The following is a 56,281-nucleotide window of genomic DNA, read 5'->3' as shown; positions in this document are numbered from 1 at the left end:
TCGACGCTCAACACGCTCAAGGGGCTGCTCTGGTACGAGCGCGCGGTCGGCGGCGACGACGAGGTGCGCGCGGCCCGGCGCTCGGGCGAGGAGTACCTGCTCGAGCGCGGCCTGTTCCGCCGGCTGTCGACGGGCGAGCCCGTCGCCGGGTGGACCACGCGGTTCACCTACCCGTTCCGGGCGTACTACAGCGTGCTCAACGCGGCCGTGCACCTGCGCGAGGCGTCCCTGCACGACGGCACGCCGCCCGACCCGCGCGCCGCCGACGCGATCGAGATGATCCGCGCCGCGCGCACGCCCGAGGGCACGTGGCTGCAGGGACGCCCCTGGGCGGGGCGCGTCTGGTTCCCCGTCGACGTCCCCGAGGGCGAGCCCTCCCCCTGGCTGACGTACTACGGCACGGTCGTCCTCGACTGGTGGGACGGAGAGGCCTCGTGACCGAGCCGTTCCCGCCCGAGGAGTTCCCGCCCGTGACCCTCCCACCCGTGACCGAGGTCGCGGACGGCGTGTGGTGCGTCCCCGTGCCCATGCCCGGCGCTCCCCTGCCCTGGTCCCTGGCCTACCTCGTGTCGGACGACGCGGACGGCGTCCACGTCGTCGACCCCGGCCAGGACTCGGGGCCGGGCTGGGACGCCCTCGTCGCGGGACTGCGCACGGCGGGCGCGCGCGTCGAGGACGTGGTCTCGGTCGTCGTCACGCACCTGCACCCCGACCACCTCGGGCTCGTCGACCGCCTCCGGGCCGCGTCGGGGGCGAGCGTCGCGATGCACGAGGCCGAAGTTGCGGGTATGGCGGCCCTCGCGACCGGGCGTGGGACGCTCGGCGGGGACGCCGCCGCGTGGGGCGTGCCCGTCGCGCTGCGTGCCGAGGTCGACGCCGTGCGGCAGGTCTCCGGCCCTGCGCCACGGGTCGACGTCGACGTGCCGCTGCGCGACGGCGACCGGCTCGCGATCCCCGGGCGCGACGTGCGGGTGCTCTGGACCCCCGGGCACACGGGCGGGCACCTGTGCCTGCGCTCGGCCGCCGACCGGCTGCTGTGGACCGGCGACCACGTGCTGGCCGAGGTGAACCCCGGCCTCGGGCTCGGCGGACCGACCGCGACCAACCCGCTCGGCGACTACCTCGCCTCGCTCGCCGCGGTCGCGCAGCACGACGACCACCTCGTGCTCCCCGGCCACGGCGCGCCGTTCCGCGGGCTCGCCGCCCGCTGTGCCGAGCTCGCCGCGCACCAGACCCGCCGGCTCGACGAGGTGCGCGCGGTGCTCGCCGCCGCGGACGCACCGCCGAGCGTCTGGGACGTCGCGTCCCGGCTCACGTGGACCGCGGGCTGGGACGGGCTCGTCGGCTTCCACCGGGCGGCGGCGCTCGCGCAGACGGCGATGCTGGTCGACCTCGTGCGCGCGGGCGAGGTCACCAAGCGCGGCGCCTGACCGGCACGATCGCCCGCGCGGTGCCGGGGTCAGTCGCCTGACCCCGGCACCCGGCACGGTCAGCCGACGTGCACGACCCGCGCGGCGTCGTCGTCGCCCTGCGGCAGCAGGTCGGACTTCGTGCCGCGGATCATGAGCGCCGCCACGAGCGCGGCGACGACCATCGCGATCCCGGCGGCGACGAACGTCGCCGAGTAACCGTCGGTCAGTGCGGCGGCGGGGGCGGCGCCGTCCGCGAACGCGGCGTCGGACGCACGCGTGTAGACGACCGTGAAGACGGCGACACCGATCGACCCGCCGATCTGCAGTGCGGCGTTGACCGTCGCGGCGGCGGCGCCCGCGTCGTGCGGCGCGACGCCGGTCAGCGCGAGGTTCTGCAGGGGCACGAGCACGAACGACAGGCCGAGGCCGAGCACGAGCAGCGCGGGCAGCACCTCGACGGCGTAGCTGCCCTCCGGGCTGATGCCGCTCAGGTAGAACAGGCCGACGGCGGCGATCAGCGGGCCGGCGATCATCAGCGGTCGCGGCCCGATCTTCGGCAGCAGGTTCGTGACCGCGGGCACCGCGAGGATGATGACGACGGTCATCGCGACGTTCGCGAGGCCCGACGCGAGCGGCGACATGCCCATGACGATCTGCAGGTGGAACGTGAGGTAGAGGGTTGCGCCGATGAGCACGCTGCCGATCAGAGCCTGCACGACGAACGCCCCGGCACGCACCCGGTGCGCGACGACGCGCAGCGGCAGCAGCGGCTGGTCGACCCGCGACTCGACGAGCACGAACAGCGCGAGCAGCACCACCCCGAGGGCGAGGAACCCGATCGTGCCGGGCTCCGCCCACCCGTCCTCCGCGAGCGTGAACCCGTACACGAGCGAGCCGAGCCCGCCGATCGCGGCGACGGCGCCCCACAGGTCGTAACGGTTGTCGCCCTCGGCCTTGCTCTCGGTCAGCAGCACGAGCCCGCCGACGAGCCCCACGATCGCGAAGACGATGTTGACGAGGAGACACCAGCGCCAGTCCGCGTACTGGGTGAGCACGCCGCCGAGCAGCAGGCCGACGGCCGCTCCCCCGCCGCCGATCGCCCCGTAGACCGCGAACGCGACGTTGCGGTCGCGCCCCGAGGCGAACGTGACGGTGAGCAGCCCCAGCGCGGCGGGCGCGAGCAACGCCGCGAACAGCCCCTGCAGGCCGCGCGCGGCGACGAGCTCGCCACCCGACTGTGCGAGGCCGCCCCACGCCGAGGCGAGGCCGAACCCGACGAGCCCCACGAGGAAGGCCCGGCGCCGGCCCCAGTAGTCGGCGACGCGCCCGCCGAGCAGCAGGAGCGCGCCGAACACGAGCGCGTACGCGGTCACGACCCACTGGCGCTGGGCGTCGGACATCCCGAGCTCGGCCTGCGCCTGCGGCAGCGCGATGTTGACGATCGTGCCGTCGAGCACCACGACGAGCTGGGTCAGGGACAGGACCGCGAGGATCCACCATCGTCGGCGGATGTGCTCGGTGCTCGCCTGCGGCGAGAGGGACGGAGTTCCGGGCGTGGACATGAAGAAACCTCCAGGGCTTCAGACGTGCGAAGTCGCTGGAGGTTTCAAGCCTCGGACCGGCGCGCGTTGTGGCGCCGACCTCCTCGTGCCATGGGGGCTGAGCAGGTGACCCAGGCTAGCAGCGGCTCCGCCCTTGCGGTGCGGTCAGGGGCTGTCACGCGCGTCACCCCGCAGCGCCGTCACCCGCAGCGTCGTCACGCCGCGAGCGCCACCGCGGCCCCGAGGACCGCGAGCGCCTCGACGCGCCCGCGCGCGCACCAGACGACCCATCCCCACGGCAGCCCGCCCGCAGGGGTCGCGAGCAGCGGCGCGGACCAGTCGGGCTCGCCCCGGGTGGCACCGCGCACGGCGGCGACGGAGAGTCCGGCGGCGAGCGGCACGAGCGCGGCCGGACCGGGCACGGGGAGCCCGACGAGGGTGAGCAGTCCGGTGGTCACGACCGTCCACGCGAGCAGGACGACGCCCGGGACCACCGCCGCGAGCCCGGCGGCCGCGCGGGGGCGCAGCGGGACGTGCGCCGCGAACGCCGGTGACTCGGCGATCGTCCGGGCGCCGACGCCCGCGAGCGTGACGGCGCGGAGCGTCGCGGCGGCGACGGCGAACACGAAGAGAGGAGTCGACCCCTGCGTCACGCCGGACCCCGCCACGACGGCGGGGACCAAGGCCGCCGTGAGCAACGAGGGCACCACCCGACGTCGGGCCCACGCGAGCCGGTGCGCGCGCAGGAGCGCCCACGCGGGGCCTCGCCGCCACGGCCGGGCCGTCGTGCGACCGAGAGCGCCGGCCCGGGGTCGCGCGGGCGGACGGCGGACGGCGGACGCCCGCATCGACATCAGGTCGGTGTGGTGACGCTCGCGCGCTCCGGCCGCTGCGGCGAGCGCTGCCACGGAGGCGCGGTCGAGGCGTGCGAGGGCGACCGCCTCGGTCACGAGGGCGAGAACGACCACTGCGAGGCCCGCGAGGGCGATGCAACCCACGACGGCAGCACTCCCCCCACCACCAGGGACCGCACCGAGCACGGCGGGCACAGGCGTTCCCGCGAGCCCCGCTCCCAGGCCGGCCAGCACGAGCACCGCGAGCGCCACCGGCGGGCCGAGCTCGACCACGGCGTCGAGCGCGCCTCGCGCCCGGCCCGGGCCGATCTGGGCGAGCGTCGCGACCGCGTGCAGGAGCACGACGACTCCCCCGGTCACGACGCTGCCGCCGACGACGACGGGCGCGGGCGCTCCGGCGGCGACCAGCACGGTCGCCGCGAGCACCACGGCGGCGAGCACGACGAGGCCGAGCCGCGCGAGGACGGACGGCAGCAGGAGCGCACGGCGCGGGACGGGCAGCGGGAGCCACCACACGACCTGCGCCCGGGAGAGCCCCACGGGCCCGGCCGCGCGGAACGCACCGAGCGCGACGCACGCGAGCGCCACGCCCACGAGCACGGCGCCCGCGAGCACGGTGCCCGCAGGCACCTCACCCGCAGGCACTGCTCCCGACGACCAGGCGCGCGCGCCCGCCACCTGCCGCGCGCCGGCGACGACGACGCTCCCCGCGGTCCCGAGCAGGAGCGCGCCGGTCACGACCACCGCGAGCAGATCGGTTCCCCCGGGCCGCGGACGACGCAGGGTGCCCGCCCGTCGGACGGCGCGCGCCGCCCCCGGGTCGCTCACCACGAGCGCATCCGCTCGATCGCGTCGGACGCCGGGAGCGGGGTCGCAGCGTCGGCGATCACGAGCGTGGTGGTGGCGTCGGCGACGAGCCGCGAGTCGTGCGTCGCGAGGAGGACCGCTGCCCCGGCGCGCGCGCGTGCCCGGATCTCGCGCCGCACGAGATCGCGCCCTGCGGCGTCGAGCCGCTGCTCGGGCTCGTCGAGCACGAGCACCCGGCTGGGGCGCACGAACGCGGCGGCGAGCAGGAGCCGTCGACGCTGTCCCGAGGACAGCACGTCCGGGTGCTCGTGCGCCACGGGCGCGAGGCCGAGCCGTTCGAGCCAGCCGGCGCTCTCGGCGTCGCACCCGTGCGCGCTCGCGACGAGCCCGACGTGCTCGGCGACCGTGAGCTCGGTCAGGTACGCGTCGTCGTCGAGGACGCCGGCGACGGCCCGCCGGAACCTCGGATCAGTCTCGTCGACGGCGTGACCGTCGAGGAGCGCAGCACCCGCGACGGGTGGCAGATGCCCGAGCACGGTCCGCAGCAGCGTCGACTTGCCGGTGCCGTTCGCGCCGACGACGGCGCAGACCTCACCGGGATGCAGATCGAGGCTCACCGCCGGGCAGTGCGCGACGCCGTCGTGACCGGCAAGGAGCCCGTCGAGTCGCAGCACGGGGCCCGTGCCGACGTCGGGGTCGGCGCCAGGTCGCTCTCGCCGTGGCTCAGGGCGAGAGCGGAGGCCGATCAGGGAACGATGGGGGTGCAGGGAACGCGGGAGGTGCCGGGGCATGTCGGGTCCTGGGGTCGCACGGTCGGGGCGCTGTCACGACCCCGGCGGCCCCGGTCAGGGCGTGCGGGGTCGGCGGACCGACCGCCCGGGTGCCCGGGCGCGCACCGTGCCCGGCAGGAGCGGTGCTGCGGGCGCCGGGTGGTCACCTGCGGGGAGGTGCCCGGGGCCGCCGTCCGACACCGGAGCGACGGCGCGGACGGCGCGGGCCCACGAGGCCGTGCGGGCTGTAAGCCCGAGCACGGCGAGCCCGACGACGAGCACGGCCGCGCCGACGAGGAGCACCACGAGGTCCTGGGTGGTCGGCCCGCCGACGGTCCAGGCCACGACGACCCACACCGACGCCGCGAGCGCGAGCAGGCCGACGCGATGCCGCAGCGCGGCGTGCGCGTGGACCTCAGTCATGGCGTCTCCTCGGGTTCGCTCACCAGACTATCGGGTGGCTTTGGCCCGGCTTGTCCTAGGGTGGTCGGGGCCGCACCGCCGCGGCCCCCGGACGAGGAGACGACGATGACCGACCCCGCCCCCGCCTTCGTGGTGACCGAGGAGCAGTTCGAGGCACTGTTCCCCGAGCGGAACCCCTTCTACACGTACGCCGGGCTGGTCGCGGCGACGTCCGCGTACCCGGAGTTCGCGACGACGGGCGGCGACGAGATCGCGCGGCGCGAGGCGGCGGCGTTCCTCGCGAACGTGAGCCACGAGACGCACGGCCTGATCCACGTGACCGAGGTCAACACCGCGCTCTACTCGCACTACTGCGACCCGTCGCAGCCGTACGGCTGCCCGGCCGGGCAGGACGCCTACTACGGCCGCGGGCCCGTGCAGCTGAGCTGGAACTTCAACTACAAGGCTGCCGGTGAGGCGCTCGGCGTCGACCTCCTGAACGACCCGTGGCTCGTCGAGAACGACGCCACGATCGCCTGGCAGACCGCCCTCTGGTACTGGAACACGCAGCCCGGCACGGCGACCATGACGTGCCACGAGGCGATGGTCGGCGAGCACGGGTTCGCCGAGACGATCCGCTCGATCAACGGGCCGCTCGAGTGCGAGGGCGGCAACCCGCGCCAGATGAACAACCGCGTGCGGCTGTTCCGCGAGTGCGTCGAGGTGATCGGCACGACGACGGGCGACAACCTGACCTGCTGACGACGGGCGCGGTCGGGAGACCGACCGCGCCCGCCGTCCGTCGTCAGGGCGTTGCGACCGTCGGTCCGTAGACGGTGACCTGCACGTTCCCGCCGGTGGACGCGTCCACGCGCGCGCAGGACGCCGACTCGTCGACGACCGACGTGGTCGGCCACGTGTCGTCGTAGTACGTCGCGATCGCTGCGTCGGCCACGGCCCGCGCCTCCTCAAGCGAGAGGCACGCCCCGGTGATCTGCTCCCGGAGGTCGGCGGCGAGGCGCCAGTGTCCGCCGATGAAGATCGACTCCGGGTCGTCCGCCGGGCGGACCGTGTACGTCTCGCTCACCTCGGCGCTCGGCCCGAGGCCGTCGACCCGCGCGCACGGCTCCGCCGCGGAGTTCTCCCCCGTCACCTCGACCGTGGTGCGGTCGGCCAGGCCGAGACGTTCGAGCTCGCTCCTGAACCATGCCGCCTCGTCCTCGACCGAGCGGCAGACATTGGCACCGTCGACGAAGTCGTAGATCGAGGCATGGAGCTCGAGCTCCTCAGCCGAGAGCACGACGGGAGCGTCGAGGATCGTGGCGCCCTCCGGCACCTGGTCGGCCGGGGCGACGTACGTGTCGCCCATCGAGAACGCCACCGGGTCGTCGATCGGCGCCAGCCCTGCCCGCGCGAAGAGCACCTCGCAGTCCTCCACGACGTCCCCTGTCAGAAGGGGTCCCACCGCGACCTCGTCCGCACCGTCCGCACCCCAGCGGCTGGTGCAGACGACGGAGTCCGGGTACGACGCGAAGAGGTCGTTGACGACCGCGAACGCCGTCCCGGCGCCGACGAGCACGAACGCAGACACCGCGATGATCCCCGTCCTTCGTCCCGGACGACGTCGACGCAGCACCGCCCTCGGCCGGGCCTCGCGGGCCTCGCCGGTCGCGGTCAGGAGCTCGTCCCGCACGTGTCCCCACGCCTCGCCGTCCGTCGCCGGCGCCAGGCGCCGCGCCGGGTCCTGCTCGCTGAGCCGTGCCATCAGGTCGTTCATCGCCCCTCCTCGATTACCGGTCGTGCCACGACGAGGCGTGCGTCCGCGCCGCTCGCGCGTGCTGCCGTCCACGGCAGGGCGTCGTCAGAACGCTCGATCCCGCGCAGCGTCTCCGCGAGGCGTCGTCGGGCCCGGTGCAGCCGCACTCGGACGGCACCGCGCGAGAGCCCCAGTGCCACGGCGATCTCGTCGTGCTCGAGCTGCTCCCACGCGCTCAGGCGCAGGATCTCCTGGTCGGCGTCCCGCAAGCGCCCGAGGGCCTGCTCGACCGCCGAGCCACCGAGCTCCGCCGGGCCCACGACCTCGACGACGTGGGCCCGCAGGCGGTCGGCGAGCGCCGACCGCCGGTGGTCGGTCCTCCGCACGTTCGCGAGCACCTTGCGTGCCACCCCGAACAGCCAGGGCCGCGCATCCGGACCGGCGGGCACCTCGGCGATGCGCCGCCAGGCGACCAGGAAGGTCTCGGCGACGACGTCGGCCGCGTCCGCCGGGACGGTGACCCTGCGCACCGCGTAGGCGAGCAGGGCCATGTGCGTCGACTCGACGAGCGCGGCGAACCGCTCCTCGTCGGTGCGGCCGCTCCGATGTGCGGACTGTGACGCTGCTGCGGCCGGTGGCGCGGCGGCCGGAGGCGCTGCGGCGGTCGGTTCTGGTGGTGAGTGGTCGGGCATCGCTGCTCCCCTGGTCGGTGACCCTGTCGAGGAGCACGTGTCCGGGACGCGCCCGAACGTTACAGCCACGGGGGTAGACCTGGTCGAGGCGATCAGCGATCACAGAGCTGCGCGACGAAGGACCCACCAACAGACGAAGGACCCGGCCACCGGCCGGGTCCTTCGTCTGTTCGGTGGAGCTGAGGGGACTCGAACCCCTGACCCCCTGCATGCCATGCAGGTGCGCTACCAGCTGCGCCACAGCCCCGAACTCTTTGCAGAGTGCTCACCGGGGGTTTCCCCTCGGGAGCATCGCTAGTCTACGCAGATTCGTCGCCCGGTTCCAAATTCCAGTCCGGGCCCGCGTTCCACTGGTCGATCGGGAAGTCGGCGCCCACGTTGTGCGCCACGAGCCGCCAGTCGGGCGTCGCCCCGGGGCCCGAGCGGTGCAGGTGCGACCAGTGCACGTTGTGCAGGCCCGCGACGCCTCGCCAGGTGCCTGCGTCGAGGCCGAGCAGGCCGGTCACGGCGAGCGTGATCGCGGCGCCGTGCGAGACGACCACGAGGGTCTCGTCGTCGGCCAGGTCGGCGGCGTGCTCGGTGATCGCGGCGACCATGCGTGCGGCGACGTCGATCTTGAGCTCGGCCCCGGTCGAGGTGGGCTCTCCCCCGGCGCGCCAGGCGGCGTGCTCGTCGGGCCAGCCGGCCTTGATCTCGGGGCCGGTGAGGCCCTCCCACTCGCCGAACGAGCGTTCGCGCACGCGTGCGTCGAGGATCACCTCACGCCCGCCGAGCGCCGCCGCGTAGGCCTCGGCGGTCGCGGCGGCGCGCGAGAGGTCGGACGCGACGACCCGCGTGGCGCGGTGCGCCGAGGCGAGCGCACGACCGCCCTGCTCCGCCTGCCACTGCCCGACGTCGTCGAGCGCGATGTCGACCTGCCCCTGGAGGCGCATCGCGGCGTTGTAGGCGGTGCGGCCGTGCCGCAGCAGGACGATCGTGCCGGCGCTCATGCGCGCGGGTCCTCCTCCGAGAGGAAGATCGCGCCGTCGCCCGGCTCGGGCGTGGTGCCGTCGCCGCCGCGGGCGTCCTCGGGCAGGTCGATGCTCGGGCAGTCCTTCCAGAGCCGCTCGAGCGCGTAGAAGCGGCGGTCCTCGGCGTGCTGGACGTGCACGACGACGTCGCCGAAGTCGATCAGCACCCACCGGGCCTCGCTCTTGCCCTCGCGGCGCAGCGGCTTGACGCCCTCCTTGTGGAGCGCCTCCTCCACGGCGTCGACGATCGACGAGACCTGACGCTCGTTGGTGCCGGACGCGATGAGGAACACGTCGGTCAGCACGAGCTGCTCGCTCACGTCGAGCGCGATGATCTCCTCGGCCTTGAGGCCCGAGGCAGCACGCGCTGCGGTCACGGCGAGCTCGACGGCACGCTCGGTTGCGGTCACGGTGGGTCCGATCTGTGGTGGCCCGGCCGGGGTGCGGCGGGCAGTGGTCTGAAGGGCGACGGTCTGAAGGGCGACGGTCTGACGGGAGTGGGGTGGGGTGGTGCCGGTCAGGACGAGGGTGGGGCGCTGTGCTCGAGGACGACGGCGGGGGCCGCCGAGTCGTCGAACGAGCCCTGGTCCTCGCTGAAGCCGAGCTCCCAGATGAGCAGGCCGAGCACGAACGCGACGGCCACGAGGATCAGGTAGTGCAGCCACGTGTACGCGTGCGGGTTGTCGTCCTCGTCGTCCCAGTCCTCGTCGTCGTGCTCGTCGTCCGCGGCCGAGCGGCCGGCGGGCCCCTCCTCGGTGGCGGACGACGCACGGCGCGACGCGGGGAACGACGCGGGCTTCTCGGTGGGTGCGATCGAGCCCCAGGGGAGCTCGGGCGCGGCCTCGGCCTCGTCGACCTCCGGGGCGCCGCCCCGCGGCTCGGCCACGGTGGGCGCGGACGACATCGACGCGGACGTCGCGGCGGAGGCTGCGGGCGCCGACGACGCGGGGGTGCCCCACGGCAGCGGCGACGCGGGGGCCGCCGCGGGCTCGGCGGGCGTGCCGAACGGCGTGCGCTCGGGGGCCGACGCGCCGCGGGAGAGCACGGACGTGCGCGGCGGGGTCGTGCGCGAGGAGTCGCCCTGCTGGGCCTCGGGCGCACCGAACGCGGAGCGCGTCGCGGACGACGACCCGAAGACCGAGGTCGTGTCGGGCTGCTGGGCCGGGGGCGGCGTCGGGCGGGAGTCCCCGCCCTGGTAGCCCTGGGGTGCGGAGGTCGGGCGCGAGCCCGGGTGCTGGGTCGGGCGCGAGGGCGAGACCCACTGGGCGTCGTCGCGCCCGGGGGCACGACCGAAGACCGAGGTCGTCGCGGGCCGCGGCGCGTCGGGGGACGCGCCCGGGTGCCGGGTCGCGGACGACGGCCGGACCGCGTACCCGCCCGTGTCCTGCACAGGGCTCAGGCGGCCCGTCTCGTCGAGGCCGCGCGAGGCGACGCTCGACGACGGGGGACGCACCGACGGGGCCGGGCGCGGCGGCGGGGTGGCTGCCGACGCGCGTCCCACCTCGGCGTCGCGCAGCGTGCGCCGCGACGGCGGGTTCTCGGCGCGCGGGTGCTCGGTGGGGCGCGACGCCCCGCCGTACGACGCGCGCGGCGGGGTCGCGGCGGGCGGTCCGCCCGCACGGTCGTACCCGGCCGACGGCGGGCGCTGCCCGTAGCCGGACGACGCGGGCGGCGTCGGCGCGGACCGCGCGGCACGCTCGGCCGCGGCGGCCTCCGCCGCGGCCTGCTCGCGCTCACGGATCTCGCGCCGCGTCAGCGGCCGGACCGGCTCTCCCGGATTACTCATCTGCAAGACCTCGATACAAGCGATACTTCTCGATGTACTGGACGACCCCGTCGGGCACGAGGTACCAGACGGGCTTCCCCTCGCGGGCGCGCTCCCTGCAGTCGGTCGACGAGATCGACAGCGCCGGCACCTCGAGCGTCGAGACGACGCCGGTCGGCAGGCGTCCCACGTCGAGCGCGTGGCCCGGTCGGGTCACAGCGACGAAGTGTGCCATGTCCCAGAGCTCGTCGGCGTCCTTCCACCGCAGGATCTGCTCGATCGCGTCGGCGCCCGAGATGAAGTACAGGTCGGCCTCGGGGCGCTGCGCGTGCAGGTCCCGCAGGGTGTCGACCGTGTACGTCAGGCCCGGCCGGTCGACGTCCACCCGGCTCACCGTGAACCGCGGGTTGGACGCCGTCGCGATGACGGTCATCAGGTAGCGGTGCTCGGCGTCGCTGACCTTCTGGTCCTGCTTGAAGGTCGGCTGCCCCGTCGGGACGAACACGACCTCGTCGAGCTCGAACCGGGCCGCGGCCTCGCTCGCCGCGACGAGGTGGCCGTGGTGGACGGGGTCGAACGTGCCGCCCATCACGCCCACACGGGGGCGCCGGGTCATCGGGCCTGCGTCATCGTGCCGGGTCCGCCGCTCGCGGTCAGTGCCGCGTGCCGACGCTGCGGAACGCGTACGTCACGAGCAGGAGCGCGACGAGACCGCCGAAGGCGAGGAGCCCGTAGGCGATGGGCGGGATCGGCAGGTGGTTGACGATCCCCTCGGTCTCCTGAGCAGCGGCCAGTGCAGCAGCAACCACGGTGTCCTCCATGCGTTGTCGTCCGTCGTTCGGCGTCGTCTCGACGACCGAGATGTTTCGTTCCCGGGCGACCGGCGCCCGGAGGATGGTTCAGTCTCTCACGAGGCTACGGGCGCACGTGGCCGTCCCCCGTGACGATCCACTTGGTCGTCGTGAGCTCGCCGAGGCCCATCGGGCCGCGCGCGTGCAGCTTCTGCGTCGAGATCCCGATCTCGGCGCCGAGCCCGAACTGCTGCCCGTCGGTGAACCGGGTGCTCGCGTTGACCATGATCGCGGCCGTGTCGATCTCGGCGACGAACCGCTCGCTGCTCGTCAGGTCGCGCGTGACGATCGCCTCGGTGTGCCCCGACGACCAGGTGCGGATGTGGTCGATCGCACCGTCGAGGTCGTCGACGACGCGCACCGCGATCTCGAGGGCGAGATACTCGGTACCCCAGTCCTCGTCCGTGGCGGGGATCACCTCGACGCCCTCGGGCGCGTAGCCCTGGGTCGCGGTGTCACCGTGCAGGACGACGCCCGCGGCGTCGAGCGCGTCGAGCGCGGCCGGCAGGAAGTCGGGTGCGGCGCCCGCGTGCACGAGCAGGTTCTCGGCGGCGTTGCACACCCCGACGCGGTGCGTCTTGGAGTTCATGACGATGTTCAGGGCCGTCTCGACGTCGGCCGACTCGTCGACGTACACGTGGCAGTTGCCCACGCCCGTCTCGATGACCGGCACGGTCGACTCCTGCACGACGGTCTGGATGAGGCTCGCGCCGCCGCGCGGCACGAGCACGTCGACGAGGCCGCGCGCGTGCATGAGCGCCACCCCGCCCGGGCGCCCGTACGCGTCGATCGACTGCACGAGGTCGCGCGGCAGGCCCTGCGCCTCGAGCGCACGACCGAGCACCTCGACGATGACCTCGTTGGACGACGCGGCCGCCGAGCCGCCGCGCAGGATCACCGCGTTGCCGGACTTGAGCGCGAGCCCCGCGGCGTCGACCGTCACGTTGGGCCGGGCCTCGTAGATCATGCCGACCACGCCCATGGGCACGCGCACCTGGCGCAGACGCAGGCCGTTGGGCAGCGTCGAGCCGCGCACGACCTCGCCGACCGGGTCGGGCAGCGCCGCGAGCTCGCGCAGCGCGTCGGCGATCGCGCCGATCCGCTCGGGCGTGAGCGCGAGCCGGTCGAGCAGGCCCTCGCTCGTGCCGTTCGCGCGGCCGCGCTCGAGGTCCTTCGCGTTCGCCGCGACGATCTCGTCGGACGCCGCGACGAGCGCGTCCGCGAGCGCCTGCAGCGCGGCGTCCTTGGTCGCGCGGGTCGCGGTCGCGAGCGAGCGCGCGGCGACCTTGGAGCGGCGGGCGACGTCGAGGACGGCGTCGCGGACGTCGTCCGTGAGGTCGGCGGTGCGGGTGGTCGAGTCCAGCGAAGTCATGCCCTCGACACTACGTGCCGCACCGTGCGCGCGTCATCACGGTCTGCGATGCGGGCGTCCGCCCAGCGCTGAACCGGGCCGCCTACTTGAGGCCGACGCGGCGCATGACGCCGAGCGCGCGGGTCAGGACCTTGGCGTAGGTCTCGTGCGTCATGCCCCCGAAGGGCGCGAGCCCGGGGCCATGCTGCACGGCGACGGTCTGCGCCTCGGTGTACTTGAGCAGCCCCTCGGCGCCGTGGCGGCGGCCGAGGCCGGAGTCGCCCATGCCGCCCATGGGCGCGTCCATCGACCCCCAGGCCGCGGCGAACGCGTCGTTGACGTTGGCGGTGCCGGTGCGCAGGCGAGCGGCGAGCGCGGCGCCGCGACGGGTGTCGCGCGTCCACACCGAGCTGTTGAGGCCGTAGGGCGTCGCGTTGACGCGCGCGACGGCGTCGTCGTCGTCCTCGACGCGGTAGATGCTCACGACCGGGCCGAAGGTCTCGGAGGCGTAGAGGGTCATCGACTCGTCGGTGTCGGTCAGGACGGTCGGCTCGTAGAACAGCGGGCCGAGGTCGGGGCGTGCGCGCCCGCCCGCGAGCACGGTCGCGCCCTTGGCGCGTGCGTCCTCGACGTGCTCAGCGACGGTGTCGAGCACGCGCTGCGAGGTGAGCGAGCCCATCTGGGTGGCGTACCCGAAGTCGGGGCCGAGGGTCATGGCGCGCACGCGCGCGAGGAACGCCTCGACGAACGCGTCGTGCACCGCGGCGTGGACGTACAGGCGCTCCATCGAGATGCAGAGCTGGCCGGTCGAGCTGAAGCAGGCGCGCACCGCACCTTCGGCGGCCGCGTCGAGGTCGGCGTCGTCGAGCACGACCATCGCGTTCTTGCCCCCGAGCTCGAGCGAGCAGCCGATGAGCCGCTCCCCCGCGGCGGCGGCGATCCGGCGTCCGGTCGCGGTCGAGCCCGTGAACATCATGTAGTCGGCACCCGCGAGCAGCGCGTCGCCGACCTGCTCGGGCGGCCCGACGACGACCTGCCACAGCCCGGCCGGCAGGCCGGCCTCGTCCATGAGCGTCGCGGCCCACAGCGCGGTCAGCGCGGTCTGCGTGTCGGCCTTCTGGACCACGGCGTTGCCGGCGAGCAGCGCCGGGAGGGTGTCGCCGACCGCGAGCGAGAGCGGGTAGTTCCACGGCGAGACGATGCCGACGACGCCCTTGGGGTGGTGCAGCTCGGTCGTCGCGGTGAGCACGGGCAGCGCTCCGCGGCGGCGGCGCGCGCGCAGCAGCCCGGGTGCGGTGCGCGCGTAGTAGCGCGACGTGTTGAGCACGTCGGCGACCTCGAGGAACGCGTCACGCCGCGCCTTGCCGTTCTCGAGCTGGACGAGGTCGAGCACCTCGTGCTGGCGCGCCGCGACGAGGTCGTGGAACCGCAGCACGATGCGTGCGCGCTCGGCCGGGGAGGACGCCGCCCAGCCGGCCTGGGCGGTGCGCGCGGCGGCGTAGGCCGCGGTGACGTCGTCCGCGGTCGACACGGGCAGGTCGGCGACCTGCTCGCCCGTGTACGGGGCGAACGTCCGCACCCGCTCGGCGTCGGGGGCCGCGCTGACGCGGAGCGCGAGCCGCGCGGCCACCTCCGGGCCGAACGAGGCCGGGACGGGGTGACGGACCTCGGTGGGAGCCGGGGTCCCGGCCTGCGCGACGGTGCTCGACATGCGTGCTCCTGTGATCGACGGTGACAGCGCGCTCATCATCGTCCGCTGTCACCGTCGGGCACAAGTGGCCGCTCAGGCGAGGCGGCGGCGGACCAGCACGAGGTCGTCGCGGTGCACGACCTCGCGGTCGTACCCCTCGCCGAGCTCGGCGCGCAGGTCGCGCGTGCTGCGACCGATGATCCCGGGCAGCTCGTCCGACTCGAACGCGACGAGCCCGCGCGCGACCACGTTCCCGGCCGCGTCGACGAGCTCGACCGGGTCGCCCGCGTCGAACGTGCCCGCGACGCCGGTGACGCCCGCGGGCAGCAGCGACGCGCGCCCGCCGAGCACCGCGGCGACCGCGCCGTCGTCGAGCGTGATCGTCCCGCGGGTGCGCGCCGCGTGCGCGAGCCACAGCCGGCGCCGCGACGTGCGCTTGCCCGTGACCGCGAACCAGGTGCCCACGGTCTCGCCCGCGAGCGCGCCCGCGACGTTGGCAGGGGTCGTGAGCACCACGGGGATGCCCGAGCTGGTCGCGATCGAGGCGGCGTCGAGCTTGGTGAGCATCCCGCCGGTGCCGACCGCGCTGCCGCGACCCGTGACCTCGATGCCCTCGAGGTCCTCGGGGCCGCTCACGCTGCTGATCGGGCGCGAGCCCTCGTGCGCGGGGTGCCCCGTGTACAGGCCGTTGACGTCGGTGAGCAGGATCAGCGCGTCCGCGCCGACGAGATGCGAGACGAGCGCCGCGAGACGGTCGTTGTCGCCGAACCGGATCTCGTTCGTCGCGACCACGTCGTTCTCGTTGACGATGGGCACCACGCCGAGCTCGAGCAGCCGCTCGAGCGTGCGCTGCGCGTTGCGGTAGTGACCGCGGCGGACCGTGTCCTCCGCGGTCAGCAGCACCTGGCCGACCTGTAGGCCGTGGCCCGCGAAGGCGCCCGAGTAGCGGGCGATGAGCAGGCCCTGACCGACCGACGCGGCGGCCTGCGCCTGCGCGAGGTCACGGGGGCGGCCCGGCAGGCCGAGGGGCTCGATCCCGGCGGCGACCGACCCGGACGTCACGAGGACGACCTCGTGACCCTGGCGGTGCCGCGCGGCGATCACGTCGGCGAGCGCGTGGATGGCGCGCACGTCGAGGCGGCCGTCCTCCCGGGTCAGGGACGACGAACCGATCTTGATGACGACTCGGTGGGCTTCGGACATCTGGGAGCGTTCTGCAACCGTCACCCGCCCATCATGGCGCGCACGGCCCGGCTCCCGCCGGAAATCTCGCGCAGTGACATTCGCGTGAGATGACTCACGACGTCTCGCGCGGGCGCCGGCCGGGCGTGCGCGGCCGGCGCCTCGCGGGTCAGTCGGACTCGGGGTCCGTCCAGGTGCCGGCCTCGCGCTCGGTCCACAGCTCGGCGCGCGCCTCGGCCTTGGCGTCCATGCGCTCGGTGTACTCGCGGCGCTTGTCCTTGCGCGTGGGACGGTTCGTCTCGTCGAGGCGCAGGTCGGTGCCGCGCGGGCCGGTGAGCAGCTCGGCGCCCGAGTGCAGCGTGGGCTCCCAGTCGAAGATGACCTGGTTCTTCTCGGGGCCGATCCGCACCTCGTCGCCCGAAACCGCACCGGCCTTGAACAGCCCGTCCTCGACGCCGGCGCGCGCGAGGCGGTCGGCGAGGTAGCCCACGGCCTCGTCGTTGGAGAAGTCGGTCTGGCGCACCCAGCGCTCGACCTTGGCACCGCGCACCCAGAAGTACGGCTCGCCGTTCTGCTCCATCCGCTTGACCGTGAACCCGGCGTCGTCGACCGCCTTGGGGCGCAGGACGACGCGGGTGGGCTCGGGCGCGGGCGCCTGGGCGCGCGCGTCGGCGACGATCTCGGCGAGCGCGAACGACAGCGCGCGCAGGCCCTCGTGGCTCGCGGTCGAGATCTCGAACACGCGCAGGCCGCGCGCCTCGAGGTCGGGGCGCACCAGCTCGGCGAGCTCGCGCGCCTCGGGCACGTCGATCTTGTTGAGGACCACGATGCGGGGGCGCTCGTTGATCGGCACGCGGCCGCCCTCGATGCTCAGGTCTCCCGCGTACGCCGCGAGCTCGTCCTCGAGCAGCGCGAGGTCGGTCAGCGGGTCGCGGCCCGGCTCGAGCGTCGCGCAGTCGAGCACGTGCACGATCACCGCGGTGCGCTCGATGTGGCGCAGGAACTCCAGCCCGAGCCCCTTGCCCTCGCTCGCGCCCGGGATGAGACCCGGGACGTCCGCGACGGTGAAGCGCGTGTCGCCCGCCTGGACCACGCCGAGGTTCGGCACGAGCGTCGTGAACGGGTAGTCGGCGATCTTCGGTCGGGCGGCGGAGATCGCGGCGACGAGCGAGGACTTGCCCGCGCTCGGGAAGCCCACGAGCGCGACGTCGGCGATCGACTTGAGCTCGAGGACGACGTCCGCCTCCTCACCCGGCTCGCCGAGCAGCGCGAACCCGGGGGCCTTGCGGCGCTGCGACGAGAGCGCCGCGTTGCCCAGCCCGCCGCGGCCGCCCGGCGCGATCACGTACTCCGCGCCGTCGCCCACGAGGTCGGCGAGGAGGTTGCCCTCGGTGTCCTTGACGACCGTGCCGTCGGGGACGCGCAGCACGAGGTCGCCGCCCGCGGCACCGTGCCGGTTGTCGCCCATGCCCTGCGTGCCGGACGCCGCGTGGCGGTGCGGCGAGTGGTGGTACTCGAGCAGCGTCGTGGTCTGCGGGTCGACCACGAGGCGCACCGTGCCGCCGTCGCCGCCGTTGCCGCCGTCAGGGCCGGCGAGCGGCTTGAACTTCTCGCGGCGGATCGACGCACAGCCGTTGCCGCCGTTCCCGCCGGAGGCGTGGAGCACGACACGATCGACGAAGGTGGCCATATGGCGATCCTCTCAGGACTGCTGCTGCCCCGCCGCGAGGCGGCGGGCACGGAAAAGACGGGAGGGGCGCACCGACGTCGGTGCGCCCCTCCCGGGAGATCGACCGGCGACCCCTCAGGGTCGCGGTTCAGGTGTGGCTCAGGCCTCGACGGCGACCACGTCGACGACCTTGCGGCCACGACGGGTACCGAACTGCACTGCGCCGTCCGCGAGGGCGAACAGGGTGTCGTCGCCACCGCGACCGACGTTGTTGCCCGGGTGGAAGTGCGTGCCGCGCTGGCGCACGATGATCTCGCCGGCGCCGACGACCTGGCCGCCGAAGCGCTTCACGCCGAGACGCTGAGCGTTGGAGTCACGACCGTTGCGCGAGGAGCTCGCGCCCTTCTTGTGTGCCATCTCAATCCTGCTTTCAGTACGAAGAGTGAAGAAGAACCCGGGGCGTCAGACGCCCGGCGGGGTCACTTGATGCCGGTGACCTTGAGGCGGGTCAGCTGCTGACGGTGACCCTGGCGACGGCGGTAGCCGGTCTTGTTCTTGTACCGGAGGATCGTGATCTTCGGGCCCTTCTCGTCCCGGACGACCTCAGCGGTGACCTTGACCTTCGCGAGCTTCTCGGCGTCGGTGGTCACCTTCTCCCCGTCGACGAGGAGGAGAGCAGTGAGCTCGACGGACTCGCCCTCGGTCACCTTGAGACGGTCCACGACGACGATGTCGCCGACGGACACCTTCTCCTGACGGCCACCGGCCTTGACGACTGCGTACACCACGTTGCTGCTCATCTCTGCTAGATCGCTGTGCGCTCAGCACGTCCGGCCGTCTTGGGTACTCGGCACGCCGCGGCGTGTGAGTGCGACCTGGTCCGTGGGCACACCTGAACGGCGCGCACGCAGCGCACCGACGTCCAATCCTACGGAAGCCCCACCCGCAGGTCAAACCTCGTCGGCTGTGATCCGGGCCTCGCCGCAGACGGCGGCCGCGGCGTCCGCGGACTCGACGCCCAGCCGGGAGCGGAGCCCCCGCACGAGCACGTCGACGCCGAACGCGAACTGCGCGTCAACCTCGGCCGCGCGCGACACGACGCCCTCCGCCTCGACCTCGGCCTCGACCGGCCCGGCACCGGCACCGGCACCGGCACCGGCACCGTGCGCAGCATCGTCGGACGCCGCAGGCGCAGCATCGTCGGACGCCGCGCGCTCCCCCGGCCGGCCCTGCTCCTGCACGACGAAACCCAGGACGAAGCCCAGGACCGTGCGCCAGGCCGCTGCGGCGTCGTCCGCGGCGAGGCCGGCGTCGGTCAGGATGCGCATCGGCCGGGCGATCGCGGCGCGACCGAGGGCAGGGTCCGCGAACGTGCGCGCGAAGAGGCGGGCACCGTCGCGGCGCCGGGTGATCTCGGAGCGCAGCACGTGCGCGGACTCGCGCACGCACTCGGCCCAGTCCGCCGAGGCGTCGTCCCAGACGTCGGCGTCCGCGAGGTCCGCGAGCATCGTCGCGGCCATCTCGTCGAGGAGGTCGTCCTTGCCGCGGAAGTGCCAGAAGAGTGCGGGCGCCTTGACGTCGAGCTCGGCGGCGAGGCGCCGGGTCGTCAGGCCGTCGAGCCCGACCTCGTCGAGCAGCACGAGCGCGCACCGCACGACCCGCGCACGGTCGAGCCGTTCGGCCATGCCAGCACCTCCACGTCTCGGCTCTGATGCGTTGACACCTTACCAAGGGTCAGGCACCCTTAACAGTGTTCAAGTCGAACACTGTTAAGGAGAATGACGTGCAGATCCTCGTGGTCATCGACCACCCCTACCCCGGGAGCCTCAGCCGCGCGCTGGCCACCGCCGTGACGCGGGGCGCGACCGCGGCCGGGCACACGGTCGACGTGCTCGACCTCGACGCCGACGACTTCGACCCCGTCATGCGCCAGGCCGACCTCGCGGCCTGGCGCGGGCGCAGCACCACCGACCCGCAGGTGGTCGACTACCAGCGCCGGATCGCCGACGCGGACCACCTCGTGATCGTGACCCCCGTGTGGTGGACCTCCCTGCCGGCCCGGACCAAGGGGTTCGTCGACAAGGTCCTCGTGCCCGGCTTCGCGTACGACGAGACCCGGCTCGGCACGCTCGACGGCCACCTCGGGCACCTCGGGGTCACCGTCCTGAGCGTCATGACCACGCCGGGCCCGCTGTTCCACCTCTGGTTCGGCGACCCCCTCGGGCGCATGCTCGGACGCGGCACGTTCCGCCAGCTCGGCGTGCGCCGGGTACGGCACCTGCGGCACCCGCGGCCGGCCGCCGTGAGCCCTGCGCGGCGCGAGGCGTGGCTCGCACGCGCCGAGGGGCTGTTCCCCGCGGCCCGCCGCGGCGGCGCGGACGCCGCGGCCACGAGCCGGCCGCGCACCCGCCGCTCGGCACCCAGCCCGCTCGTCGTGCCCGCCGCGGGCACCCGCTGACCCCGCGGTCCGGGCACACGCGGCCCGGGCGCAGCCGTCCGGACGCACACGCTCCGGACGCACGAAACGCCGCGACCCCGGGACGTGGTCCCGGGGTCGCGGCGTTCGTGGCGTCAGTCGCCCGACGTGTCAGCCGACCGACGCGTCAGCCGTCGGTGCGGTCGCCGTTCACCGGCGCCGCCTCGTCAGACGCTGCAGCAGGCTCCGGGGCCTCGTCGGCCCCTGCTCCTTTGGGCTGCTCCGAACCGGCGGCCGGACGCTCGGGCAGCACGATCCCGAGGTCGCCGAGCGGGTCGACCGCGGTGGGCGACGTCGTGCCGCCGGCCTCGAGGACCGCGGGAGGCAGGATCGGCTCAGGCGCGGCGTCCTCCCACGCGGCGTCCTGCGACGCAGCAGGCTCCGACGCGGCGCTGTCAGGAACCTCGGCGGCGGAGACGTCGGCGGCAGAAACCTCGGCCGCGGCGTCAGCCGGGGCCTCGTCGGTCGACGCGTCGACGACGGGTCCGCCGTCGGCGGCACCCTCGTCGGTCGACGCCACGGCGGCCACGTCGGCGGAACCCTCGTCGGCGCTGTGCTCGTGCGCGTGCGCCGCCGCGGCGGCGATCGTCGCGAGCGTGGCCTTGACCGCCTCGCGCGCCTCGTCGGAGGGCTCGGGCGTCGCCGGCGCGGCGGGCGCCGCGTCCTTGCCCGCCCCGCCGCGACGACGGCGCGAGCGCGACGGACGCGACTCCTCGCCGTCCGCGGCGTGGTCGTCGCCCCCGCGACCGTGGTCGTGGTTCGACCGCTCGATCGGGTCGGTGTGCACGATGAACCCGCGCCCGTGGCAGTGCTCGCACGTCTCGCTGAACGCCTCGACCAGACCCTGGCCGACGCGCTTGCGCGTCATCTGCACGAGGCCGAGCGAGGTGACCTCGGCGACCTGGTGCTTGGTGCGGTCACGGCCCAGGCACTCGACCAGGCGACGCAGCACGAGGTCGCGGTTCGACTCGAGCACCATGTCGATGAAGTCGATCACGATGATCCCGCCGATGTCGCGCAGCCGGAGCTGGCGCACGATCTCCTCGGCGGCCTCGATGTTGTTGCGCGTGACCGTCTCCTCGAGCGTGCCGCCCGAGCCGGTGAACTTGCCCGTGTTGACGTCCACGACCGTCATGGCCTCGGTGCGGTCGATCACGAGCGAGCCGCCCGAGGGCAGCCAGACCTTGCGGTCGAGGCCCTTCGCGAGCTGCTCGTCGACGCGGTGCACCGAGAAGACGTCGGTCTCCGACGTCCACCGGGTCACGCGGTCCGCGAGGTCGGGAGCGAGGTCGCCCACGTACCCGGAGACCTCGTCCCAGGCCGAGCCGCCCTGGACCACGAGCGACGAGAAGTCGTCGTTGAAGATGTCGCGCACGACGCGGATCGCCATGTCGGGCTCGCCCTGCAGCAGCGCGGGCGCCGACGCGGACTTCGACTTCTTCTCGATCGCGGCCCACTGGTTCTGCAGGCGCTCGACGTCGGCACGCAGCTCGGCCTCGCTCGCGCCCTCGGCCGCGGTGCGGACGATCACGCCCGACCCCTCGGGCACGACCTCCTTGAGGATCTTCTTGAGCCGCGCGCGCTCGGTGTCGGGCAGCTTGCGCGAGATACCGGTCATGCCGCCGCCCGGGACGAACACGAGGTAGCGGCCCGCGAGCGTGACCTGCGACGTGAGGCGAGCACCCTTGTGCCCGATCGGGTCCTTGGTGACCTGCACGAGCACCGGGTCGCCCGACTTGAGCGCCTGCTCGATGCGGCGCGGCTGGCCGTCGAGGCCCGCCGCGCTCCAGTTGACCTCGCCCGCGTACAGCACGGCGTTGCGGCCCTTGCCGACGTCGACGAACGCGGCCTCCATCGACGGCAGCACGTTCTGCACGCGACCGAGGTAGACGTTGCCGACCATCGACGCCTGCGACTGCTGCGAGACGTAGTGCTCGACGAGGATCCCGTCCTCGAGCACCGCGATCTGCGTGCGACCGGCCTTCTCGCGCACGATCATCGACCGCTCGACGGCCTCGCGGCGCGCGAGGAACTCGGCCTCGGTGATGATCTGGCGACGACGGCCCGCGTCGCGGCCCTCACGGCGGCGCTGACGCTTGGCCTCGAGGCGCGTGGAGCCCTTGAGCGCCGTCACCTCGTCGCTCGCGGGGCGCGACCGCGGCGTGCGCGCCGGGGCCGAGCCGGACTCGCCGGCCTCCCCGCGGCCACCACGACGGCGGCGGCGACGGCGACGGCTCGAACCGCTGCCCTCGTCCTCGCCCGCGTCATCGTGCTCGTCGGACGACGCGTCGTCCGCCTCGTGCGCCGGCGCGGCCTGCTGGTCGGCGGCCTCGTCGTCCGCGCCCTGGTCCGCCGCGCGCGCGTCGGGCACGTCACCCTGCGCGTCGCCGGACGACGCGTCCTGGTCCGGGCCGGAACCCTGCGACTCGTCGGACTGGTCGGGGCCGCGGCGGCGGCCTCGGCCACCGCGACGACGACGACGACGCGGTGCGCCGTCCTCACGGTCGGCGCCCTCCCCCTCGTCGCCCTCGGACGACTCGTCCGCGTCGACGGGGTCGGGCTCGATCGCGCCCTCCGGGATCTCGACGCCCTCGGCCACGAGCTCGGCCTCGATCGCGCCGACCTCCTCGGCGGCGGCGAGCTCGGCGTCGGTCAGCGGCGCCTCGACGGCCTCCGCCTCGACGTTCGCCTCGTCCGCGGTCGACTCGACGGCGTTCGAGCCACGAGCGTTCGAGCCAGGAGCGTTCGAGCCACGAGCGTTCGAGCCAGCGGTGTTCGTCTCGGACGCGTCGGACCCAGCGCGCTCGGTCGACGCGTCCGCGCCGTCCTGGCGCGAGCGCCCGCCCGAGCGGCGTCCGCCACGACGGCGCGACGAGCGCGACCCCTGGCCCGCCGGGGTGGTCTCGTCCGTGCCCGGCGTGCTCGTGCTGCTCACGGCACCCGTGCCGACCGCGTCGACGGCCGCCACGTCAGCGGCCTCCACGTCCGAGGCCACGGCGGCCGCGGGCGCGTCGTCGGCGGGAGCGGCGTCGGCGGGAGCGGCGAACGACGGCATCGCGACGCGCGGCGGCCCGGCAGGGGCCTCGGCACGACGCGGACGACGCGTGGTCGGCTCGGCCGCCTGGAACAGCAGCGCGGTGGTCGCGAGTCGCGGCGAACCCGTGCGGGGGGCCTCGTCGGCACCCGTGGCCGCGCCGCGGCCCGAGCGCGCACCGCCGCGGGCGGACGCCCGCTGCCCGGTCGAAGCTTGCCCGGTCGAGCCCTGCCCGGCCGACCCCTGCGTCGCGGCGCGTCGCGTGTCCGTGGCCGGCTCGGCAGCAGGCGCGGCGACGGGCGCCGCAGAATCCGTCGCGGCAGCAGCGGTCGCGCGCGTGGCGCGCCGGGGCGCACGCTTCGAGGTCGAGGTCGAGGTCGGCTGTGCCGCACCAGCCTCAGCGGTGTCGACGGCAGGATCCTCGTCCACAGCGGTCTCAACCACAGCGGTCTCAACCACATCGGTCTCAACCGCAGCGGTCTCTGCCACGGCGGCCTCTGCGACAGCGGTCTGGTCCACGGCAGACTCGTCCGCGGTCGCCGCAGCGGCCTTCGCCTTCGGGGCGCGCGTGCGGGTGGTCTTCCTCGGAGCCTTCGTCTCGGCTGCGACCTTCTCAGCGTCGGTGGTGTCGGTGGTGTCGGTGGCAGCGGCGTCGGACGCCAGGGTTCCCGAGACCGCGTCGCCGGCGTCCTCGGTCGCCGGCTTCTTCTTGGCGCGCGACTTCGCGGGGGCCTTCTTCGCCGGAGCCTTCGCACCCGACTTCTCGGTGCCGGCCTTCTCGGTGTCAGCCTCCTCCGAGTCGACGGCCGCGGCGGCATCGCTCGAGGGCGCAGCGGCCGTGCGCGACGCGCGGCGGCGCACGGGCTTCTCGGCGCCGGCGGGCTTCTCGGTGCCGGCCGTCTTCTCCGCGGGAGCGGTCTTCTCGGCGGCGGGCGCCTTCGCGGGAGCGCCCGCGCCCAGCTCGGCAAGCACGTCGACGGCCTGGTCCTCGGTGCGCGCGGGCACGGTCCCGGCGGCAGTCGCGGCGGCGGAGGTCGTGCCGCTCACGTCGCGCACCACGCGGCGCGAGCGTCGGGGCGCGGCCGTGCTCGGTGCCGGCTCGTGCGCGACCTGCGCCGACCCGGTGCGGGTCACGGGCGCCGTGGCGGGGGCCGACGTCGCGGGCAGGACGATCGGCGCGGCGGCCGTCGCGGGGGCTGCGGTCTCGCGCGTGACCCGACGGCGGGTGCGCGGTGCGGCAGCGGGCTTCTCGGCGGAGTTCTCGCCGGTGTTCTCGAGCGTCACGCGGGTGCTCCTGTACACCCCGGGAGACCGCCCCACATCCAGCGGCCCCGAGGGCAGTCGGTCGTCGCCCGGTGCCGGCGCCGTCGAGGCGCCGCTCCCGGTGACGGAAGTCGTCGTGGACGGCTCGTCGCACCGCGGTCGGCGGGGCGCATCGCGGACGGGCCATTCATCCCGTCCAGCGGCGCTTCCACGCGGATCGCGGGTGCTGCGAGCACGTGCTGCGAGGGAGATGTGGAGTCCCCTCGATCCCTAGAAGTATCGCACAAGGGGTCCCACGGGCCCGACCGACACGCATCCACACCACCCCGCCCTCCGGCGTCCGACACCGACGGCGAACGCTTGTGAACATGTTCACAATACATCCACGGATGCCGTTTTCCGCCCGGTACGCGGTGGCCGACCAGGCAGAGTGGCCCTAGGTTCAGAACCAGGCACGCGCCTCGACCCAGGGAGCAACCGTGGACGCACTCGACCTCGCGAGATGGCAGTTCGGGATCACCACCGTCTACCACTTCATCTTCGTGCCGCTCACGATCGGGCTCGCCCCGCTCGTGGCGATCATGCAGACGGCGTGGGTACGAACGGGGAACGAACGGTGGCTGCGGCTGACCAAGTTCTTCGGCAAGCTGCTGCTCATCAACTTCGCCATCGGCGTCGCCACGGGCATCGTGCAGGAGTTCCAGTTCGGGATGAACTGGTCCGAGTACTCGCGCTTCGTCGGCGACGTGTTCGGCGCCCCGCTCGCGATGGAGGCGCTCGCCGCGTTCTTCGTCGAGTCCACGTTCCTGGGCCTGTGGATCTTCGGCTGGGACAAGCTGAGCAAGAAGGTGCACCTCGCGTGCATTTGGGCGGTGGCCGTCTCGGTCAACCTGTCGGCGTTCTTCATCCTCGCCGCGAACTCCTGGATGCAGCACCCCGTCGGCACCGAGTACAACGCCGAGAAGGGCCGCGCCGAGCTCGTCGACATCTGGGCCGTGCTGACCAACAACACGTTGCTCGCCGCGTTCCCCCACACCGTGACCGCGGCCTACCTGACTGCCGGGACGTTCGTGACCGCGATCTGCGCGTGGTGGATGGTGCGCCTGGTGCGCACCCGCCGCCCCGAGAACGTCGAGCTCGCCCGCGACGTCTACCGCCCGGGCCTCGTGCTCGGCGTGATCGCGATGCTCGTCGCCGGGATCGGCGTCGGCATCTCGGGCGACGTCCAGGGCAAGATCATGTACCAGCAGCAGCCGGGCAAGATGTCGTCCGCCGAGTCGCTGTGCGAGGGCGAGGAGGGCGCCGGCTTCTCTCTCCTGACGATCGGCGACCTGACCAACTCGTGCGAGGGCGTGAGCCACGAGCTCAAGATCCCCTACCTCGCGAGCTACCTCGGCACCGGGCACTTCACGGGCCCCGAGAGCTACCTGCCGGGCGTCAACGACGTCCAGGAGGACTTCACCGAGCGGTACGGCGACGTCGACGCCAACGGCGACCCCGTCGAGTACACGCCCAACCTCTTCGTCGCGTACTGGAGCTTCCGGCTCATGATCGGCCTCGCGGTGTTCTCCGCGGCGCTCGCCCTCACGGCCCTGTGGGTCACGCGCAAGGGCCGGGTGACCGACGCGCGCTGGTTCTCGCGCCTGGCCCTGGTCGCGATCCCCATGCCGTTCCTCGCCGCCTCCTTCGGCTGGATCTTCACCGAGATGGGCCGCCAGCCGTGGGTCGTCGCGCCCAACCCGACGGGCATCGACGAGATCCGGCTGCTCACCGAGCGGGGCGTGTCGACCGCCGTGAGTCCCGGCATGGTGCTCGCCTCGATGATCCTGTTCACGCTGCTGTACGCGGTGCTCGCGGTGATCTGGTTCCGCCTCATGCACCGCTACGCGGTCGAGGGTGTGCCCGCCGTCGTGCACGACGAGTCGCCCGAGGCGCGCGACGACGACGACGCCGACCGACCCCTGTCCTTCGCGTACTGACGCGGGCTGAGGAGACATCATCATGGATCTCGCGATTCTCTGGTTCGTGCTCATCGCCGTCCTGTGGACGGGCTACCTCGTGCTCGAGGGCTTCGACTTCGGCGTCGGCATGCTGCTGCCCGTGCTCGGTCGCAAGGACAAGGAACGCCGCGTCCTGATCAACACGATCGGCCCGGTCTGGGACGGCAACGAGGTCTGGCTGCTGACCGCCGGCGGCGCGACCTTCGCCGCGTTCCCCGAGTGGTACGCGACCCTCTTCTCCGGCTTCTACATCCCGCTGCTGCTGATCCTGCTCGCGCTGATCGTGCGCGTCGTCGCGTTCGAGTGGCGCGGCAAGATCGCCGACCCGGCCTGGGCGCGTCGCGCCGACCTCGCGATCATCGTCGGGTCCTGGATCCCGTCGGTGCTGTGGGGCGTCGCGTTCGCCAACCTCGTGCGCGGCGTCGAGCTCGACGCCGACCACCAGTTCACGGGCGGGTTCTTCTCTCTCCTGAGCCCGTTCGCCCTGCTCGGCGGCCTCGTGACCCTGAGCCTGTTCCTGCTGCACGGCGCGGTGTTCCTCGCGCTCAAGACCGACGGCCCGATCCGCGCCGAAGCCCGCCGCCTCGCCGGCTACTTCTCGGTCGCGGCGATCGTGCTCGCGGGCGGCTGGGCCGTGTGGGCGCAGATCGCCTACTCGGTCGGCTGGACCTGGATCGCCGTCGTGGTCGCGGCGGTGTGCCTCGTCGGTGTGCTCGCGGCCAACGCGCGCGGCGCCGAGGGCTGGGCGTTCGGCCTGTCGGCCGGTGCGATCGTGGCGGCCGTCGTGCTGATCTTCGGCTCGATGTACCCCGACGTGATGCCCGCGACCGACCCGGCGAACTCCCTCACGATCGAGGGGGCCTCGTCGAGCGACTACACGCTCACGGTCATGACCTGGGTCGCGCTGATCCTCGTGCCCGTCGTGCTCCTGTACCAGGGCTGGACCTACTGGGTGTTCCGCCGCCGCATCTCGACCGAGCACATCCCCGAGCCCATCGGCCTGTCCTGGGAGAAGGTCCGCTCGGCCGCGTTCGGCAGCGGTTCGCGCGGTGCCGCCGCGCACCTCGACCTCACGGTGGCGGACGACGACACCGCGGCCGCGTCGTCCGGCCGCGGGGGCGGGGCCGAGCGGGAGTGAGACCGCTCGACCCGAGACTCCTGCGGCACGCCCGCGCCGCCCGCGGGTACGTCGTCCTCACGGCGGTGCTCGGCCTGCTCGTCGCCTGCCTCGTGATCGCCCAGGCCCTGCTGATCGCCCGGGTGCTCGCGCCCGCGATCGACGGCTCCCTGACCGACTGGCGCTCGGGCGCGGCGGGCACGCTCGCGCTGCTGTGCGGCGTCGTCGCCCTGCGCGCGCTAGCCGCGTGGGCGCAGGAACGCTTCGCGGTGCGTGCGGCCGCCCGGACGGTCGCCGAGCTGCGCGAGGGCGTCGTCGCGCACGCGACCGCGCTCGGTCCGCGCTGGCTCGCGGGCGGCCGCGGACCCGAGGTCACGACGCTCGCCACGCGCGGGCTCGACGCCCTCGAGCCGTACCTCGTGCGCTACCTGCCCCAGCTCCTGCTCGCCGCGACCGTCACGCCGCTGACGCTGCTCGTGGTGCTCGACCTCGACTGGGTCTCGGCGCTCGTGATCGTCTGCACGATCCCCCTGGTCCCGCTGTTCATGGTGCTCGTGGGTCAGCTCACCGCGGGGACCGCCGAGAGGCGCCTCGCGGTCGTGCAACGGCTCGGGTCCCAGGTGCTCGACCTGCTCGTCGGGCTGCCGACGCTCCGGGCGTTCGGTCGCGAGCACGGCCCGCAGCAGCGCGTGCGCGCACTCGGCGACGCGAGCCGCCGCGCGACCATGGGCACCCTGCGCGTCGCGTTCCTCTCGGGCATGGTGCTCGAGCTGCTCACGACGCTCTCGGTCGCGATCGTCGCCGTCGGGGTCGGTCTGCGGCTCGTGCGCGGCGAGGGCATCGACCTCGAGTCCGCGCTCGTGGTGCTGATCCTCGCGCCCGAGGTCTACCTGCCCCTGCGTCAGGTCGGGATGCACTTCCACGCCTCGACCGACGGCCTCGCCGCCGCGCAGCAGGCGTTCGAGATCCTCGAGACGCCGCTGCCCGCGCGCGGGACCCGCCGCTCCCCCGGGCTGCGCGGCGCGACCGTGACGTTCGACGACGTGAGCGTGCGGGCCGGCGACCGCGACCTCGACGCGCCGTCCGGGCTCGGGCTCACGGTCCGGGTCGGCACAGGGGTGCCCGGGACAGGGAGCGTCGTCGTGCTGACGGGCCCCTCGGGCGCGGGCAAGACGACCGCGTCGCTCGTGCTGCTCGGCCTGCTATGCCCCGACGCGGGGCGCGTGCTCGTGCGCCCCGCCGAGGACCTGCCCGCAGAAGATCTGCCCGCCGACGGGCAGGATCCCGCGGCCCCGCCGAGCGACGGCACGCAGATCGACCTCGCGGAGATCGACCTCGCGGAGATCGACCCGGACACGTGGTGGCCCCAGGTCACATGGGTCTCCCAGCGACCGACCCTCGCCCCCGGCACGCTGCGCGACGCCGTCACGGACGGACGCGACGTCGACGCCGCCCTGCTCGACGCCGCGGCCCGCGCGACCGGGCTCGACGAGGTCGTCGATCGGCTCACGGCCGGATGGTCGACCCCCGTGGGTCGCAACGGCGTGGGTCTGAGCGTGGGGCAGCGCCAGCGCGCCGCGCTCGCCGCCGCACTCCTGGACGACCCGGCGCGGGTGCCGCTCGTCGTGCTCGACGAGCCGACCGCGCACCTCGACGCCCGTGGCGAGCAGGCCGTGCTCGACACGGTGCGCGCGATGCGGGACCAGGGCCGCACCGTCGTCGTCGTCGCGCACCGGGCGTCGCTCGTCGCGCTCGCCGACGAGGTCGTCACCGTGCGTTCCGCACCCGTGGCGTCGCCCGGCCGTGCGCCTGATCCTGCGGAGGTGAGCGCGTGAGCGCGACCACCACGCCCACGTCCCGGGCCGCGGCCCCGGCCCGCCCCGAAGCCCCTCTGCGGCAGGCCGTGCGCATGCTCGAGGTGCGCCCCGGCCGCGTCGTGGTCGCGGTGCTGTGGGGGACGCTCGCGCTCGGCTGCGCGGTCGGGCTCGCGGCCGTCGCCGCGTGGCTCATCGCGCGCGCCTCCCAGATGCCGCCCGTGCTCACGCTCTCCGTCGCGGTCGTCTCGGTGCGCGCGTTCGGCATCGGGCGCGGCGTCGCCCGGTACGTCGAGCGCCTCGCGTCGCACGACGTGGCCCTGCGCGGCATGACGGCGCTGCGCACCAACCTGTACACCCGGCTCGCCGACGGCACGGGCGAGGCCCTCGCCCGGGTGCGGCGCGGCGACCTGCTGGCCCGCGTGGGCGCGGACGTCGACGCCGTGGGCGACGTCGTCGTGCGCGCGATCATCCCCGCCGGCGTCGCGGCCTGCGTGTCGCTGCTCGCGGTCGGGATCGTCGGCGCGCTGCTGCCGGCGGCCGGCGTCGCGCTCGCCGTGTGCCTCGTCCTCGCCGGGGTGCTCGCCCCGTGGCTCTCGGCCCGCGCGTCCCGTACGACCGAGGCCGACACGGCCCACGCCCGTGCCGAGATGGCGTCGCGCACGCTCGAGGCGGTCGAGGGTGCGGGAGCGCTGCAGGTCTCCGGCGCGCTCCCGGCCCGGCTCGAGGCCCTGCGCGCGACCGACCGCGACCTCGCGGCCGCGACCGACGCCGGGGCGCGCACGTCGGCCCTGGCGGCCGCGATCCAGGCGGGGGCCGTCGGGCTCGCGGTCGTCGCCTCGCTGCTGCTCGGCGTCCCCGCGGTCGCGGCCGGGACCCTCTCGGCGACCGCGCTGGCCGTCGTCGTCCTGACGCCGCTCGCGGCGTTCGAGGGCGTCGCGGCCCTGCCCGCCGCGGCCGTCCAGATGGAACGATCACGCCGCGCCGCCGCGCGGATCGTCGCGCTGCTCGACCCGCGGGCCGATCACGAGACGGCCGACGGCGCGACGCCCGCGCCGACGCACGAGCTCCGTGCCTCCCGCCTCACCGTGGGCTGGGACGTCGCGTGCCTGCGGGACGTCGACCTCGTCGTCCGCCCCGGACGCGCGCTCGCGCTCGTCGGCCCCTCGGGCGTCGGCAAGACGACGCTGCTCCTGTCCCTCGCGGGGCTCGTCCCCCCGCTCGCCGGCGAGGTGGACGACGTGGCCGGCGACGTCGTCCTCGTCGCGGAGGACGGGCACGTGTTCGAGACGACCGTGCTCGAGAACCTCCGGGTCGCCCGGGGCGACGTGACCGCGGACGACGCGACCGCCGTCCTCGCCCAGGTCGGGCTGGGCGGGTGGCTGGCCGGGCTCCCGGACGGGGTCGAGACCATGCTCGGCCCGGACGCGGCCACCGTCTCGGGCGGTGAGCGCCGGCGCCTGCTCGTCGCGCGGGCGCTGCTGTCGAGAGCGACGTACCTGCTGGTCGACGAGCCGGCCGAGCACCTCGACGCCGGGACCGCCGATGACCTGGTGCGCACGCTGCTCGCGGCGGCGCACGAGCACGACCGCGGGGTCGTCGTCGCGACGCACCGGCTCGCGGCGCTCGGGGACGCCGACGAGGTCGTCGTGCTCGGCCCCGGGCCCGGGCCCGCCGCGGTCGTGACCGCCCGCGGACGACACGACGAGCTGCTGACCGACGCGACGTACGCGTGGGCGGCCGCCCAGGAGGAGCACCGATGAAGATCCTCGTCCCCGCGACCCTCGCGCCCGACCTGCAGGCCCGGCCCGACGACGTCGTCGTCCCGTACGACGGTGACGCGCCGATCGCGGACGAGCACACCGACGCCGACGTGCTCGTGGTGTGGGCCGCTCCCCCGCCGTTCCTCCAGGACGCGGCGCAGCGGCTCGGGGCGCTGCGCCTCGTGCAGACGCTCGCGGCCGGTCCGGACGCCGTGCTCGCGGCCGGGTTCGCGCCGTCCGTGACCGTCGCGAACGGCCGCGGGCTGCACGACGGGCCGGTCGCGGAGCACACGCTCGCCCTGCTGCTGGCCGCCGTGCGCCGCCTCGACCGGCTCGGTGCGGCGCAGCGCGAGCACCGCTGGGACTCGGCGCTCGGGCACGAGCAGGCCGGCCCCGACGCGCCGCACTACACGCTCGACGGTGCCCGCGTGACGGTGTGGGGCTTCGGGTCGATCGCGGCGCGGCTCGCGCCCGTGCTCGCGCTCCTGGGCGCCGAGGTCACGGGCGTCGCGCGCAGCGCAGGCGCGCGGGACGGGGTCCGTGTGGTCACCGAGACCGACCTCCCGGCGCTGCTGCCCGCGACCGACGTGCTGATCTCGCTGCTGCCCGCGACGCCCCGGACCCGTCACGCGCTCGACGCCGCACGGCTCGCCCTGCTGCCCGCGCACGCGGTGCTCGTCAACGTGGGCCGCGGGTCGACCGTCGACGAGGCCGCGCTCGTGGACGCCCTGCGCGCGGGCCGGCTGGGCGCGGCCGCCCTCGACGTGACCGACACCGAGCCGCTGCGCGACGGGTCGCCACTGTGGGACGCCCCGCGCACGATCATCACCCCGCACGTCGCGGGCGGGCGGCCCCAGGGTGCGTCGGCTCTCGTCGAGGCGCAGGTCGAGGCGCTGCACGCCGGGACGCCGCTGCGGAACGTCGTCGAACGCTGAGCAGATCGACTACCAGCGCCCCGCGCGGGGCCGCGGCTGGCACACGGGGCACGTGAACGACGAGCGGTTCATGAACGCGTCGCGCCGCACGGGCGCACCGCAGCGCGGGCACGGCTCGCCCTCCTGCCCGTACACCGCGAGCGAGCGCGAGAAGTACCCCGAGCTGCCGTTGACGTTGACGTACAGCGCGTCGAAGCTCGTCCCGCCCTGCACGAGCGACTCGCGCACGACGTCCTCGGCGACGTCGAGCAAACGGACGGCCTCGGCCTGCCGCAGGCGGTCGGTCGCGCGCGCGAAGTGCAGACCCGCCCGCCACAGGGCCTCGTCGGCGTAGATGTTCCCCACGCCCGAGACGAGGGTCTGGTCGAGCAGCGCACGCTTGACGCCCGTGCGCCGCCGCCGCATCGCCCGCGCCACCTCGGTGCGATCGTGCGCGGGGTCGAGCAGGTCCCGCGCGATGTGCGCGACAGGCTCGGGCACCACGGCCCGGTGCGACCCGAGGCCGCCGGGCGCGCCGTCCGCGGCGGGCACGAGGTCCCGGACCGCGAGGTGCCCGAACGTGCGCTGGTCGACGAAGTCGAGCACCAGGCCGTCGAGGTGCATGCGCACGCGCAGGTGCGGGTGCGGCGTCTCCGGGCCCGAGCGCACGAGGAGCTGGCCCGACATGCCCAGGTGCGCGACGAGCGCGGCGGCGGGCTCGGACGAGCCGGCGTCGGGTTCGCCGAGCTCGAGCCAGAGGAACTTCCCTCGTCGGACGGCGGCGTCGAGGCGCCGTCCGACGAGCTGGGCCACGAGCCCCGCGGGACCGCCGTCCTGCCCGCGCACCGAGTAGTCGCGCAGCACCTCGACGTGCGTGACCGTGCGGCCGAGCACGTGCCGTGCGAGACCGTCGCGGACGGTCTCGACCTCGGGAAGCTCAGGCACCCCTCAGGCGCCCGAGGCGTCGGACGGCGCTGTGCCCGCCGTCCCGTCGTCCGCGGCCGACCCGTCGCTGGGTCGCACGGGCAACGGGCGCTTGGCGAGCACGGCGTAGGCCTGCGCGGCGGCGGCCTGCTCGGCGTGCTTCTTGGCCGTGCCCGTGCCGGTGCCGTAGACGGTGCCGTCGAGCAGGATGCGCGCCGTGAAGCGGCGCTGGTGGTCCGGGCCCTCGGCGTCGATCTCGTAGCTCGGGGCGCCGAGCCCGTGCGCCGACGACGCCTCCTGGAGCGACGTCTTCCAGTCGAGGCCTGCGCCGAGGTCGGCCGCGGTGTCGAGCGTCGAGGCGACCAGGCGCAGCACGAGCGCGCGCGCGACCTCGAGCCCGTGGCTCAGGTAGACCGCACCGAGCAGCGCCTCGACCGTGTCGGACAGGATCGAGTCCTTGTCATAGCCCGCGGTGCGCCGCTCGCCCTTGCCGAGCAGCACGAAGCTGCCCAGGTCGAGCTCGCGCGCGACCGCGGCGAGCGACCGCTGCGAGACGGTCGCCGAGCGCATGCGCGCGAGGTCGCCCTCGGAGTTGTCGGGGTGGCGGCGGTAGAGCTCCTCGGTCACGACGAGCCCGAGCACGGTGTCACCCAGGAACTCGAGCCGCTCGTTCGTGGGGATCCCGCCGGCCTCGTGCGCGAACGACCGGTGCGTGAGCGCGAGCACGAGAAGCTCGGGGTCCAGAGGGACCCCGAGCTTCTCGAGAAGACCGGTCGCAGCCGGCGTCACGGGACTCAGCCCGCGTGCTCGGCGCGCAGCGCCTCGGCGTACTGGCGACCCTTGTAGGTGCCGCACGTGGGGCACGCAGCGTGCGACAGCTTGTTGCCCTTGCACTGGGGGCACGTAGCGAGGGTCGCGGCGGACGTCTTCCACTGCGAACGACGCGCACGGGTGTTGCTGCGCGACATCTTGCGCTTCGGAACAGCCACGGCTAGCTCTCTTTCGTCTCGTCGGACACGTTCGACGGTTCGAACATGCTCTGAAGTGTCGACCACCGGGGGTCGACCAGGTCGTGCGAGTGCTCCGGGTCGTCCGCCAGCCGCGCTCCGCACTCGGAGCACAGACCGGGGCAGTCCGGCGTGCACAACGGTTGGAATGGTAGTCCACCGACCACGACATCCCGAAGCGCGGGCTCCAGGTCGGCGAGATCACCTTCCAGCTCGTAGAGGTCCTCGTCCTCGTCCCCCGACTCCTCGGCCGCGTTCGCCCGCTCGTCGTAGACGAACATCTCCTGGAGCTCGACCTCGAGGTCGACCTCCACGGCGTCCAGGCACCGCACGCACTCGCCCACGGCCTTCGCCGAGGCCGTCCCGGAGACCAGGACACCCTCCATGACGGCCTCGAGGCGCAGGTCCAGGTCGACGTCCGAGCCTTCGGGGATGCCGATGACGGCGGTCCCGAGGTCGGCCGGCGCCGCCACGGTGCGCTGGACAGCACGCATCGATCCCGGGCGTCGACCGAGCTCGTGCGTGTCCAGCACGAGTGGCGACCGGGGGTCGAGGGTCTGGTGGCGCTCCACGGCGAAAGTCCAAGCGTGAGAGGTGGGTTGGGAGTCCGACGCCGACGGCCCGGGCTCGCCCGGAGGGAGAGCACGGTGGACCGAGAGCAGGACCAACGGTCAATCCTACGCCATCGTGACGGCGCGGACGAACGAGAGAACGGTCACACGTGGCCGGACGTCCCGCCGGGCGAGCCGTCCCCGGACCGGTCGCCCGAACGCCCGGCGAGCCGGTCCGCGAGCTTGGCACGCCCTGCCTGGACCTGCACGAGCGCCTTGCCGAGGTCGACCTCGAGGTCGGCGAGCCGACCGTCGCAGTAGTCGTCCGCGTCGGCGCGCAGCGCGCCCGCGGTGCGCTCGGCCTGCGCGACGATCTCCCGCGCCCGGGCCTGCGCCTGCGCGACGACCTGCTCGGACTGCACGAGCTCGATCGCCCGGGCGCGGGCCGTCGTGAGGATCTCCTCGGCCGAGCGACGCGCGTCGGCGAGCACCGACTCGGCCTCGGCGAGCGCCTCGTCGGCCTGCGCGAGCTGCTCGGGCAGCGCGTCGCGCAGCTCGTCGAGCAGCGTCATCGCCTCGCCGCGGTGCACGAGCACCGACGCCGACATCGGCATCGTGCGCGCGGTCTCGACGAGGCGCACGAGGTCGTCGACCACGGCCTGGATCTGCGGGGCCACGTGCTCGCCTGCTGGCTGCTCGGTCATCGTGCGTCCTTCCCGTTCTCGTCCGCCGTCGGGGCGAGCGCGGCACGCACCGCGTCGCCGACCCCGGGCGGCACCATGTCGTCGATCGCTCCCCCGTACCGCGCGACGTCCTTGACGAGCGACGACGCGACGTGGCCGAGGGCCGGGTCCGCCGCGACGAAGACCGTCTCGACACCCCCGAGGTGGCGGTTCATGAGGGCCATCGGCAGCTCCGCGTCGAGGTCGCCGCCGCCCCGCAGCCCCTTGACCACGAGCGTCGCGCCGAGCTCGCGGCACAGGTCGACCAGGAGGCCGGGGAACGCGACCACGCGCACGTCCTCGAGCCCGGCGTCGTCGAGCGCGCCGCGCACGAGCGCGACCCGCTGCTCGGGCGTCAGCAGCGCGGACTTCCCGGCGTTCGTGCCTACCGCGACCACGACGTCGTCCGCGATCGCGCGGGCGCGGCGCACCACGTCGAGGTGGCCGAGCGTGAACGGGTCGAACGATCCGGGGCAGACTGCGGTGGTCACGCCGTCACGCTAGTACACCGGCGGCGTCCGACCCGTCGGCCTCGCCGTCGACGTCCGACCTCTCGTCGGACGACGCGGGGCCGGCGAACGCGTAGTGCACCGTGGTCTCGCCGTAGACCTTGGACGTGTCGGGCTCCCAGCCCTCGGGCCACGCGGGCGCAGGGCTGCGGCGCGCCCGCTCGACCACGACGAGCGTGTCCGAGGTCACGGCCCGCGTGCTCGCGAGCTGCCCCAGGAGCGCGTCGACGGTCGTGTCGCGCACGTCGTAGGGCGGGTCGAGGAACACCAGGCCCCACGGCTGCACCGGGGGCGAGGCGACGAACCGCTCGGCCTTGTCGTGCACCACCGCGACCCCGTGGGCGCCGAGCGACCGGGCGTTGCGGCGCCCCATCTCGACCGCCGAGCGCGCCGCGTCGACGAGCGTCGCGTGCGAGGCGCCGCGGCTCACGGCCTCGAGCCCCAGCGCGCCCGAGCCCGAGTAGAGGTCGAGCACGCGCGCGCCGCGCAGCACCCCGTGGTGCTCGAGGCGCGAGAAGACCGCCTCGCGCACCCGGTCGCTCGTCGGTCGTGTGCCGCGCGGCGGCACCTGGAGCGTGCGGCCGCCGAACTCCCCACCCACGATGCGCGTCATGGGACGAGCCTATCGAGCACGGCAGGGCGACCCGGACCGCCGACGCCTCACGTGCGGTCGAGGAACTCCTCGCGCTCGGGGTCCAGGCGCTCCGCGATCGCCGCGGCCAGCACGGGGCTGCCCCGCAGGTCCGGGTCCGCCGCGACGACCGGGGCCGCGGCCTCGCGCGCCTCGGCGATCACGTCGGCGTCCTTGACGACCCGCAGCAGCCGCAGCGAGCTCGACCGGCCCGACTGCGACGCGCCGAGCACGTCGCCCTCGCTGCGCAGCTCGAGGTCGACCTGCGCGAGCCGGAACCCGTCGGTCGTCTCGGCCATGGTCTCCACGCGCGCGGCAGCCGGCGTGCCCGGCTCGGCCGTCGACACGAGCAGGCACAACCCCGGGGCGGTGCCGCGGCCCACGCGACCGCGCAGCTGGTGCAGCTGGGACAGGCCGAAGCGGTCGGAGTCGAACACGACCATGACGGTCGCCTCCGGGACGTTCACGCCGACCTCGACGACGGTCGTCGCGACGAGCACGGGCGCGCGGCCGTCCGCGAACGCCGCCATCGCGGCGTCCTTCTCCGCGGGCGGCATCTGGCCGTGCAGCACGCCGACCTCGATGCCCGCGAGCGCCGGCTGGGCCCGGACCTGCTCGGCGGTCTCGAGCACCGCGCGCAGGGGCTCGCGCTCGCCCGCGCCGTCGGGCTCGAGGGTGTCGAGCAGGTCGGGCAGGTCGTACGCGTCGGGGTCGGCCCCTCGCGCCGCGGGCTCGTCGGGGTGGATGCGGGGGCAGACGACGTAGGCCCGGTGACCGGCGTCGACCTCCTCGCGCACGCGCGCCCAGATGCGGGCGTTCCACTGCTCGTTGCCCGCGGGCACGACGACGGTCGTCACAGGAGAGCGTCCTGCGGGGACCTCGCTGAGCACCGAGGTCTCGAGGTCGCCGAACACGGTCATCGCGACCGTGCGCGGGATGGGCGTCGCGGTCATGACGAGCAGGTGCGGTGTCGTGCGGGCCTTGGCGCGCAGGGCGTCGCGCTGCTCGACGCCGAACCGGTGCTGCTCGTCGACGACGACGAGGCCGAGGTCGGCGAACTGGACGTGCTCGCCCAGGAGCGCGTGCGTGCCCACGACGATGCCCGCGGTGCCGCTCGCGGCGTCGAGCAGCGCCTGCTTGCGCGCCGCCGCGCCGAGTGACCCGGTCAGGAGCGTGACCCGGGTGCCGTGCTCGGCGCCGCCGAGCCGACCGGCGTGCGCGAGCGGTCCGAGCATGTCCTCGAGCGACCGCGCGTGCTGCGCGGCGAGCACCTCGGTCGGTGCGAGGAGCGCGGCCTGCCCGCCCGCGTCGACGACCTGGAGCATCGCGCGCAGCGCGACGACGGTCTTGCCCGAGCCGACCTCGCCCTGCAGCAGCCGCTGCATGGGCCGCGCACGGGCGAGCTCGGTCGCGATCTCGTCGCCCACGTACTGCTGGCCGCGGGTCAGGGTGAACGGCAGCGCGGCGTCGAAGTCCGCGAGCACGCTCGGCACCCCGGCGGCGGGGCGCGGACGTGCGGTGGCCTCCTGGGCCGCCGCGCGGGCCCGGCGCTGCGCGAGCGCCGCCTGGAGCACGAACGCCTCCTCAAACCGCAGGCGTTCGCGTCCGCGCCGCCACTGGGCCTCGTCGTACGGCTCGTGGACGTCGCGCAGCGCCGCGAGCCGCGTGCCGTAGCCGCGCTGGGCCGAGACGCCCGGCGGCAGCGGGTCGGGCACGTCGTCCTCGGTCAGCGGGTCGAGCACCGTGCGCACGGCCCGCTGGATGCGCCAGCTCGGTGCCTTGGCCGACGCGGGGTAGATCGGGATGGGCCGGCTCGCCTCGACGAGAGCCGACTCCTCGTCGTCCGCGTCGACGCCCACGATCAGGTAGTCCGGGTGGGTGAGCTGCCGCTCGCCCCGGTACGCACCCACGACACCGGTGAACAGACCCATGCGCCCGGGCCGCAGACGGTCCTCGTGGTGGCGCAGCACGCCGGCACGCTTGGCGAAGAACGTCAGGGAGAGGTCGTGGCGACCGTCGGTCACGACGGCCTGGAGCATTGCTCCCCCGCGCGAGCGCATCTGCCGCACCGTCGCACGCGCGACGCGCGCGACGACGGTCACGTGCTCGCCGAGCGCGAGACGGGCGAGGTCGCTGACCGTGCCGGGGTCGCCGTAGCGGCGCGGGTAGTGGCCCACGAGCGCCCCGACCGTCTCGAGGCCCATCGCGGCGAGCGGCGCGGCGGAGCGCGCGCCGAGCACCTGGGTCAGCGGCTCCCGCAGGCGGTCGGTGCTCATGCGGCGTGCCCGGTCGTCTCGGCGCCGAGCTCGAGGCGCGCGTCAGGTTCCCCGGTCGGGACGGCCACGAGCTCGCCGCCCGTGTGCCGGACGGCGTCCGCGAGCGCCGCGAGCACGGGCGAGGGCACGGCCGCGCCGTGGAGCACCGTCACGACCTCTGCCCCGCGGACGACGGTCACGACCTCGGCGGGCAGCACGGTGCCGTGCTCGGCCGCGTCCCAGGTCACGACGCGGACGCCCGCCACGACGGCGGCGAGGGCCGCGGCGTCGCAGCCGTCGACGGCCCACGCCGCGGTGGCGACCAGGGCCTGGACCTGCGACTGCGCGGCGACGAGGTCGACGCCGAGGCCCGTCGACGCGGCGACGTCGGCCAGCGCCACGGCGATCGGCGCGGCCTCGACCTGACCGATCGCGACCGAGCCGACCGCGACCGGGCCGACGACGACGCTCACGCGCTCGGTCCCCGCGTCGACCACCGCACGACTCATGTCGCCCGGTGTCGGGCCCGTGGAGAGCAGCACCACCGCGCCCGCGCGAGCAAGCACGTCGGCCAACCCCGCGGAGTCGACCACCACGACCAGCCCGGCGCCGCCCGTCGGGACGTCGGCGTGCACGGCGCGCACGCAGCACTGGCGCACCTCACCCCGCACGAGCTCCGCGACGTCCCGCGCGACGGCGACCGCACCCGCGACGTCGTCGGTGTGCACGTGCGCCTGCCACAGACCGTCCCCGCGCGTGACCCCCACGGAGTCGCCCACGGCTGCGAGCCCCTCACGCAGGGGGTCTCCCGCGCCCCGGGTCCCGGGCCGCGCCTCGACGACGAACATGACCTCGATCCCTCCTCCGGCACCACCGTGGTGCGCGGCGTCCTCCCGGGCGGAGCCGGCCCGCGAGGCGACGTCGTCCTCACGGGTACCGCTGTCGTCCCCACCGCTGTGACCACCCAGGAGGTGTCCGCCGCCCATGGTCTCGGCCACCACCGACACGTCGGTCGGGACGCCCGTCACGCTGCCCGTCGAGGTGTGGGTCGGGGTGTGGGTCGGGTGGCCGGCCAGAGGGTCGGTCGGGTGGCCGGCCAGAGGGTCGTTCAGGGCGTCGGTCGGGGTGTCGTTCAGGGCGTCGGTCGGGGCGTCGGTCGGGGTGCGGCGGGCGGTGTCCGGCGCGACGGTCTCGTGCAGCGCGTCTAGCACGACCGCGAGCCCGAGCGCACCCGCGTCCCGCACACCCGCGGCGCGCAGGACCTCGAGCTCCTGCGTGCTGCGCGTCGCCGCGTCGCGTGCGCCGCTCGCCGCCGCGAGGACGACGTCGGCCAGGTTGGCGTCGACCGCATCTGCGTCGACCACATCTGCCGCGGCGTCGGCCGCACCCCCGTCGACCACACCAGCGGCGACCACATCTGCCGCCGCGTCGGCCGCCGCGTCGGCGGCGGTGAGGATCGTGCCCGGTGCCGGGGTGCCGACGGCGGTCCGCGCGGACGTCGCCGCCGCGCGCAGCATCCGGGCGAGGACCGTACCGGTGATCGGTCCCTCGGGCGCCGTGCTCAGGCCTTGGAGCCACGCCGCGAGGATCAGGCCGGAGTTGCCGCGCGCGCCGAGCAGCGCGCCGTGGGCGAGCCGCGCGAGGAGGACCTGCGCGGACGCGTCGGCGTCGAACGGCTCGGCGGGCCCCGTGCCCGAGCGCGCTCGAGCGGCGCCGGCTGCAAGGCTCAGCGCCTCCTGGCCCTGCACGAACGTCCGCCAGAGGTTCGTGCCGGTGTCCGCGTCGGCGACGGGGAACACGTTGAGGGCGTCGAGCGCCGGTCGGCTCTCGCGCAGCCGACGCACGGCGCACGCGGCCCACGCAGTGACGACGGCATTTGTGACGACGGCGCTTGCTACCAGTGCGCCCGACGCGACAGAACCCGTCACCTGCGAGCCCGTCACGAGCGAGCCGGCGCCGTCCGTGCTCGACGGGCCATCGCTCGGCCGGCCATCGCTCGCCGCACGTTCGGCATGCACGCGTCCGGCCTGCGCGCCTCCAGTCCGCGCGCCTCCAGCCCGTACTGCGTCGGACCGCACGGCGTCGCTCCCCCGGTGCTGCATCCGCATCTCCCACCTGCGCGCCCGCGCACCCGTCTCGTCGTCCCGCGCGCACCCTATGATGGGTACGCACGGTCGGCCTCTCGTGCCGCCCAACCTAGTGCGATGCACGGCACGTTCGAGGCGACTTGAGCGTAGGTGCCTTCATCGGCTAGTCTGTGCAGGTTGCCTGGGCTGTACCGGGCGATCCCCCAAGACCATTTGACGAACGTCGTCGCTGCTCGCGCTGCGACACGTGCATTGACGATCAGGAGTAACCGTGGCTGCCAACTGCGACGTCTGCGGCAAGGGCCCGAGCTTCGGGCACAGCATCTCGCACTCGCACATCCGCACGAAGCGCCGCTGGAACCCGAACATCCAGCGCGTGCGCGCGGTGGTTGCCGGCGCCCCGAAGCGTGTCAACGTGTGCACCTCGTGCCTCAAGGCCGGCAAGGTGACGCGTCAGGCGTGAGCCTTCCGCTCGCGAACGAGCCCGTCGGGATCCGTCCCGGCGGGCTTTTTCATGCCCGCACCCGCGCATCCCTCGTGATCGGGCGGGAGCCCGGCGCCCGGGGCGCCGCGCGGGAAGGATTTTCACAAGGATTCACCGACCATCTCTTGGCCTGCGCTCCGCACAGTGGCAGGATCTGGTCATGACGCCTGGATACGACGACGTAGCGATCCGCCCCGCAACCATCGACGACGCCCCCGCCCTCGCGGCCGTGCACGTGGCGTCCTGGAAGCGTGCTTATGCCGGGATCGTCGCCGACGAGTACCTCGCGTCGCTCGACGTGACCGAACGGGCCCGTGCCCTCGAGACGGTGCTGTCGGACGAGACCCCCAGCGTGACCTGGGTCGCGCTCGGTGACGCACGCACGCTCGGCTTCGCCACGATCGGCCCGAGCAGGGACGAGGACGCCGAGCCGGGCGACCAGGAGATCTACTCGATCTACCTCGACCCCGAGGCCTGGGGGCGGGGCGTGGCCCGTGACCTCATGCGCTCGCTCCTGCGCGACGTCAGCCCGCGCACGACCGTCTCCCTGTGGATCCTCGCCGACAACGAGCGCGCGCAGCACTTCTACCGCCGCCACGGGTTCGCCCCGGACGGCGTCGAGAAGCGTGAGGACATCGGCGGCCAGGACCTCACGCAGGTGCGCTTCCGTCGCAGCTGAGGCCGCGGGGCCAGCACCGCCGGAGGTGTGCCCTCGCGGTGCTGGCTGTCAGCGCGACGTCGACGGTCAGCGCGACGAGCCGCCGAAGTGGTCCCAGCCGGTCCCGGCCACTGCGGGCGCCGACCCGTTCACGGTCACCCGGGGTGCGCCGTCCGAGGCCAGGACCGTCCCCACGACGCGGAAACCCTCCGGCAGGACGGCGTCGGGCCCGAACGTCGCGAGCAGCCCGTGGTCCTCGCCGCCCGTGAGGATCCACTCGTCGACCAGGGCTCGTACCGGGCCCGAGCGAAGGTCGCGTGCCGCGCCGACGAGCGCTGCGGCGTCCGCGGCGAAGGACGCGAGGTCGAGGTCGATGCGGACGTCGCTCGCCCGGGCGACGCGGCCCGCGTCGCGCAGGAGGCCGTCGGAGACGTCGAGCATCGACGTCGCACCCGCCAAGGCTGCCGCGACCCCGGCGCCCAGGGGCGGGTCGGGGCGCAGGTAGGCCGCGGTCAACGGGTCCTGCTCGGCGGCCGGCAGCGCACAGCTCGCCCGGCCCGCGGTCGCGAGCGCGAGGCCGGCCGCCGACCACCCCCGGCGCCCCGCGTGCGCGACGACGTCTCCGGGTCGTGCGCCCGCACGCGTCACCGGGTCACGGCCGTCGAGGTCGCCGTGCACCGTCACCGCGACCACGACCTGCTCGGCGCCCGAGAGGTCCCCGCCGACGACCGCGGCCCCCACCGGCTCGCACGCCGCCGCGAGTCCGCGCGCCAGACCCGTGACGAACGCGACCGGGAGGTCGGAGGGGACGACGAGCGAGACCACGAGGGACGTGGGGGTCGCGCCCATGGCCGCGACGTCCGCGAGGTTCTGGACCGCGGCCCGCCACCCGACGTCGTACCCGGTGGACCACGCGCGCCGGAAGTGCCGGTCCTCGACCAGCACGTCGGTCGAGACCACGAAGCGGGCGTCCGGGGCCGCGACGACCGCCGCGTCGTCGCCCGGCCCGAGGAGCGTCGCGGCCCCGGCGGGCAGCAGGGGGAAGATCGCCGCGAGGATGGCCTCCTCGCCCACCTCCCCCACGGTTGCGTCCGGGCGGACTTCGGAGCGGGGGTCGGGTCCGGCGGAGGTCACGGCGAAACTGTAGTCGGCATCATCGGTCCGAGCGGCACGTCGGGTCGGGCACGTCGGGTCGGATGACTCCCGGCGGACCGGGGTTCGGTTCCGCGCGGCCGGACCGCTACCGTGGGGGCGTGCACGCAGCAGCCACCTCACGCCCCCGCGCCACCCCGGGCCCTCGCGCCGGCCGACGCACCCGTGCCGCGCTCGTCGCCGTCGCGGGTTCCGCGCTCCTGGCGGCCTGCACCCCGACCATCGGGGTGCCCGTCGCCGAGCACGCGACCGAGCCGATCTGCGCCGAGGTGATCCTCGCGATGCCCGACGTCGTCGGCGGCATGGAGAAGACCCGCACCAACGCGCAGGCGACGACCGCCTGGGGCGAGCCTGGCGCGGCCGTGACCGCACGCTGCGGCGTCGAGGCCCCCGAGCCGACGGCCGAGGCCCCCTGCCTGAGCGTGCCGAGCGACGCCGGGACGGTCGACTGGCTCGCGGCGCCGGACGACGAGGGGACGTGGACGTTCGTGACCTACGGGCGCGACCCCGCGGTCGAGATCAAGGTCCCGCCGACCGTGACCGACGACCAGTCCGCGTCGTTCGTCGCCGACCTCAACCGCGCCGTCCAGCGCGTCCCGCAGACCAGCTCGTGCGTCGGCCTCGGCGACGTGCCGACGCCCGACGAGACCGGGGCGGCGACCTCCTGACCCTGCGGGCCGGCGACGTCCTGGGGCGGCCTGCCGGCCCCCCCCGGGGAACGACCGTCAGCGCAGGCCCGTGGGGCGCGCGAGCGCGAGGCCCACGAGCTCGTCGATGAGCGCGGGGTAGGCGATGCCTGACCGCTCCCACATGCGCGGGTACATCGAGAACGGCGTGAAGCCGGGCATGGTGTTGATCTCGTTGACGATCACGCGGTGGTCGGGGGTCACGAACACGTCGACGCGCGACAGGCCCTCCGCCTCGACCGCCTCGAAGGTGCGCACCGCGACGTCCTGGACCTCGCGGATCACGTCCTCGGGGAGCTCGGCGGGGCACGAGAGCTCGACCCCCGCCTCGTCGAGGTACTTCGCCTCGAAGTCGTAGAACGCGTGCTCGCGCGACGTGACGACGATCTCGCCGGGCAGCGACGCGCGCGCCCGCTCTCCCGCACGCCCGCCGAGCACCGCACACTCGATCTCGCGGCCGACGATCCCGGCCTCGATGACGAGCTTGGGGTCGTGCTCGTGCGCCGCGGCGATCGCGGCGGGGAGGTCCGCGAGGTCGTCGACCTTGCTGATGCCGAGGCTCGAGCCGGCGCGCGCCGGCTTGACGAACACGGGCAGGCCGAGCGCCGCGACGCGCGCCGTGACCTCGGCCGGGTCGCGCTCGAACTGTCCGGGACGCACCACGGTGTACGGGCCGACGGCGAGGTCGTGGCCCGCGAGGACGAGCTTCATGAAGTGCTTGTCCATGCCGATCGCAGACGCGAGCACCCCGGGCCCGACGTAGCGCAGGTCCGCGAGCTCGAGCATGCCCTGGAGCGTGCCGTCCTCGCCGAACGGGCCGTGCAGCACCGGGAAGACGACGTCGATCTCGCCGAGCTCGCGCGGCACCTGGTGCGGGTCCAGGACCCGCAGCACCGCGTCGCCGTCCGCGAACGGCAGCACGACCTCGCCCCCCACGGCCTCGACCTCGGGCAGCCGCCCGTCGTCGAGCTTCCACTGGTCGGGGTCGTCGGCGACGAGCACCCACCGCCCGTCGCGGGCGATGCCCACGGGCAGCACGTCGTACTTCTCGCGGTCGATCGCGCGCAGCACCCCCGCCGCGGTGACGCAGGAGATCGGGTGCTCGCCGGAGCGACCGCCGAACAGGACGAGGACGCGCGGCTTGCGCTCGGGCGTGGGCTGGCTGGACATCGCGCAGAACCCTACCCGACCCCGCCGTACCCTGGTTCGCATGAGCGCACCGCACGACCAGCCCTCCGTCCCGCCCCGCGCGCTGTCGCCGCAGACCGTCGCGGTCGCCGCGGGCCGCCCCGCGCGCGTCCAGGGCGGCCCGGTGAACCCGCCCGTGGTGCTGTCCTCGACCTACGTCTCGCAAGGCGTCCAGCAGCCCGGCGAGCTGCTCTACACGCGCATGGACACCGAGACGTGGCACCCCTTCGAGGAGGCGCTCGCCGCGCTCGAGGGCGCCCGGCAGCCCGGCGTGGTCTTCTCCTCCGGCATGGCCGCGATCGCCGCGGTGCTCTCGTTCGTCCCCGCGGGCGGCACCGTCGTCGTGCCCCGCCACGCGTACCAGGTGACGCTCGGGTTCGTGGACGACCTCACGGCACGCACCGGAGTCACGGTGCGCCGGGTCGACGTCGCCGAGACCGACCAGGTGGTCGCGGCCCTCGACGGTGCGGACGTGGTGCTGCTCGAGTCCCCCACCAACCCGATGCTCGAGGTCGCGGACCTCCCGGTGCTGCTCGCCGCGGCCCGTGAGCGGGGCGTGCTGAGCGTCGTCGACAACACCTTCGCGACGCCGCTGGGCCAGCAGCCCCTCGCGCACGGCGCCGACCTCGTGGTGCACTCCGTGACCAAGTACCTCGCGGGGCACTCCGACGTCGTCCTGGGCGCGGTCGTGACCGACGACGCCGACCTCGCCGCCCGCGTGCGCGCGTACCGGACCCTGCACGGCGCGATCGCCGGCCCGTGGGAGGTGTGGCTCGCGCTGCGCGGGATGCGCACCCTGGCCCTGCGCGTCGAACGCTCGCAGGCCACCGCGGCCGAGCTCGCGCGGCGGCTCGCCGAGCACCCCGACGTCGTCGAGGTGCGGCACCCGTCGCTGCCGCAGGACCCCGGGCACGAGCGCGCGACGCGGCTCATGGACGGCTACGGCTCGGTGCTCGGCCTGCGCCCACGAGGCGGTGCCGCGGGCGCGGACGCCGTCGTCGCGGCCCTGGAGCTGTGGGTGCCCGCGACCAGCCTCGGCGGCGTCGAGTCGTGCCTCGAGCGTCGCCGCCGGTTCGCGACCGAGTCACGGACCGTCCCCGAGGACCTGCTGCGCATGAGCGTCGGCATCGAGGACGTCGAGGACCTCTGGGCCGACCTCGACCAGGCGCTGCGGTCGCTCTGACGCCGTCTGGCCGGTCTCAGCCCTGGTGGGGCCGCTCGACCCCCAGGACGACGACACCGCTGTCCAGGTCGATCTCACCCTGGCCCGGGTCCGAGTCCGGCCGCTGGGCGATGTCGAGCCGCCGACGCTCCTTCTCCTCGACGAGCGTCGTCGCGCTCGGGTGGAAGATCGCGACGAGCTCGCCGAGGGCGCCGGACGCACCGGAGCCCGAGCCCTCGTCGTGCGGGCGCGTCAGCACCCGGCCCCGGGAGAGCCTGTCGATCGCGAGTGCGACGAGCACGAGGAGCGTGAGCGGCGCGACCCATCCGAAGACCTGTTCCACAAGGCCGAGACTAGGGCGTCGGCGCACCGGCTGCCGGACCGAGACCGCTTCGGTGCCGGACCGTGACCGCCGCGCGCCGCCCGGCTCGGTAGAATCAGACGAAGAGGGCATCTGTTGCGGCTCTCCCGGAATCCGGGGAGGAACGTCATGGAACTGGCGTCGACGACCCCGCGGCGCGTTCGGGCTCGAACCGTCAGGCCGGTCGCGCATGCGGTCGTGGTGATCGCGTGCCTGGGTCTGCTGGTCGCGTGCGACGAGGGTGACGGCCACACCGCCGACCCGAGCGACGAGACCACGTTGGCGTCATCAGGGGCGCCGCTCGGAGCGCCGTCCGACGACACCGCGTCCGGCCCGAGCACCCCGCCGACCAGCGCGCCCGTCGACGGGGACGAGGACGCCGGACCCACGAGCGGGGCCGAGGCGGGGTTCACCGCCGACACCTCGCCGGACGAGGCGACGGCGTCGGACGACGCGTTGCTGACCGTGACCGACGTCCGCGCGGCCGTGCACGACGGCTACGAGCGCGTCGTCCTCGAGCTCGGGGGCACCGGGACGCCGGGCTGGCGGGCCGAGTACGTCGACGAGGCCGTCCAGGACGGCAGCGGGAACGTCGTCGACGTCGCGGGCGGCGCGATCCTGTCGGTGCAGCTCTCGGGCACGGGCTACCCGGTCGACACGGGCCTCGACGAGTTCTCGGGCGACCCGCTGGCGTCGACCTCGACCGACCTCGTGACGGACGTGGTGCTCGACGGGACGTTCGAGGGCTACACACAGGTGTTCGTCGGGCTCGACGAGGTCCACCCGTTCCGCGTGTTCCTGCTCGAGGACCCGGTGCGCGTCGTGGTCGACGTGCGCACCGACTGACTCAGGCGACGCTCTCGGCCTTCTGCGGCCGTGACAGCAGCGCGCGCGCCATGTCGTCGACCGGCAGGCCCTCGTGCAGCACCGCGAACACGCCCGCGGTGATCGGCATGTCGACGCCCGCCTTGCGCGCGAGGTCGAGCACCGAGCGGCACGACTTGACGCCCTCCGCGGTGCCGCCCGTCGCGGCGATCGCCTCGTCGAGGCTCAGGCCCTGGCCCATGTGCTTGCCGAGCGTGTGGTTGCGCGAGAGCGGCGACGAGCACGTCGCGACGAGGTCGCCCATGCCGGCGAGCCCGGGGAACGTCGCCGGGTCGGCCCCCAGGGCGAGCCCGAGGCGCGTGATCTCGACCAGGCCGCGCGTGATGATCGTGGCGGTCGTGTTGAGCCCGAAGCCGCGACCCTGCGCCATGCCGACGGCGAGCGCGATGACGTTCTTGACCGCGCCGCACAGCTCGACGCCGATCACGTCGGCGTTGGTGTAGGGGCGAAAGTACCCGGTCGTGCACGCCGCGGCGACGAGCGCCGCGGTGCCCGGGTCGGTCGAGGACACGACGGTCGCGGTCGGCTGGTGCTCGGCGATCTCGCGCGCGAGGTTCGGCCCCGAGACGACCGCGATGCGGGACTCGGGGAGGGCGAGCGCGTCCGCGACGACCTCGCTCATGCGCTCGTCGCTCGTGAGCTCGACGCCCTTCATGAGCGAGACGGCGACGGCGTGCGGCTCGACGTGCTCGCGCAGCGCGGCGAGCGTCTCGCGCGCCGACTGCGACGGCACCGCGACGACGACGATCCCGGCCCCGGCGAGCGCGTCGCGCGCGTCGGTCGTGGCGCGGATCCCGTGCGGCAGCTCGATCCCCGGCAGCCGCTTGTCGTTGCGGCGCTCGGTATTGACCTGCGCGACGACGTCAGGGTCGCGGCCCCAGAGGCGCACCTCGCAGCCCGCGTCGGCAAGCACAGCCGCGAAGGTGGTCCCCCACGAGCCCGACCCGAGGACGGCCGCGACGGTCCGGGGCGTCCCGGGCTGGCGGTCGATGGTGCCGGGCTGCGTCATGAGTCCTCCGTGGTCGGGCGCGAGCGGGGGTCGTACGGTGCGGGCGGCGCGGGCACGCCGCGGATCCCCGCCTCGAGCTCGGTGATCGCCCGCATGATGCGTGCGGTCGCCTCCTTGAGCGTCGGCCCGTCCTGCGGCCGGTCGTACAGGTCGTCGAGGACGACGGGCGGCCCGGCGTGGACCGAGACCTTCTTGCGCGGCCACGGCCGGAACTTGTTGGAGTAGGGCGCGAGGATCTGGTGCGCGCCGAACTGCGCGACGGGGACGACCGGCGTCCGCGACGTCAGCGCGAGACGCGCGACGCCCGTCTTGCCGACCATGGGCCACATCTCGGGGTCCTTGGTCACCGTCCCCTCGGGGAAGACGGCGACGCACTCGCCCGCCTCGAGCTGCTCGGCCGCGAGCGTGAGCGACGCGAGGGCCTCGGAGCTGCCGCGACGCACGGGGATCATGCCGGTGTTGCGCAGCACGCGACCGACCACAGGCACGTCCCACAGCGAGTGCTTGGCCATGATCTTCGGCGCCCGCCCGGTGTCGTACAGGTAGTGCGCGAACGTGAGCGGGTCGAACTGCGTCACGTGGTTCGCGGCGACCACGAGCCCACCGGTCGCGGGGATGTTCTCCTGCCCCTGCCAGTCCTTGACGACCATCGAGGACAGCAGCGGGCGCAGGAAGAACCCGAGCGCGCGGTAGGTGCGGGATTCAGGATGGGCTTTCGGCACGGTCAGACAGACTACCGGGTCGTCAGTCGCGCGAGACGTCGGCACCCAGGGCGAGCAGCTTGTCGCCAAAGTGCTCGTACCCGCGGTCGATGAGCCCGATGCCCCGCACGGTCGACGTGCCCTTCGCGGCGAGCGCCGCGATGAGGTGCGAGAACCCGCCACGCAGGTCCGGAACCTCGATGTCGGCCGCGGCGAGCGGCGTCGGACCGGAGATCACCGCGGAGTGGTGGAAGTTGCGCTGCCCGAACCGGCACTCGCCGCCACCGAGGCACTCCTTGTAGACCTGGATCGTGGCGCCCATGCCGCGCAGCGCCTCGGTGAACCCGAAGCGGTTCTCGTAGACCGTCTCGTGCACGATCGACAGGCCCGTGGCCTGCGTGAGCGCCACGACGAGGGGCTGCTGCCAGTCCGTCATGAAGCCCGGGTGCACGTCGGTCTCCAGCACGATCGAGCGCAGGTCGCCGCCCGGGTGGTAGAAGCGGATCCCGTCGTCGCGCACCTCGAACTCGCCGCCGACCTTACGGAACGTGTTGAGGAAGGTCATCATCTCGGGCTGCGTGGCCCCCTCGACGAGCACGTCGCCGCCCGTCGCGAGCGCGGCCGACGCCCACGACGCGGCCTCGATCCGGTCGCTCAGCGCGGTGTGGTTGAAGCCTTCGAGACGGTCCACGCCCTCGATCCGGATCACGCGGTCGGTGTCGACCGAGATGATCGCGCCCATCTTCTGCAGCACCGCGATGAGGTCCATGATCTCGGGCTCGATCGCCGCGTTGCGCAGCTCGGTGATGCCCTCGGCCCGCACCGCGGTCAGCAGCAGCTGCTCGGTCGCGCCGACCGACGGGTAGGGCAGGCTGATCCGCGTGCCCTGCAGGCGACGCGGGGCACGGATGTGGATGCCCTGCTCGCGCTTGTCGACGACGGCCCCGAACTGCCGCAGGATCTCCAGGTGGTAGTCGATGGGCCGGTCACCGATCCGGCACCCGCCGAGGTCGGGGATGAACGCCTCGCCGAGCCGGTGCAGCAGCGGGCCGCAGAACAGGATCGGGATGCGCGACGACCCGGCGTGCGCGTCGATGTCGGCGACGTGCGCGGACTCGACGTCGGTCGGGTCGAGCACGAGCGTGCCCGCCTCGGCATCCGCGTCGACCCGCACGCCGTGCAGCTCGAGGAGCCCCGTGACCACGCCGACGTCGCGGATCTGCGGCACGTTGCGCAGCACGCTCGGCGACTCGCCGAGCAGCGCCGCGACCATCGCCTTGGACACGAAGTTCTTCGCGCCCCGCACCCGCACGGACCCGGACAACGGCGTCCCGCCGTTCACGTACAGCACGTCAGCCATGGGATACCTCGATCGTCGTCGGTGGGGGCGGCCAGCGTCGATTATCCACCCGCGACCGCGCGATCCGTCGCATCTCCGGGGCCGGAGGCGTGACGGATCGCACGGTCGCGGGTGACCTCAGGCCTCGAGCAGCCGCTGACCCACGTACTCCCCCGACCGCGCGCCGCCCGGCACGTAGAAGACCGCCGAGCCGATCGGCGTCGTCCACTCGTTGAGCAGGTCGAGCTCGTCGAGCCGACGCTGGATCGGCACGAACTGGGCGTCGACGTCGCGTTGGAAGGTCGTGAACACGAGTCCCGAGTTGCTCAGCCGCCCCGGCGCGGGCGCGTCGTCGTAGTTGTACCCGCGGCGCAGGAACCGCTCCGCGGTGTTCTCCGAGCGCGCGCGCCGGATGTGCGCGAACGGCCCGATGACCGTCAGGCCGTTGGGACCCTTCGCGTCGAGGTCGGGCTCGTCGTGCTCGCGCGTGCCGGTCAGCGGCGCCCCCGTGTCGAGGCGGCGCCCGACCGCCTTCTCGCGGCCGTCGCGGTCGAGCTCGTCCCAGGTGTCGAGGTTCATCGCGATCCGTCGCACGACCATCGACGTGCTGCCCGCGTGCGCCGGCCCCGCGTCGTCCGACGACCACACGAGGGCGGGCTCGACGCCCACGTCAGGGTTCCGGGTGCCGTCGACCTGGCCCATGAGGTTGCGCATGGTCGTGCCGGACGGCGTGGTGCCGGGCGCGTGCCGGAACCCGCGCTGGACCCACCGGACCGTCGTGAACGTCCGCGCGTCCTTGACCAGCAGCCGCACCGCGTGCGAGACCGTGACCTCGTCGTCGGCGCACACCTGGAGCACCAGGTCTCCGCCCGTCCACGCGTCCTCGAGGCGGTCCACGCCGAAGGCCGGTAGCGGGCGCAGCCAGCCCGGCGCGCGGTCCGCGAGCCCGGCGGCCTCGAAGACCCGCGGGCCGTACCCGAACGTGACCGTGAGCCGTGCGGGCACGGCCGCGAGCTCCTTCTCCTGGTCGGCGAGCCCCGGGGTGCCTGCCATGAGCCGTTCGGCGTCGTCCGTCCAGATCCGCATGAGGCGCACGAGCGCGTCCCGGTCGAACCCGTCGACCAGGTCGAGCGCGACGAACGCCGCGAACGCCTGCGGGCGCGTCGTGACGCCCGGCTGCCGCTCCCCGCGGAACGCGACGGTCGCGCGCCCCGCGGCGTCGTCCGGTGCCGCCGCGTCCGCCGGGTCGGCGGTCGCCGCGTCCACGACCGCCCGGCCGCCCAGCGCCAGGGCGGCACCGCCGAGCACGGCGGCGCCACCCTGGAGGAACGACCGACGGCTCGTCCCGTCGGCCGGCATCAGTGGTCGTCGCCCGCGTCGGTCGCGCCGTCGGTGCTCATGTCCATGTCGCCCATGTCGTGCCCGGCGTGCTCCGTGTCGTCCTCGCCGTACGTCTCGTTCGCCCCCGTGTAGGTGCGCCCCGCCGCGGCGAAGTCGAGCGTCGAGCCGTCGTCGAGCGTGAGCGTGACCTCGACGTCGTCGCCGGGCAGGATCGGCTCGGTCACGCCCATGATCATGATGTGGTCGCCGCCCGGCTCGAACGCCAGGGTGCCGCCCGACGGGACGACGAACCCGCCGTCCTTCTCGACCATGGTCATGCTGCCGTCGTCGCCCATGGTCATGGTGTGCAGCTCGGCGGTCGGGCTCGCGTCGGTCGTCGCCGAGACGATCGTGACGTCCTCGTCGGAGTCGTTCGTCACGACGCCGAACGCCGCGGTCATGCCCTCGTCGGTCGCCTTGACCCACGTGTCGGCGATGCTCAGCGACGCGGCCTCGTCGCCGCCGGTCGCCGCGTCGGCGTCCGCGCCGCACGCGGCGAGGGTCGCGACCAGCCCGAGCGCGGCCACGGCCGCGGCGGAGCGGCGGACGGCGGACGTGCGGGCAGGGGTGTGCTGGGTGTTCACGGAAGTCGTCTCCAGGGTGCGCGAGGAGCCGCGGGGGCGGACGCCGCCACGGCAGGTCGGGGCGACCGCGGGACCGGACGGGTGGGTCGGGTCAGGCGGCGGCCGGAGCCGCGACCGGCGGACCGCGCGGGGCCGCGCACGAGAGCACGCCGGCACTCGCGCGCACCCGGGAGACGATGCAGGACACGACCGTGCGCGCGCTGCGCACGGCCGCCACGGACCAGACGGCGATCGCGGCGCGCACGAGCCCCGCGAGCCACTGCAGGGCGGCCCGCGCGGCGGCGTCACCGCGGGCGATGACGACCGCGGCGACCACGGTCGCGCCGACGTGCGCCGCGAGCATCCAGGCGCTCGTGTGCATCCCCGACGCGGCCTGCGCGTCGCCGAGCGCACCCACCTGGGCCGCGACCTGCGCGTCCGTGAGGTGGTGCACGCGCTCGGCGGCGACGGGCACGGGCGCGGGCATCGCGAGCGCCTCGAACCCCCGGTGCAGGGCAAGCTGCATGCCCGCCATGGCCGGGACCACCACGCCGACGTGGAGCGGGAGGCGGGCGACCAGCGCGGCGACCGCGAGCGTGAGGCTCGTCAGGGCCGCCATCGCGAGCAGGCCCGGCAGCATGCCGCCGGCGAGCACGTGCGCGCCCGCGCCGGACGCGAGGACGACGGAGGAGACCAGGGCGGTGCGCACCAGGCGCACGGCGGTCGTCGTCTCCACGGCGCCCAGGGTACGCGCACCGCGCACGTGCGGGAACCCGCGCCCGGGACGCACGACGGCCCGCCCCCGGGGAGGGGACGGGCCGTGGCGGGTGCGGCGTCAGACGACGGGGCGCGCCGCCTCGATCTCGACGGGCGGCAGGTGCTTGGCCGGCAGCGTCTTCGGGCGCCACGAGGCACGGTTGGCCTCGAACTCCGAGATGTCGGCCTCGTGCTGCAGCGTGAGGCCGATGTCGTCGAGGCCCTCCATGAGGCGCCAGCGCGTGTAGTCGTCGACCTGGAAGCGCACGGTCACGTCGTCGGCGGTCGCGGTGCGCTCGACGAGGTCGACCGTCACCTCGGTGCCGGGGCGGGTCTCGAGGACCTTCCACAGCAGCTCGACGTCCTCCTGCGCGACGATCCCGGCGAGCAGACCCTGCTTGCCCGAGTTGCCGCGGAAGATGTCGGCGAAGCGCGACGCGAGGACGACCTTGAAGCCGTAGTCCTTGAGCGCCCACACGGCGTGCTCGCGCGAGGAGCCGGTGCCGAAGTCGGGGCCCGCGACGAGCACCGAGCCCGACGAGTAGGCGGGCTGGTTGAGCACGAACGACTCGTCACCGCGCCAGGCCGCGAAGAGCGCGTCCTCGAACCCGGTGCGCGTCACGCGCTTGAGGTAGACCGCGGGGATGATCTGGTCGGTGTCGACGTTGCTGCGGCGCAGCGGCACGCCGACCCCGGTGTGGGTGGTGAACTTCTCCATGGTGATGCTCCAGTACGTGTGGGGGTCGGCTCAGACCTGGACGAGGGCCGCGGGGTCGAGCGGGGCGAGCGGCGTGCCGTCGAACGACGTGATGTCGACGTCGGCGGGCAGGTCGAGGTCCGCGAGGGACGAGAGCGTGCCGCGGATCGCGGTCGCGGCGGCGACGAGCGGCGACACGAGGTGCGTGCGCCCGCCCTTGCCCTGACGGCCCTCGAAGTTGCGGTTCGACGTCGACGCCGAGCGCTCCCCCGGCGCGAGCTGGTCGGGGTTCATGCCGAGGCACATCGAGCAGCCGGCGTTGCGCCACTCGGCACCGAAGTCGAGGAAGATCTGGTCGAGCCCCTCGGCCTCGGCCTGCAGGCGCACGCGGGCGGACGCCGGCACGACGAGCACGCGCAGCGAGTCGGCCTTCTTCTTGCCCTGCACGACCTTGGCGACCGAGCGCAGGTCCTCGATGCGCCCGTTGGTGCACGAGCCGATGAACACGGTGTCGATCGCGAGGTCGCGCAGCGGCGCGCCGGGCGTCAGGCCCATGTAGGCGATCGCGTTCTCGGCCGCGACGCGCTCGTTCTCGTCGGCGATCTCGGCGGGCACGGGGACGTTCGCCGAGATCGGCAGGCCCTGGCCGGGGTTGGTGCCCCAGGTCACGAACGGCTCGAGGTCGGAGGCCTCGAGCACGACCTCGGTGTCGAACGTCGCGTCGTCGTCGGTGCGCAGCGTGCGCCAGTACTCGACCGCGGCGTCCCAGTCGGCGCCCTCGGGCGCGTGCGGGCGGCCCTTGAGGTACTCGAACGTGGTCTCGTCGGGGGCGATCATGCCCGCGCGCGCACCCGCCTCGATCGACATGTTGCAGATCGTCATGCGGGCTTCCATCGAGAGCTTGCGGATCGCCTCGCCGCGGTACTCGAGCACGTAGCCCTGGCCGCCGCCGGTGCCGATCTTCGCGATGATCGCGAGGATGATGTCCTTGGACGTCGCGCCCGGGGGCAGGTCGCCGTTGACGGTGATCGCCATGGTCTTGAAGGGTGCGAGCGGCAGGGTCTGCGTGGCCATGACGTGCTCGACCTCGGACGTGCCGATGCCGAACGCGAGCGCGCCGAACGCGCCGTGCGTCGAGGTGTGCGAGTCGCCGCAGACCACGGTCAGGCCGGGCATCGTGAGGCCGAGCTGCGGCCCGACCTGGTGCACGATCCCCTGGTCGGCGTCGCCGAGCGAGTGGATGCGCACGCCGAACTCGGCGGCGTTGGCGCGCAGCGTGTCGATCTGCGTGCGGCTCGTGAGGTCCGCGATCGGCTGGTCGATGTCCAGCGTCGGGGTGTTGTGGTCCTCGGTCGCGATCGTCAGGTCGGGACGACGCAGCCGGCGCCCGGCGAGGCGCAGGCCCTCGAAGGCCTGGGGGCTCGTGACCTCGTGGATGAGGTGGAGGTCGATGTAGAGCAGGTCCGGTGCACCGTCGCTCCCCTGTCGTACGAGGTGCGCGTCCCAGACCTTCTCCGCCAGCGTCCCGGCCATGATGTTCCTTCCTTGCAGATGTCGCCGCGATCCGCGAGATCTAGCCCTTCGCAGTACGCAAAGCTCGTGAGGGTCGAAACTCGCAGCGTCCCGGACTTGCATCTCACGAGTCGAGACGCCAATATCGACCTATGGACAATACTAGCGGAGTCGGCGTGCTGGACAAGGCGGCGTCCGTCCTGGGCGCCCTCGAGTCCGGCCCCGCGACCCTCGCACAGCTCGTGACCTCCACGGGACTGGCCCGACCGACCGCCCACCGCCTCGCCGTCGCGCTCGAGCACCACCGCATGGTGGCCCGCGACATGCAGGGCCGGTTCGTGCTCGGCCCGCGCCTCAACGAGCTCGCCACGGCCGCGGGCGAGGACCGCCTCCTCGCCGCCGCGAACCCCGTGCTCATGGCCCTGCGCGACCACACGGGCGAGAGCGCCCAGCTGTACCGCCGCCAGGGCGACCACCGCATCTGCGTCGCCGCGGCCGAGCGCCCGGTCGGCCTGCGCGACTCGATCCCCGTGGGGGCGACGCTCACGATGCACGCCGGCTCGGCCGCACAGATCCTGCTCGCGTGGGAGGAGCCGGACCGCCTGCACCGCGGCCTGCGCGAGGCGAAGTTCACCGCGACGATCCTCTCGGGCGTCCGACGTCGCGGCTGGGCCCAGTCCGTCGGCGAGCGCGAGCTCGGGGTGGCCTCGGTCTCGGCGCCCGTGCGCGGCCCCTCGGGTCGCGTCGTGGCTGCCGTGTCGATCTCGGGCCCCGTCGAGCGACTCACTCGCCAGCCCGGCCGCCTGCACTCGGGCAGCCTGGTCGCCGCCGCGAACCGCCTGACCGAGGTGCTGCGCCGCTCGGGCGAGTGAGCCGGCCCTCGGGCATGCGGGACGCAGGTCCCCGAATCGCCGGAAACGGTGCAGCGT

Annotated in this window: 54 protein-coding genes and 1 tRNA gene (1 of these 55 running past the window's edge); 15 read left to right on the top strand and 40 right to left on the bottom strand. The window is 74.3% G+C overall.

Annotation, left to right across the window (positions count from 1 at the left end):
* Both CLV28_RS06635 and CLV28_RS06630 read left to right on the top strand, forming a co-directional pair.
* A protein-coding gene (locus tag CLV28_RS06635) for a squalene cyclase (RefSeq protein ID WP_100422546.1) crosses the window boundary here: on the top strand, nucleotides 1-438 show its end. The gene continues 540 nt to the left of window position 1, outside the view; only the last 438 of its 978 coding nucleotides appear in the window; its start codon lies off the left edge, out of view; the stop codon is at nucleotides 436-438.
* The gene (locus CLV28_RS06630; protein ID WP_239073101.1) at nucleotides 435-1,430 is read left to right on the top strand and encodes an MBL fold metallo-hydrolase; all 996 of its coding nucleotides are present in this window, start codon (nucleotides 435-437) and stop codon (nucleotides 1,428-1,430) included. The genes CLV28_RS06635 and CLV28_RS06630 overlap by 4 nt, the downstream gene beginning before the upstream one ends.
* Before the next feature lie 59 nt (nucleotides 1,431-1,489).
* On the opposite strand, the gene CLV28_RS06625 is transcribed toward CLV28_RS06630, so the two are convergent.
* The 4 genes from CLV28_RS06625 to CLV28_RS06610 all read right to left on the bottom strand — a co-directional run bounded on the left by CLV28_RS06625 (nucleotide 1,490) and on the right by CLV28_RS06610 (nucleotide 5,807).
* On the bottom strand, nucleotides 1,490-2,974 hold the full coding sequence (locus tag CLV28_RS06625; RefSeq protein ID WP_100422545.1) for an MFS transporter: 1,485 nt from the start codon (nucleotides 2,972-2,974) through the stop codon (nucleotides 1,490-1,492).
* 194 nt (nucleotides 2,975-3,168) lie between these two features.
* Nucleotides 3,169-4,638, bottom strand: coding sequence for a DUF6297 family protein (locus CLV28_RS06620; protein WP_100422544.1), 1,470 nt, complete (start codon nucleotides 4,636-4,638; stop codon nucleotides 3,169-3,171).
* Nucleotides 4,632-5,231: an ABC transporter ATP-binding protein gene (locus CLV28_RS06615; RefSeq protein WP_239073102.1), complete on the bottom strand. Its 600-nt coding sequence runs from the start codon at nucleotides 5,229-5,231 to the stop codon at nucleotides 4,632-4,634. The genes CLV28_RS06620 and CLV28_RS06615 overlap by 7 nt, the downstream gene beginning before the upstream one ends.
* Before the next feature lie 228 nt (nucleotides 5,232-5,459).
* Nucleotides 5,460-5,807, bottom strand: coding sequence for a hypothetical protein (locus tag CLV28_RS06610; protein WP_100422542.1), 348 nt, complete (start codon nucleotides 5,805-5,807; stop codon nucleotides 5,460-5,462).
* A gap of 105 nt (nucleotides 5,808-5,912) precedes the next feature.
* On the opposite strand from CLV28_RS06610, the gene CLV28_RS06605 reads away from it, so the two are divergent.
* Nucleotides 5,913-6,548, top strand: a complete 636-nt coding sequence (locus CLV28_RS06605) for a chitinase (protein WP_239073103.1) — start codon at nucleotides 5,913-5,915, stop codon at nucleotides 6,546-6,548.
* Between the two features lie 43 nt (nucleotides 6,549-6,591).
* On the opposite strand, the gene CLV28_RS06600 is transcribed toward CLV28_RS06605, so the two are convergent.
* The 15 genes from CLV28_RS06600 to CLV28_RS06535 all read right to left on the bottom strand — a co-directional run bounded on the left by CLV28_RS06600 (nucleotide 6,592) and on the right by CLV28_RS06535 (nucleotide 19,437).
* Nucleotides 6,592-7,563, bottom strand: a complete 972-nt coding sequence (locus tag CLV28_RS06600; protein WP_100422540.1) for a hypothetical protein — start codon at nucleotides 7,561-7,563, stop codon at nucleotides 6,592-6,594.
* Nucleotides 7,560-8,234: an RNA polymerase sigma factor gene (locus tag CLV28_RS06595; RefSeq protein ID WP_100422539.1), complete on the bottom strand. Its 675-nt coding sequence runs from the start codon at nucleotides 8,232-8,234 to the stop codon at nucleotides 7,560-7,562. Before CLV28_RS06595 ends, CLV28_RS06600 begins: the two co-directional genes overlap by 4 nt.
* Nucleotides 8,235-8,408: 174 nt before the next feature.
* Nucleotides 8,409-8,481, bottom strand: a tRNA-Ala gene (locus CLV28_RS06590).
* Between the two features lie 52 nt (nucleotides 8,482-8,533).
* Complete coding sequence (locus tag CLV28_RS06585; protein ID WP_100422538.1) at nucleotides 8,534-9,223, bottom strand: histidine phosphatase family protein; 690 nt, start codon at nucleotides 9,221-9,223, stop codon at nucleotides 8,534-8,536.
* Nucleotides 9,220-9,654, bottom strand: coding sequence for a ribosome silencing factor (gene rsfS / locus CLV28_RS06580; RefSeq protein WP_100422537.1), 435 nt, complete (start codon nucleotides 9,652-9,654; stop codon nucleotides 9,220-9,222). The genes CLV28_RS06585 and rsfS overlap by 4 nt, the downstream gene beginning before the upstream one ends.
* 107 nt (nucleotides 9,655-9,761) lie before the next feature.
* Entirely contained in the window at nucleotides 9,762-11,030 is a 1,269-nt protein-coding gene (locus CLV28_RS06575) for a hypothetical protein (RefSeq protein WP_100422536.1), read from the bottom strand.
* Nucleotides 11,023-11,625, bottom strand: a complete 603-nt coding sequence (nadD, locus tag CLV28_RS06570; protein ID WP_100422535.1) for a nicotinate-nucleotide adenylyltransferase — start codon at nucleotides 11,623-11,625, stop codon at nucleotides 11,023-11,025. The genes CLV28_RS06575 and nadD overlap by 8 nt, the downstream gene beginning before the upstream one ends.
* Before the next feature lie 37 nt (nucleotides 11,626-11,662).
* Complete coding sequence (locus tag CLV28_RS15650) at nucleotides 11,663-11,830, bottom strand: hypothetical protein (protein ID WP_170062637.1); 168 nt, start codon at nucleotides 11,828-11,830, stop codon at nucleotides 11,663-11,665.
* Nucleotides 11,831-11,924: 94 nt separating this feature from the next.
* Nucleotides 11,925-13,232 (bottom strand): glutamate-5-semialdehyde dehydrogenase, encoded by a 1,308-nt coding sequence (locus CLV28_RS06565; RefSeq protein ID WP_100422534.1) that lies wholly within the window; start codon nucleotides 13,230-13,232, stop codon nucleotides 11,925-11,927.
* Nucleotides 13,233-13,314: 82 nt separating this feature from the next.
* Entirely contained in the window at nucleotides 13,315-14,922 is a 1,608-nt protein-coding gene (locus tag CLV28_RS06560; protein WP_203968305.1) for a succinic semialdehyde dehydrogenase, read from the bottom strand.
* A 72-nt stretch (nucleotides 14,923-14,994) separates the two neighbouring features.
* A complete protein-coding gene (gene proB, locus CLV28_RS06555) occupies nucleotides 14,995-16,104 on the bottom strand; it encodes a glutamate 5-kinase (protein WP_100422532.1) in 1,110 nt (369 codons plus the stop codon).
* Nucleotides 16,105-16,252: 148 nt separating this feature from the next.
* Nucleotides 16,253-17,773 (bottom strand): GTPase ObgE, encoded by a 1,521-nt coding sequence (obgE, locus tag CLV28_RS06550; protein WP_100422531.1) that lies wholly within the window; start codon nucleotides 17,771-17,773, stop codon nucleotides 16,253-16,255.
* A gap of 138 nt (nucleotides 17,774-17,911) precedes the next feature.
* Nucleotides 17,912-18,169 carry a 50S ribosomal protein L27 gene (gene rpmA, locus CLV28_RS06545; protein WP_100422530.1) on the bottom strand — a complete coding sequence of 86 codons (258 nt, stop codon included), beginning with the start codon at nucleotides 18,167-18,169 and terminating at the stop codon, nucleotides 17,912-17,914.
* Between the two features lie 62 nt (nucleotides 18,170-18,231).
* On the bottom strand, nucleotides 18,232-18,552 hold the full coding sequence (gene rplU, locus CLV28_RS06540; RefSeq protein ID WP_100422529.1) for a 50S ribosomal protein L21: 321 nt from the start codon (nucleotides 18,550-18,552) through the stop codon (nucleotides 18,232-18,234).
* A gap of 150 nt (nucleotides 18,553-18,702) precedes the next feature.
* Nucleotides 18,703-19,437: a TetR/AcrR family transcriptional regulator C-terminal domain-containing protein gene (locus CLV28_RS06535; protein WP_100422528.1), complete on the bottom strand. Its 735-nt coding sequence runs from the start codon at nucleotides 19,435-19,437 to the stop codon at nucleotides 18,703-18,705.
* Nucleotides 19,438-19,535: 98 nt separating this feature from the next.
* Between CLV28_RS06535 and CLV28_RS06530 the strand changes: the two genes are divergently transcribed.
* The gene (locus tag CLV28_RS06530) at nucleotides 19,536-20,210 is read left to right on the top strand and encodes an NAD(P)H-dependent oxidoreductase (RefSeq protein WP_170062636.1); all 675 of its coding nucleotides are present in this window, start codon (nucleotides 19,536-19,538) and stop codon (nucleotides 20,208-20,210) included.
* A 145-nt stretch (nucleotides 20,211-20,355) separates the two neighbouring features.
* Here the strand turns inward: CLV28_RS06530 and CLV28_RS06525 are convergent, their stop codons facing one another.
* Complete coding sequence (locus CLV28_RS06525) at nucleotides 20,356-24,546, bottom strand: ribonuclease E/G (protein ID WP_308440397.1); 4,191 nt, start codon at nucleotides 24,544-24,546, stop codon at nucleotides 20,356-20,358.
* Nucleotides 24,547-25,004: 458 nt separating this feature from the next.
* Here CLV28_RS06525 and CLV28_RS06520 point away from each other — a divergent pair, with 458 nt between their 5' ends.
* The 5 genes from CLV28_RS06520 to CLV28_RS06500 are packed head-to-tail and all read left to right on the top strand — an operon-like array spanning nucleotide 25,005 to nucleotide 32,154.
* Nucleotides 25,005-26,504 (top strand): cytochrome ubiquinol oxidase subunit I, encoded by a 1,500-nt coding sequence (locus CLV28_RS06520; protein WP_100422526.1) that lies wholly within the window; start codon nucleotides 25,005-25,007, stop codon nucleotides 26,502-26,504.
* Between the two features lie 22 nt (nucleotides 26,505-26,526).
* Nucleotides 26,527-27,663, top strand: coding sequence for a cytochrome d ubiquinol oxidase subunit II (gene cydB / locus CLV28_RS06515; protein WP_100422525.1), 1,137 nt, complete (start codon nucleotides 26,527-26,529; stop codon nucleotides 27,661-27,663).
* Nucleotides 27,660-29,477: a thiol reductant ABC exporter subunit CydD gene (gene cydD / locus CLV28_RS06510; RefSeq protein ID WP_100422524.1), complete on the top strand. Its 1,818-nt coding sequence runs from the start codon at nucleotides 27,660-27,662 to the stop codon at nucleotides 29,475-29,477. The genes cydB and cydD overlap by 4 nt, the downstream gene beginning before the upstream one ends.
* Nucleotides 29,474-31,219 carry a thiol reductant ABC exporter subunit CydC gene (gene cydC, locus CLV28_RS06505; RefSeq protein ID WP_275405097.1) on the top strand — a complete coding sequence of 582 codons (1,746 nt, stop codon included), beginning with the start codon at nucleotides 29,474-29,476 and terminating at the stop codon, nucleotides 31,217-31,219. The genes cydD and cydC overlap by 4 nt, the downstream gene beginning before the upstream one ends.
* Entirely contained in the window at nucleotides 31,216-32,154 is a 939-nt protein-coding gene (locus CLV28_RS06500) for an NAD(P)-dependent oxidoreductase (RefSeq protein ID WP_100422523.1), read from the top strand. Before cydC ends, CLV28_RS06500 begins: the two co-directional genes overlap by 4 nt.
* Nucleotides 32,155-32,163: 9 nt before the next feature.
* Here CLV28_RS06500 and mutM read toward each other — a convergent pair whose 3' ends face one another.
* The 9 genes from mutM to CLV28_RS06455 form a co-directional block, all read right to left on the bottom strand.
* Nucleotides 32,164-33,078 carry a bifunctional DNA-formamidopyrimidine glycosylase/DNA-(apurinic or apyrimidinic site) lyase gene (gene mutM / locus CLV28_RS06495; protein ID WP_100422522.1) on the bottom strand — a complete coding sequence of 305 codons (915 nt, stop codon included), beginning with the start codon at nucleotides 33,076-33,078 and terminating at the stop codon, nucleotides 32,164-32,166.
* A 3-nt stretch (nucleotides 33,079-33,081) separates the two neighbouring features.
* Nucleotides 33,082-33,846 (bottom strand): ribonuclease III, encoded by a 765-nt coding sequence (gene rnc / locus CLV28_RS06490; RefSeq protein WP_100422521.1) that lies wholly within the window; start codon nucleotides 33,844-33,846, stop codon nucleotides 33,082-33,084.
* A 5-nt stretch (nucleotides 33,847-33,851) separates the two neighbouring features.
* A complete protein-coding gene (rpmF, locus tag CLV28_RS06485; protein WP_100422520.1) occupies nucleotides 33,852-34,046 on the bottom strand; it encodes a 50S ribosomal protein L32 in 195 nt (64 codons plus the stop codon).
* A 2-nt stretch (nucleotides 34,047-34,048) separates the two neighbouring features.
* A complete protein-coding gene (locus tag CLV28_RS06480) occupies nucleotides 34,049-34,636 on the bottom strand; it encodes a YceD family protein (RefSeq protein WP_100422519.1) in 588 nt (195 codons plus the stop codon).
* Nucleotides 34,637-34,779: 143 nt separating this feature from the next.
* A complete protein-coding gene (locus tag CLV28_RS06475) occupies nucleotides 34,780-35,319 on the bottom strand; it encodes a F0F1 ATP synthase subunit B (RefSeq protein ID WP_100422518.1) in 540 nt (179 codons plus the stop codon).
* On the bottom strand, nucleotides 35,316-35,828 hold the full coding sequence (gene coaD, locus CLV28_RS06470) for a pantetheine-phosphate adenylyltransferase (protein WP_100422517.1): 513 nt from the start codon (nucleotides 35,826-35,828) through the stop codon (nucleotides 35,316-35,318). Before coaD ends, CLV28_RS06475 begins: the two co-directional genes overlap by 4 nt.
* Nucleotides 35,829-35,832: 4 nt before the next feature.
* Nucleotides 35,833-36,459, bottom strand: coding sequence for a 16S rRNA (guanine(966)-N(2))-methyltransferase RsmD (gene rsmD / locus CLV28_RS06465; RefSeq protein ID WP_100422516.1), 627 nt, complete (start codon nucleotides 36,457-36,459; stop codon nucleotides 35,833-35,835).
* Nucleotides 36,460-36,506: 47 nt separating this feature from the next.
* Complete coding sequence (locus CLV28_RS06460) at nucleotides 36,507-38,753, bottom strand: ATP-dependent DNA helicase RecG (RefSeq protein WP_100422515.1); 2,247 nt, start codon at nucleotides 38,751-38,753, stop codon at nucleotides 36,507-36,509.
* The gene (locus CLV28_RS06455; RefSeq protein WP_170062635.1) at nucleotides 38,750-40,750 is read right to left on the bottom strand and encodes a DAK2 domain-containing protein; all 2,001 of its coding nucleotides are present in this window, start codon (nucleotides 40,748-40,750) and stop codon (nucleotides 38,750-38,752) included. Before CLV28_RS06455 ends, CLV28_RS06460 begins: the two co-directional genes overlap by 4 nt.
* 340 nt (nucleotides 40,751-41,090) lie before the next feature.
* On the opposite strand from CLV28_RS06455, the gene rpmB reads away from it, so the two are divergent.
* Nucleotides 41,091-41,282 (top strand): 50S ribosomal protein L28, encoded by a 192-nt coding sequence (rpmB, locus tag CLV28_RS06450; RefSeq protein ID WP_100422513.1) that lies wholly within the window; start codon nucleotides 41,091-41,093, stop codon nucleotides 41,280-41,282.
* A 181-nt stretch (nucleotides 41,283-41,463) separates the two neighbouring features.
* On the top strand, nucleotides 41,464-41,982 hold the full coding sequence (locus tag CLV28_RS06445) for a GNAT family N-acetyltransferase (RefSeq protein ID WP_100422512.1): 519 nt from the start codon (nucleotides 41,464-41,466) through the stop codon (nucleotides 41,980-41,982).
* A gap of 66 nt (nucleotides 41,983-42,048) precedes the next feature.
* Here the strand turns inward: CLV28_RS06445 and CLV28_RS06440 are convergent, their stop codons facing one another.
* Nucleotides 42,049-43,095 (bottom strand): thiamine-phosphate kinase, encoded by a 1,047-nt coding sequence (locus tag CLV28_RS06440; RefSeq protein ID WP_239073375.1) that lies wholly within the window; start codon nucleotides 43,093-43,095, stop codon nucleotides 42,049-42,051.
* A gap of 119 nt (nucleotides 43,096-43,214) precedes the next feature.
* Here CLV28_RS06440 and CLV28_RS06435 point away from each other — a divergent pair, with 119 nt between their 5' ends.
* Complete coding sequence (locus CLV28_RS06435; protein ID WP_239073374.1) at nucleotides 43,215-43,781, top strand: DUF3515 family protein; 567 nt, start codon at nucleotides 43,215-43,217, stop codon at nucleotides 43,779-43,781.
* 57 nt (nucleotides 43,782-43,838) lie between these two features.
* Here the strand turns inward: CLV28_RS06435 and CLV28_RS06430 are convergent, their stop codons facing one another.
* Complete coding sequence (locus tag CLV28_RS06430; RefSeq protein WP_100422509.1) at nucleotides 43,839-44,969, bottom strand: D-alanine--D-alanine ligase family protein; 1,131 nt, start codon at nucleotides 44,967-44,969, stop codon at nucleotides 43,839-43,841.
* 40 nt (nucleotides 44,970-45,009) lie between these two features.
* Between CLV28_RS06430 and CLV28_RS06425 the strand changes: the two genes are divergently transcribed.
* Nucleotides 45,010-46,170 (top strand): trans-sulfuration enzyme family protein, encoded by a 1,161-nt coding sequence (locus CLV28_RS06425; protein ID WP_100422508.1) that lies wholly within the window; start codon nucleotides 45,010-45,012, stop codon nucleotides 46,168-46,170.
* Nucleotides 46,171-46,186: 16 nt separating this feature from the next.
* Here CLV28_RS06425 and CLV28_RS06420 read toward each other — a convergent pair whose 3' ends face one another.
* Nucleotides 46,187-46,492, bottom strand: a complete 306-nt coding sequence (locus CLV28_RS06420; RefSeq protein ID WP_100422507.1) for a DUF6191 domain-containing protein — start codon at nucleotides 46,490-46,492, stop codon at nucleotides 46,187-46,189.
* 216 nt (nucleotides 46,493-46,708) lie between these two features.
* Between CLV28_RS06420 and CLV28_RS06415 the strand changes: the two genes are divergently transcribed.
* Nucleotides 46,709-47,356 (top strand): AMIN-like domain-containing (lipo)protein, encoded by a 648-nt coding sequence (locus tag CLV28_RS06415; RefSeq protein WP_170062634.1) that lies wholly within the window; start codon nucleotides 46,709-46,711, stop codon nucleotides 47,354-47,356.
* A 1-nt stretch (nucleotide 47,357) separates the two neighbouring features.
* On the opposite strand, the gene CLV28_RS06410 is transcribed toward CLV28_RS06415, so the two are convergent.
* The 8 genes from CLV28_RS06410 to leuC form a co-directional block, all read right to left on the bottom strand.
* Nucleotides 47,358-48,404 carry an NAD(P)H-dependent glycerol-3-phosphate dehydrogenase gene (locus tag CLV28_RS06410; RefSeq protein WP_100422505.1) on the bottom strand — a complete coding sequence of 349 codons (1,047 nt, stop codon included), beginning with the start codon at nucleotides 48,402-48,404 and terminating at the stop codon, nucleotides 47,358-47,360.
* A complete protein-coding gene (locus CLV28_RS06405) occupies nucleotides 48,401-49,126 on the bottom strand; it encodes a lysophospholipid acyltransferase family protein (RefSeq protein WP_239073373.1) in 726 nt (241 codons plus the stop codon). The genes CLV28_RS06410 and CLV28_RS06405 overlap by 4 nt, the downstream gene beginning before the upstream one ends.
* Before the next feature lie 22 nt (nucleotides 49,127-49,148).
* A complete protein-coding gene (gene murA, locus CLV28_RS06400; protein WP_100422503.1) occupies nucleotides 49,149-50,465 on the bottom strand; it encodes a UDP-N-acetylglucosamine 1-carboxyvinyltransferase in 1,317 nt (438 codons plus the stop codon).
* A gap of 117 nt (nucleotides 50,466-50,582) precedes the next feature.
* Nucleotides 50,583-51,803: a Dyp-type peroxidase gene (locus CLV28_RS06395; protein ID WP_100422502.1), complete on the bottom strand. Its 1,221-nt coding sequence runs from the start codon at nucleotides 51,801-51,803 to the stop codon at nucleotides 50,583-50,585.
* Nucleotides 51,803-52,408 (bottom strand): copper chaperone PCu(A)C, encoded by a 606-nt coding sequence (locus tag CLV28_RS06390; protein ID WP_100422501.1) that lies wholly within the window; start codon nucleotides 52,406-52,408, stop codon nucleotides 51,803-51,805. Before CLV28_RS06390 ends, CLV28_RS06395 begins: the two co-directional genes overlap by 1 nt.
* A 91-nt stretch (nucleotides 52,409-52,499) precedes the next feature.
* The gene (locus CLV28_RS06385) at nucleotides 52,500-53,123 is read right to left on the bottom strand and encodes a hypothetical protein (RefSeq protein ID WP_100422500.1); all 624 of its coding nucleotides are present in this window, start codon (nucleotides 53,121-53,123) and stop codon (nucleotides 52,500-52,502) included.
* A 99-nt stretch (nucleotides 53,124-53,222) separates the two neighbouring features.
* The gene (gene leuD, locus CLV28_RS06380; protein WP_100422499.1) at nucleotides 53,223-53,861 is read right to left on the bottom strand and encodes a 3-isopropylmalate dehydratase small subunit; all 639 of its coding nucleotides are present in this window, start codon (nucleotides 53,859-53,861) and stop codon (nucleotides 53,223-53,225) included.
* Nucleotides 53,862-53,891: 30 nt separating this feature from the next.
* On the bottom strand, nucleotides 53,892-55,373 hold the full coding sequence (gene leuC / locus CLV28_RS06375) for a 3-isopropylmalate dehydratase large subunit (RefSeq protein WP_100422498.1): 1,482 nt from the start codon (nucleotides 55,371-55,373) through the stop codon (nucleotides 53,892-53,894).
* A gap of 131 nt (nucleotides 55,374-55,504) precedes the next feature.
* Between leuC and CLV28_RS06370 the strand changes: the two genes are divergently transcribed.
* Nucleotides 55,505-56,224, top strand: coding sequence for an IclR family transcriptional regulator (locus CLV28_RS06370; protein WP_100422497.1), 720 nt, complete (start codon nucleotides 55,505-55,507; stop codon nucleotides 56,222-56,224).
* Nucleotides 56,225-56,281: the final 57 nt, after the last annotated feature.

It is taken from the genome of Sediminihabitans luteus (assembly GCF_002797595.1).
GTDB classification, from domain to species: Bacteria; Actinomycetota; Actinomycetes; order Actinomycetales; family Cellulomonadaceae; genus Paraoerskovia; species Paraoerskovia lutea.
This window is presented reverse-complemented; position numbering and strand designations above follow the sequence as displayed.

Bases quoted from the DNA above. Each gene is read 5' to 3' on its own strand.
- CLV28_RS06430 (WP_100422509.1), bottom strand. From the start codon at position 44,969: ATGTCCAGCCAGCCCACGCCCGAGCGCAAGCCGCGCGTCCTCGTCCTG.
- CLV28_RS06535 (WP_100422528.1), bottom strand. From the start codon at position 19,437: ATGGCCGAACGGCTCGACCGTGCGCGGGTCGTGCGGTGCGCGCTCGTG.
- CLV28_RS06585 (WP_100422538.1), bottom strand. From the start codon at position 9,223: ATGAGCGCCGGCACGATCGTCCTGCTGCGGCACGGCCGCACCGCCTAC.
- cydB (WP_100422525.1), top strand. From the start codon at position 26,527: ATGGATCTCGCGATTCTCTGGTTCGTGCTCATCGCCGTCCTGTGGACG.
- CLV28_RS15650 (WP_170062637.1), bottom strand. From the start codon at position 11,830: ATGGAGGACACCGTGGTTGCTGCTGCACTGGCCGCTGCTCAGGAGACC.
- CLV28_RS06475 (WP_100422518.1), bottom strand. From the start codon at position 35,319: ATGACCGAGCAGCCAGCAGGCGAGCACGTGGCCCCGCAGATCCAGGCC.
- nadD (WP_100422535.1), bottom strand. From the start codon at position 11,625: ATGACCCGGCGCCCCCGTGTGGGCGTGATGGGCGGCACGTTCGACCCC.
- CLV28_RS06500 (WP_100422523.1), top strand. From the start codon at position 31,216: ATGAAGATCCTCGTCCCCGCGACCCTCGCGCCCGACCTGCAGGCCCGG.
- leuD (WP_100422499.1), bottom strand. From the start codon at position 53,861: ATGGAGAAGTTCACCACCCACACCGGGGTCGGCGTGCCGCTGCGCCGC.
- rsmD (WP_100422516.1), bottom strand. From the start codon at position 36,459: ATGACGCGCATCGTGGGTGGGGAGTTCGGCGGCCGCACGCTCCAGGTG.
- CLV28_RS06600 (WP_100422540.1), bottom strand. From the start codon at position 7,563: ATGAACGACCTGATGGCACGGCTCAGCGAGCAGGACCCGGCGCGGCGC.
- CLV28_RS06625 (WP_100422545.1), bottom strand. From the start codon at position 2,974: ATGTCCACGCCCGGAACTCCGTCCCTCTCGCCGCAGGCGAGCACCGAG.
- rpmA (WP_100422530.1), bottom strand. From the start codon at position 18,169: ATGGCACACAAGAAGGGCGCGAGCTCCTCGCGCAACGGTCGTGACTCC.
- CLV28_RS06610 (WP_100422542.1), bottom strand. From the start codon at position 5,807: ATGACTGAGGTCCACGCGCACGCCGCGCTGCGGCATCGCGTCGGCCTG.
- CLV28_RS06370 (WP_100422497.1), top strand. From the start codon at position 55,505: ATGGACAATACTAGCGGAGTCGGCGTGCTGGACAAGGCGGCGTCCGTC.
- CLV28_RS06445 (WP_100422512.1), top strand. From the start codon at position 41,464: ATGACGCCTGGATACGACGACGTAGCGATCCGCCCCGCAACCATCGAC.
- CLV28_RS06560 (WP_203968305.1), bottom strand. From the start codon at position 14,922: ATGTCGAGCACCGTCGCGCAGGCCGGGACCCCGGCTCCCACCGAGGTC.
- CLV28_RS06565 (WP_100422534.1), bottom strand. From the start codon at position 13,232: ATGACTTCGCTGGACTCGACCACCCGCACCGCCGACCTCACGGACGAC.
- CLV28_RS06410 (WP_100422505.1), bottom strand. From the start codon at position 48,404: ATGACGCAGCCCGGCACCATCGACCGCCAGCCCGGGACGCCCCGGACC.
- CLV28_RS06575 (WP_100422536.1), bottom strand. From the start codon at position 11,030: ATGAGTAATCCGGGAGAGCCGGTCCGGCCGCTGACGCGGCGCGAGATC.
- CLV28_RS06595 (WP_100422539.1), bottom strand. From the start codon at position 8,234: ATGCCCGACCACTCACCACCAGAACCGACCGCCGCAGCGCCTCCGGCC.
- CLV28_RS06460 (WP_100422515.1), bottom strand. From the start codon at position 38,753: ATGAGCACCGACCGCCTGCGGGAGCCGCTGACCCAGGTGCTCGGCGCG.
- leuC (WP_100422498.1), bottom strand. From the start codon at position 55,373: ATGGCCGGGACGCTGGCGGAGAAGGTCTGGGACGCGCACCTCGTACGA.
- rplU (WP_100422529.1), bottom strand. From the start codon at position 18,552: ATGAGCAGCAACGTGGTGTACGCAGTCGTCAAGGCCGGTGGCCGTCAG.
- murA (WP_100422503.1), bottom strand. From the start codon at position 50,465: ATGGCTGACGTGCTGTACGTGAACGGCGGGACGCCGTTGTCCGGGTCC.
- CLV28_RS06425 (WP_100422508.1), top strand. From the start codon at position 45,010: ATGAGCGCACCGCACGACCAGCCCTCCGTCCCGCCCCGCGCGCTGTCG.
- CLV28_RS06395 (WP_100422502.1), bottom strand. From the start codon at position 51,803: ATGCCGGCCGACGGGACGAGCCGTCGGTCGTTCCTCCAGGGTGGCGCC.
- obgE (WP_100422531.1), bottom strand. From the start codon at position 17,773: ATGGCCACCTTCGTCGATCGTGTCGTGCTCCACGCCTCCGGCGGGAAC.
- proB (WP_100422532.1), bottom strand. From the start codon at position 16,104: ATGTCCGAAGCCCACCGAGTCGTCATCAAGATCGGTTCGTCGTCCCTG.
- CLV28_RS06605 (WP_239073103.1), top strand. From the start codon at position 5,913: ATGACCGACCCCGCCCCCGCCTTCGTGGTGACCGAGGAGCAGTTCGAG.